The sequence below is a fragment of the Paenibacillus sp. FSL R5-0887 genome (genome assembly GCF_038002305.1).
Classification (GTDB): domain Bacteria; phylum Bacillota; class Bacilli; order Paenibacillales; family Paenibacillaceae; genus Paenibacillus_AQ; species Paenibacillus_AQ odorifer.
The window spans coordinates 2,190,040-2,247,710 of the sequence record NZ_JBBOCE010000001.1 but is presented as its reverse complement, the minus strand read 5'-3'; the positions used below and the strand labels follow the sequence as shown (position 1 = coordinate 2,247,710).

Below are 57,671 nucleotides of genomic sequence, written 5' to 3'. Positions count from 1 at the left end.
CCAAACCTAATCGTCAAGAAAAGGCTCGGAGTCGGCTGGGGATTAAATTTCGGTCACCCAGTAAGCTGGCTGTTTTGGCTCGGAATTATTGTACTGTTAGTTGTGGTGCGGTAACAAGGCTTGGAGGTTAATACTCACCGGAGTATAGGCGAAGTTAGAGTTTCGAAACAGAATATGTACCGAAAAAAACGCCTAAAGGGCGTTTTTTATTATCTTTAAGGATCTCAGTAATATTTTTTTTGAATTAAACCGCATATTAAAGAGTATTTCTCGTATTAATAGCTCTTTGTTACAATCAGATTGTTATCTAAAGGAGGGTATAAAATGAACTATCGTAAATTAGGAACGAGCGGCTTACATCTAAGTGAGATTGCTTATGGTAATTGGATTACACATGGTGCTCAAGTGGACAATGATACTGCCCATGCTTGTGTTCGCGCTGCATTGGAAGTAGGGATCACAACATTTGATACTGCAGATGTATATTCCGATACGAAAGCTGAGACGGTGCTGGGCCAAGCATTAAAAGGAGTGCACAGAGCTGATATCGAATTGTGTACCAAGGTGTGCCATCCCACAGGGACGGGACGTAACGCAAGAGGTCTGTCCCGCAAGCATATTATGGAGGCGTGCCATGCTTCACTGAACAGATTACAGACCGATTATATTGATATCTATTATGCGCATCGCTTTGACGCAACAGTATCCCTTGAAGAGACCTTTTTGGCTTTTTCGGATCTGGTACGTCAAGGTAAGGTTCTCTATGTTGGGATAAGTGAGTGGACGGCGGATCAGATAGCAGAAGGTGCTGCTTTGGCGAGAGAATTAAAGGTGCCATTAGTGGCTAGTCAACCTCAATATTCGATGTTATGGCGCGTGATGGAGACGGAGGTAGTTCAAGCTTGTGAGCGGGAAGGGATTGGACAGGTGGTCTGGTCGCCGCTTGCTCAAGGGATTCTTTCAGGCAAATATATGCCAGGTCAACCATTGCCAGAGGGTTCTCGTGCTTCAACAGCTGCGGGCTCACCATTTATGAATAAATTGGCGGGTGAGTGGCTTCGGACTGAGGTGCTTGAGGCGGTCTCGAATCTCTCTTCCATCGCCAGCGAAGTTGGGTTGACGCTTCCGCAGTTGGCTATAGCATGGGTGTTGCAAAATCCACAAGTCTCATCTGCAATTATTGGGGCATCCAAACCTGAGCAGGTTATAGAAAATGCCAAAGCTGCGGGAGTTCGTCTGGATAGGGAAGTGATGTTGGAAATCGATAGGGTGCTAGAAGGACTCGTTGAACGTGATCCTAGAAAAACGGGCTGAATATTATATTATTCACCATTAATAGCTTCTGAACTCATTTGTCCTATGATCTCTAGTAACGCGGATAAGGAGGCACGATCGCAATCGGTTCTCCAAGCGGCATAAAGGGGAATCGATGGTGTGCTTTCTTCAAAGGGACGAAATGCGACACCTTCACGCTGAAAAATAGCAACTGATGAGGGCACAATGGAAACTCCAAGATTAGCAGCTACCAAGTTTACAATGGTGTACATCTGAATGGCTTCCTGTACAACATTCGGATACATGTCGTGTTGGGCGCAGAAGCTCATAATGAGGTCATGAAAAGGAGCTCCTAAAAGACGTGGGAACGATATAAATGGCTCTAAAGCTAAAGAGCGAATGGATAACACCGGTAAATGAGCTAGGTGATGCTGCTCTGGCAAAACGGCAATAAGCGATTCATTGACTAAGGGACGATGCTCGATATGTTTGCCCGACTCTGTATAACGTACAAATCCAATGTGAATCGTTCCTTCATGTAAAGCCTGCCACTGCTGAGCAGACGTCATCTCATGTAATGTGAGTTGGACTTGTGGATAACGTTCCCGAAACATTTTTAACATATCAACCAGTACTCCACCAGCTGCAGAATCTATAAATCCAATGTTCAAATGTCCGATAATTCCTTGATCGACTAATTGTGTTGTTTTAATAGAGCGTTCCAATTGAGATAGAATGGATTTAGCTTCCTCTAGAAATACCGCCCCTGCTGACGTGAGACGAACTTGTCTTTTGTTCCGTTCTAATAGTTTCACACCAATCTCATTCTCCAGAGCTTGAATTTGCTGGCTTAAGGGAGGCTGCGTCATATTTAGCTTCTCTGCTGCACGGTTAAAATGCAGTTCCTCTGCTACTGCGATAAAGTATTGTAATTTTTTTATGTCCATACTTTTCATTCTCCCTTGAAATGCTTCTCCAAGCAAGTATAAGGATCTTTGAAGAAAAATGAAAGGAATGACATGTCGTCTCCTCACTTAAACTCTACCTCCCATCTTACTTTTAGACAAAAAAACATTTTTGCAGTCAAAGACATGATGTGTAAAAACGCATACATTTAAATAGAAAGTTTGAGGATCATGGGAGGTAATGAGGATGAAAAATAGAAAGATAATGTTTATGAGCCCACACCATGTGGAAACGGTTGAAGAGGAGCTTGTACTTAAGGCTTTAGGTGACCATGAGGTACTCGTAAAATTGATTTATTCGCTGATTAGTCCGGGAACGGAGATGGCAATGTTATCTGGCAAAGAGGATTGGGCAAAACTCCCGCTGTGTCCAGGTTATGCAAGCGTCAGTCGTATCGTAGAATGTGGTAAAGGTGTTCAGGAATTTCAAGCGGGCGATGTGGTTTTTCATTACGGAACTCATTGCGAATATCAAGTGGTTGAAGCTAGGGATGTTTTCATTCGAGTGCCGGATGCGCTAGACTTGAAATGGGTACCGTTTACCCGGATGGCTACGGTAGCTTTTACATCGATACGTGTGTCGGATATCGAACTTGGAGACAAAGTGAGTGTGACAGGTCTTGGATTGGTAGGCAATCTTGCAGCTCAATTGGCGCGTTTGCAGGGGGCTACGGTAATTGGTATGGATTTGTCCAAAGAACGGCTGCGGACCGCGCGTCAATGCGGTGTGGATTACACCCTGGACAGTGGCGAAGGATTGGTAAAAGAGCAGATTATGACGTTAACTAAGGGCAAGGGTGTTTCCAGTCATATTGAGGCAACCGGTGTTTCCAAAGTTGGGGTTGATAGTCTTCAATACATCGGCTCACAGGGAGAAATCATCTTTTTGGGCAGCCCGCGTGGAGAATACAATACAGATATTACGGATGTGCTTAATTACTGCCATCTGTATAACCGGGGATGCATTACATTTAAAGGCGCTCACGAATGGCGTTATCCAACAGAGCCTAATTCGTTTGTGAAACATTCCTTGGTGCGTAATTCTGGCATTGTCTTCGAGCTTATGCAACAACAGAAGCTGCACATCGAACCTTTGATTAGCCATGTCATCAAGCCGGAGCAAGCTAGCGAAGCCTATGAGGGATTAAGAACCAACAAAGATCAGTACAATGGCGTACTGTTTGATTGGTCATAAAGGGGGAGAACGACGATGATAAGAGGATTAACAACAGCGGGATTGGGAGAAATTGCTTCTAATGAAGAATATATCAGACTTGCGAGCCAATTCGGGTTTCAGGCCATAGACGTCAATCCATTAGAGTTGGTACAGCAGTATGGCAAGGATGGGGCTGTCCAATTACTGGAAAGTCATGGCATCATGCTAGGATCATTTGGTTTAGAGGTAGATTGGCGCACGACAGAGGAAAGCTTTAGGGAAAGTCTGAAATCGCTTACGCTGATGGCTGAGGCCGCTGCTGCATTAAATTGCACCACATGCTGTACCTATATTTTGCCTTCGACAGATCTTCCGGTCGCACCGTTCATGATTGCAGCCACTAGACGTTTAAGACTATGTGCAGAAATATTAGGCGCCTATGGTATTTCGCTAGCCTTAGAGTTCGTTGGTCCTCATCACTTACGTACACAATGGGCAAATCCGCTAATCTGGACGATGCAAGATACGTTGGACTGGATGGATACAATTCAAGTGAGAAATATCGGTTTGTTACTGGATTCCTATCATTGGCATACGAATGGATTAACGAGTGAGGACCTGCTGAAATTACAACCGCATCAAATTGCGTATGTCCATATTAATGATGCTAAACCTCTGCTGATAGAGGAATTGCTAGATTCCGATCGATTGTATCCAGGGGAAGGATCCATTGATCTTACTGGATTCTTGGGAAGCTTGAAAAAGATCGGATACAAGGGCGTTATCGCTCAAGAAGTGCTAGCGCCAGCTTCATCACAAAGTTCATCTGAACTATTTTCTCGTTCCAAAGCAGGCTTCGATAAAGTATTCTCATCACTGGAAATCTAACCCCATCGAATCCCACATTGGAAGGAGCGTTAAGGATGAGTCTGTTCAGTCGGACGTTCAAAACAAATGTGGGAGTAATGCCTAGTAAGTTCGCCGCGATGCGATCTGCTCTAATCAATAAATCGCAATAAAAGAATCGACCATCTGCTCTATGGGATGGTTGATTTTTTTCCTCTGAACATAGGATTACATACGTCTATAGGCCTCTTAATATAGTATAATCATACTGTATTGCTCAAAGTTGGAGATAGGGATATAGCACTATTAAATACTATTGACGAATGAGGAGTCTATGAGAACTTCGGAGAATAAAATTAAGTTAAGTCATATGTTGTACATAGTAGTATTTATCTGCCTGCTGATTGCAATACGCTGGAGCTGGTACAATCATTTTAATCTGTCTAATCCTCCTGTTGTGGAGCAAGGTGTGCTCGATTTGCGGGGAGTAGACCTTGAATCACTAAGCTCCTTTCCATTGGATGGAGAATGGGAGTTTTATCCTGAACAATGGGTGAACGCCGCCAATATGGATAGTGTTTTAAAAGGCCAGATGCTTCAGGTGCCGGGTAACTGGAATTCTGTATTCAATTCTGCTGAGCAAAAGAAGGCGTATGGATACGGAACTTATCATTTGCGGATTCTGCTAGATCGTCCCTTGTCTGAGCCACTTAGCTTTTGGTTCCAATCCATCTATACTTCTTCTGAAGTGGAGATTAATGGAACAATTCTCTCACGGTTTGGAGTGTTATCTGACGAGAAGGAAGAGCATGTTTATGTGACGAAAGCATTCTTAATCAGTTATACACCTACAGATCAGAAGCATCTGGATCTGTTTGTTCGGACGTCAAACTATGAGTCTCCACTAAAAGGGGGCATAATTCGGTCCGTGGAGTTTGGCATTCAACATGGGGTAGACACTATATACTGGAATTCCATTGGCTTGCAGCTAGTCGTAGGGGTCATGCTTCTTCTACATGGGTTGTATTTATTGATTATCTATCTGATGGATGTACGAAAAACAGAGCTGATTATTTTTTTCCTAATGATGGTCGCTGCGGCTGTATCCATTGGGGTTGAACATAATGGACTGTTGTTCAGGTTTCTTCATGTTGATTTTGCCTGGATGCTGAGGTTAAAGGTTCTTTCGTATATAGGGTTTTGTTTATTCCTTTTATTGATGGGAAGAGAACTATTGGGGAATCGACGGAAAGGCAAGGCGTTTTATAGTTACATCCTGTCAGTTCTCATTTTTACTTTATTTATTATTGTAGGTCCTGAAGAGGCAGTGTTATATATCATCGGAAAAGGGTATTACATGATCCTGTATTACGTTCCAGTGTGTTGGACGGTATATTATTTTTGGAAGATGGTAGCCTTACGAGCTGAAGGTGCTCTATTTTTATTGTTTTCAGTGTTAGCAGTACTAAATAATATGTTGTGGGGGGCTGTCTACTATGCCGGTAGCTCACAATTTATGTTTTATCCCGTAGATTTAATTGCTGCCCTTGCCGCATTTTCCGCCTATTGGTTTAGGAGATATTTTCATCAATCCCATCAAAATGTGTTACTGAACGCTCAATTGGCGGAATCCAATAAATTAAAGGACCGTTTTCTAGCCAATACGTCACATGAGCTGCGCACTCCACTGCATGGGATTATGAATATTGCCCAAAGTGTGTTAACAAGAAAAAAACATGTGCTGGATGAAGAGAGCCAGCGTGACATGGAATTGCTAATTATGGTCAGTCGCCGGATGTCGCTTATGCTGAATGACTTGCTTGATGTTGTGCGATTGCAGGATAAGCGGATTGTGATGAATATAAAGGCGTTGCAAGTGAGGTCATTGGCTGAAGGTGTACTGGATATGTTACGTTTCTTAACCGGTGGGACGAAGGTGGAGCTTCGAATGTCTATAGATGAGAATCTGCCTCGTGTTTATGCTGATGAGGAGCGATTGGTGCAGATTCTGATTAATTTAGTTCATAACGCACTAAAGTACACCGAACAGGGAAGTGTTGAACTGGCCGCAGAACAAGTGGGTGGGGATGTATGGATACATGTTACGGATACAGGAGTAGGTATGGATGAAGCTTTGAAAAAGCGTGTTTTTATGCGCTATGAACAAGGGGCTTACGGTCAAGGCGGCATTGGGCTGGGGCTTAGTATCTGTAAGGAGCTGGTCGAACTGCATGGCAGTGAATTATTGCTGCAATCGCAGCCGGGTCAGGGAAGTAAGTTCAGCTTTAAATTACCTGTAGCCAAAGGGAGTCTGCAGTCATCTATTCCAGATGTTCATACTGAAAAAGATTCGGATCCATTGTCACCATTCAGCATGTGGATAACTGCGGAGAAATCAGCTATGGTGGCTGCCACCTATAACACAAAGGAAGTAGAGGCACTCTCGAAGCTCGATACAGACGCTGACATCATACATGTGCTAGCGGTTGATGATGATTCGGTCAATTTAAAAGTTCTGCAAAATATTTTATCAGATGGAGCCTATCGGATTGATACAACGACTTCAGCCCGTGAGGCGCTGGATATGTTGCATCATGAGCAGTTCGATTTGGTTATCGCTGATGTGATGATGCCGGGCATGTCTGGATATGAATTGACAAGATTGATACGCGAGCGGTTCACGATGTATGAACTTCCTATTATTCTATTGACCGCTCGCAGTGAGCAGGAGGATGTCTATGCAGGTTTCTTGGCTGGCGCTAATGACTATGTAACCAAGCCAGTAGATGCCATGGAATTGAAGTATCGTGCTTCGTCGCTCACTTTTATGAAGCAAGCAGTCAATGATCGTTTGAGAATGGAGGCTGCTTATTTACAAGCGCAGATCCATCCACATTTTCTCTTTAATACATTAAATTCGATTATGTCCTTGAGTGATTTTGACACTGTCAAAATGAAAGATCTTTCAGATGCATTCACTACTTATCTGCGGATCAGCTTTGACTTCTTAAATGCAGGCAAACTTGTTTCACTGTCGCAAGAGCTGGAGCTGGTCGAGAATTATGTATATATCCAGCAGCAGCGTTTTGAGGAGAGGCTGCAGGTTGAATGGGAGGTAGACGCGAATCTACAGCTTCTAATTCCTCCGCTGACCATTCAGCCACTGGTCGAGAACGCCGTCCGGCATGGGATCTTAAGTCGGGCAAAAGGTGGAACCTTGCGTATTCACATCGAGACACATGCGGAGGCTGTTCATTTTATCATTGCTGATACGGGGATTGGAATGGATGAAGCTCAAGTCAGTAAGTTATTGCAACCAAAAAGTCTTAAGGATCAAGGAATTGGGCTCCTTAATACAGATCGGAGATTAACACAATTATATGGACAAGGCTTGAAGATTCAAAGTATTCCTGGGGTGGGAACTACGGTGTCTTTCATTATTCCTGATTAGGAGGGTTGTAAAACCATCCTTTTCTGTCCAGCTGTAATTGAGTGGATGTGATTTGAATCATCAATTCTTCCACGGCGGATAAGGTTGCAACTATACAGACAATGGTTGTCCAAATGGTGGGGTTACTATGGGAAAGCCATATAGGAGTTACAAATAAGAGAAGCCCGGTGAGTTTATTGCCGTAGGTATGGATACTTGCGTAAGTTTTGAATCTGCGGAGGGCAATCCCTGTCGATGTTATGCGGATGGCCGCGATCAAGAAGATCCATAGGATGAAGTCGAGGGTAAGACCCAGATACGGATACAAAGTAAATAAGCAGATCCCGATTAGTATCGTGTCGGCAGCAGAATCCAGCTTTGCTCCGAGATTACTTGTTGTGCCTGATTTTCGGGCAATTGGACCATCTATCAGATCGGTGACTCCGCAAAGGATATAAATTGCAAGAAAGGCCGAACTTAGCGGCTCGAAGAATAACAGCATTATTGCCAAAAAAATTCTGCCAAGTGTGATACAGTTAGGTATAACTTTCAACTTCAATCCCACCTTTGTTCATGACCTCATTTAATTCTATTGTACCAGAGGAAGAGTATATGCTATTTGGAAAAGGATTATAAGATAGTATTGAAGAAGTAGTGAAGTAGAAGTATAGATTAGGATTCTAGCGGTAAATTAGGAGGGATTTTATGAAGCAGAATACAAACTTAAAGGTACATACATTAGCTGATATCGAACATCTGAAAATTCACGGCAGAACAACAGGGTCACTTTCTCCACTAACGTTATTTTGGACAGGCAGTGCGGTCGAATTAAATGTTAAAAGTTCTGAGCTATGGCTTGAAGTAGAAGCAGATTATGATGTTTATGAACCCTGGATTAGCATCCTGATCAATTCCGTTCCTGTTAGCAGACAAATGTTAGTAGCAGGCAGGTATTGGATTTGTGTATTTAGAGGCATGAATGATCGTGTTGTCAACAATATTCGTATTGTAAAAGATGTGCAGGCAATGAGTGGAGATCCTGGCTGCTCTTTGCAGATACATGCGGTGAAGATGGATGGAAAATTCCTGCCGGTTGCGGACAAACCCCACAAGATAGAGTTCATAGGTGACAGCATCACATCCGGAGAAGGAAGTATAGGTGCCAAGGCTGAAGAAGATTGGATTCCAATGTGGTTTAGCGCCATCAACAACTATACCAGAATGACAGCAGATGCTTTAAATGCAGAATATAGAGTTATTTCTCAAAGTGGCTGGGGAGTCCTTACTAGCTGGGATAATAATCCGCACGGTAATATCCCTGATTGTTATGAGCAGGTTTGTGGTCTTCTAACTGGAGCAAAAAACGAAGCTTTAGGAGCTTTTCAAGAACATTCTTTTGAAACCTGGCAGCCAGATGTTGTGGTAGTTAATCTAGGAACAAATGATGGGGGCGCCTTTCAATCGCCAGAATGGAAAGATGAGGTAACAGGGGAGAGCCATAAACAACGCTTAAATGAAGACGGGACCTATCATGAGGATGATATACAAGCTTTTGTCGATGCCGCTGAGAAATTTCTGCTGAAGCTTAGAAAAAATAATCAACATGCACATCTCGTATGGGCATATGGGATGCTTGGTATCCCGATGATGCCAGCGATCTACCGGGCGGTCGATGTTTATAGCAAGAAAACAGGGGACAAGCAGGTTTCTGTATTGCAGCTTCCAAATATGACGGGTGAGACCATAGGGGCAAGAAGTCATCCGGGAGCATTAGCTCATGAACAAGCGGCAAAAGAGTTGACGGGGTATTTGAAAGGGATTCTAGCGAGCGAAAGTTAATAGGAATTCATAAAAAAACAAGCCTGAGCGAAAGGATCACGCTCTGGCTTGTTTTTATTTACTTTAGTCTATTTGGTGGATACAGACTTGAACCATTCGTTAACTTCTTTGGTGATTTGATCACCACCATTTGCTTTCCAGTTGGAAACAAAGGAGTCAAAGGCATCTACAGGTAGCTTACCGTAAATGATTTTGTTGAAGGTTTCCATTTCGGATTGACGAAGCAGATTCCATTTGGATACCATCGTTGGTGTCGCAGCGCCAGTGAAATAGTTCTGTCTACGAATGTCTATTTGTGACATAACAACTTTTGCAGCGGCCCAGTTTTCCGGTTTACGGAACTCAGCCATTTGTTTTTCATAAGGAGTTACAGGGGTTTCACCATCAGCAAGTTTAACCAATGTCTTCATGAACAGATCAGGAATACGAGCCGGTCCAGTTAAGAAAGGAAACTCATTGGAGAAGTCTTTAATCTTCTCTTTATCACTAGTAGGCTTTCCATCAATCATGTCCCAATCGTAGCCTTTAGCAAAGCCGTATTCAAATTCACTACCAGCTGCTGGATTAGCTAGGTTATCAAGCAAGTAGTTGTAGTATAAGAAAATTGCTTCAGGGTGCTTAGCATCTTTGTTAATCATGATACTAGCGTTTACCCCAGAGTTCTGCCATTTGGTACCGATGAGTCCGTCTGGACCTGCTGGAACCGGATAAGCTTTGATCTTCGCTCCAGGTACATTTTTCATAAGATCGGGAGCCGGCCAGTCTGGAACCCAGTTTGCCCCTGGTAGAATACCTGCGGCGCCTTTTGTCCAGCTTTCAGCAGATTTACCTTCATCCCAAAGTGCAGAGTCTGTGTGAATATAACCTTTGTCCATCCACTCACTAAGCTTAGCAAGGGCTTGTTTAGCACCAGGGTTAATGGAACCGTATTCCAGATTGCCGTCGGCATCTTTATTCCATTGTTCCTCAATCGTACCGTAAGCACCGAATAACCAGTCGAGTTGGCCCATCCAGGTGTTTGTATTATTTTTCAAAGAAATCGCAAGTGGGAAAACATCTTTAGGTGCTAGACCATCAGGGTTTTCGTTCTTAAATTTGTCCATGATATTCTCAAGATCGGCAATTGTTTTTGGAGCCTGAAGGTTCAGCTTTTCCATCCAATCTTCACGTAACCAGAGAAGAGTATCGTCATTATCAGTATATTCAAGGATCGGCATATTGTATTTCTTACCGTCTTTTGTGAATGGATACCAAAGTTCTGGGTGTGCTGCAGCATGATCTTTTAGAATTTTATTAGCATATTTGTCGAACAACTCATCGATAGCAATGAACTGACCGGAATCAATCAGTTGATTGGTCAATACTGCATTGGTTGGTACAGAAACGAAGTCAGGCAGCTTTTCGCCAGAAGCAATGGCAAGCTGAAGCTTTTGTCTGTATTGATCGTCATTGGCAGGATACCAAGTATCTTTATGCTTCATGCCCAGTGTTTCCAGCATCCAGCGATCGTGAACATTGTTTTCTTTGGTATCACCTTGAACATATTTCTTCGGCATCAATACCGAACTGAACTCGATGGGTGGATCGTATTTACCTTTTTCAAAAGCAGCATCTGCTTCAGATAAACTAGTCTCAGACGATGTGGTATTGTTTTGTTTGGCGTTTTCATTATTTCCGCCACCACTGCCACAGGCTGTGAGTGTGATAAGTGCTGTGACCGTTAACAACGACCACATTTTTTTGAACTTGATCATTCTTTAATTCCCCCTACTGTGTATGATCTTTACAAGTGTAACTTTAACAACTAGTCGGGGATGGCATCTATATGAGATTTTTAGTTTCGATAGGACTCTATCATGCTATTTATTATTGTCTCGATATTCCTGCGGCGTTACTCCGAACTGTCGTTTGAACACTTTTATAAAATAAGCAGGGTCCATATAGCCAATCTCCATGCTGATTTCATAAACTTTTTTAGAGGTAGTCTTCAGCTTATGGCAGGCGCGATCCATGCGCAGGCGCGAGATATAATCGCTTATTCCTTCACCCGTTTCAATCTTATAAATTTTTGATAAATGAGTCGGATGGAGGTTTACATGGTCAGCCAGAACCCGTAATGAAACATCTAAATGCAGGTTTTTGTCTGTGAAATCTTGAATCTTTTTCACATATTCAGACCTGATGTCTTTAATTTCGTTAGACGTTCCTTCTTTCAATTTGCTCAGAATGCTGAGGGACCATTTTCTAAGTTTACCGATGGTCGAGAACGCTTCACCGCTTTGCAACCAACCGAGATCGTCTCCCACTAAGTTAGCTAGAGTATGCCCATTTCGGTGTGCGAGATTCGTGAAGGATGCAGTGATTAAAAAACCGGCCTCCATGCAATGCTCCCACGATTCAGACCATTTCTCATCCAGCTCCGCGCAGACAGCGAGTAGTTTCTCTTCCGCAGCATCCCAATGCCCACTTTCAAGCAGGTGAATTAGTGTCGGCGGGGTGTAAAGGGCATCCAAAGGTCCTTGGGTAGTGGAAGGTTCAAATTCGCTGACCCGCATTACGAATTCGCGCTCGTCTCCCACGATCTGCCGGAAATAAGCTGTAGCCTGACGGAAACGGCTCGACACCTTCTCGGGAAACTGGAACCATTCAGTGATTACTATGGACAGGGAACCTTTCAGAAATTGCTTAACCTTATACTGAAGCTGTAAAGAAAGCTTTTCTAGGATGGTTTCTTTGCCGATGTCGGATCCTTTCTCTTTAAGCTGAAGCAGAAACACAAGATATCCATGTTCCTCTTTAACGCCCCAGACCTGCATAAACTCACCCATAATCTCTTCAGCCATATTGATGATGGCATATTCAATTAAGGTTTGATCATTATTGTTATAATGGCTAAATTCTTCTTCCATGCGTACAAGCATCAAAGCGCAATCGCCAGAATGGAAGGGCAAATCATAAGTTACGAGCTTCCGTTCCCATTCGCCAGCTTGAAATTGATGACCTTGCAAGGCATCAAGCAGCAGTTGACCACGTAAAAGCGGCAGATTTTCCCGTAGGGTAAACTGGGTTCGTTTAAGCGAACTGATAAGTTCCCATTCTGTGTTCAATTGCTCGATGGCAGTTTTGACTGCACCGATAATTTCATCATCGGTAGGTGGCTTAAGCAAGTAATCGACGGCATTATGCTGAAGTGCTTTTTTGGCGTAATCGAACTCCGAATGGCCTGATAAAATAATACATTTGATCTTTTTATCACGTTTTCTTATCCGCTCTATTAATTCAATTCCCGTCATTTCGGGCATTTGGATATCCGAGATCACAATATCAATAGGGTTTGTATCGATAATTTGTAGCGCTTCACGTGCTGAATACGCTTTATGCACCTGTTCAATGCCTAGCGTATGCCAGGGTTTAGTCATGGCAAGATTATCTACCCAGTGTGCTTCATCGTCTACTATAATCATTTGCATGTTGTTATTCTCCTTGATGATTCTTAAATTTAGAATATTCATCCTCCGTAGGGATTTCCCAGATAATCTCTGTTCGGAAACCTCCAAGAGGGGATGGTTTAAAGGTTAGACAGGATTGATTACCGAACAGGTGCATGATCCGCTGATTCGTATTCCAGAGCCCGCAGCCCATTTCTTCCTGCAATGGCTCCTGCATTTTACGATTCAAAGCTTCCAGCTGCTCCGGATTCAAGCCAGGTCCGTCGTCATCAATGTAGATCTTGCAGAAGCCGTTCGAAATCTCACCACTAATGCTGATCTCACCCGAAGAATACGATTTTGCCACTCCGTGAATGACTGAATTCTCCACAATAGGTTGTAGCATTAGACGTGGCACAGACTGGCTTAACATGTTCTCAGGGATTTCGATATGATAATCAATTCTGGCATTGCGCAGCTTTTGAATATCCAAATAGTTGACGAGCAGCTTGATTTCTTCATCCAGTGACGCGGTTTCCCGTTCCATTCGGGTAGTATAACGGTAGTAAGCACTTAAATTATAAGCCATGGAGACGACAGCGTCCTCATCCTTCATTTGGGCCATATTGATAATATAACCAAGGCAGTTATAGAGAAAATGCGGATTGATTTGCGCCTGCAGTTGCTTAAGTGTAGCTTCGCGGGCACGGATTTTCTCATTGAACACATTCTCTATCAGGTCTTGAATTTGATGGGACATATCATTAAAGCGATGGAATAGAAACGAAAACTCGTTCCGGCCTTCATTATGAAGACGTACAGAATAATCTCCACGCTGCACGCGCCGTAAGCCTTTAATTAGCTTTTTGATAGGATATTGAACATTTCTGTATAGTAATATGGAAGCGGAAATTCCCATAACAAACAGCAAAATCATCGAGATATAGAACAAATCCTGACTGAGCGAAATGGGTTTTAGAATTTGATATAGAGGGACAACATCTATTAAATTCCAATCCAAATAGGAGGACTTCACAGAGCTGACCAAGTAGTTCTTGCCATTGAGTTTGACTACATCCTGGGTAGTATTCTCAGGTGAGTGTTTATCCAGGTAACGAATGAGTTCTTCAGATAGCTGCTTGTCCGCACTGCGATTCAGAATTGGCGAGTTCCCTTTATGATAGAGAAAAGGATCACCTTGTCCACCTTCCTTGTACGTATCCAGCATGTTCTGAATATTCTCATAACTGAAGCTGGCCTCAATCACCAAGTTGCTTCCCGTCAACATCCCCGGCTGAGCTAAGGAATCTGTATAGAACCAGTAGAAGGATTTTAACTCGTCTTTAGATTCCAAGCTGTGATCGCCATACGTCCATTTTCCACTCATATTTCTTTTTAAGTAATCCTCATCATACCCAAATGCTCGATTGTAGTTGGAGATGACATCTTTATTTTGCTGTGAATGTACGGCATATCTGGCAGGCCAAATATCTGCAACCCCAGATTGAAGCACCATCTTTTCCTGAATGACATACCGGGTCTGCATCTGATCATATCGATCAGCCCAAATGTTTAATCCGTTGAAGGCTCTGACATTGGGATCTCTAGAAAGGATAAGGGTGAAGTCCATCATCTGATTAATACGCGAATCAATTTGACTGGACAGAAAAGTGAGCTGCTTCGTATTGGACACCTGCAGCTCTTTGCTTACAACATCGTATGTGACGTTATTTGAAAAGGTATACATGATAATGATGGGGATGAATAAGAGTATGATCAGGCAGTTTATTTTGGCAAACAAACTAAACCGGGATTGTGTTAATTCTCTCAAGGATGTAAAGCGCTTCCAAATATTCATAAATGTACCCTCCAGATGATGTCCTAATAAAACCATATCAAGCCTAACAATGTTATATAGTCAAACCTGAGAAACGCCTGATACTATTTATAGCAGAGATCCCCATCACACACAAAATATTTTTTTTGGGAACAGGAGAGAGCTATGGAGGCTAATTCAATACAGCAGGTAGGCCTGGAAAATAAACCAAGTATAAAAAGAAAAAGAAAAAAAGGCTATAAACAACCATGGGTGCTCCACTTCATGGTATTACCGGCGGCAATTATGGTTTTTATTTTTTCTTATATCCCCATGTCAGGAATACTCATGGCATTTCAGGATTATAAGCCTGCATTAGGATTTTTTGATTCCGAATGGGTCGGACTTAAGCATTTTAGGTACATGTGGGAGAACGATTACTTCCTGCAAATTACCTGGAATACACTGTTTTTTGCTTGCTCCAAGATTGTTTTGAACCTGATTATTCCTTTTATATTCGCCTTGTTGCTTAATGAGGTAAGGAATATGGGCCTTAAAAGATCGATTCAAACACTCGTCTATCTACCGCATTTCTTGTCATGGGTTACCCTTTCAGGAATTCTGATCGATATCCTAGCTCAAACAGGGATCGTGAATCAGTTTATTTCGTCCGTTTTCGGCATAAAACCGATCTTTTTTCTAGGGGACGGCAACTGGTTCCGATTTACCATCATAGCCAGTGATGTTTGGAAAGAATTTGGTTTCAACACGATCATTTTCCTAGCTGCGCTATCCGGCATTAATCCATCACTTTATGAAGCTGCTGAAGTGGATGGGGCAGGTCGCTGGAAGCAAACGATGTATATTACCATACCAGCACTTATTCCAATTGCTATTGTAATTGCGACCTTGGCACTGGGCAATGTATTGAACGCCAACTTTGACCAGGTATTTAACCTATATAGTCCTTTGATCTATCAACAAGGGGATATCATTGATACCTTTGTGTATAGAGAAGGTCTTCTCAGCGGACAATTCAGCTTTGCGACCGCAGTTAATCTTTTTAAATCAGCAATTAGTTTAATTCTAATCGTTATTTCATACCGACTTGCCTATAGATTTGCAGGGTACAGAATTTTCTAGAAAGGATGACAACAAATGTACCATAAAACCCTTCCATATCGAATATTTAGCATATTCAATAATGTGCTCCTAACTATCCTTTCGGTGCTCTGCTTGCTGCCATTGTATCACTTACTCATGGTATCTCTTAGTGCGTCCGCCCCAGCCAATGCTGGGTTGGTCACCTTTTGGCCAATTGGCTTCACTTTGGAGGCCTATGCAAAAACTTTTAACAATACTAATTTTCTTACATCCCTGTGGGTGTCGGTAGAGCGGACAATACTAGGAACAGCACTTGCACTGGTAGTAAATACGGTTGCAGCCTATGCTCTTTCTAAGGAAACTAGAGTTTTCCGGGCGCGTAATATCTATCTTTGGTATTTTGTCGTAACCATGCTGTTCAGTGGGGGTCTGATTCCGGGATATATCCTGATTCTAAAGCTCGGGCTGATGAATTCTTTGATGGCACTTATCCTACCTGGATTGGTAGCCGTATTTAACATCATTTTGCTGCTGAACTTCTTCCGTGGTGTACCTAAGGACCTTGAGGAAGCAGCCTTTATTGATGGAGCAGGACATTTTAAGACCTTTTTGAAAATATATTTACCAGTCTCCTTACCAGTCATTGCAACAGTTTCCCTATTCATGATGGTGGGCCATTGGAACTCTTACTTTGACGGTATAATCTATATCAGAGATTCGGATAAGCTGCCACTGGCGACGTTTATGCAGACCATTATCGTTCAGGCAGATATGTCCAAGCTTGATCCGTCAGCTGTAGCTAACTTGTCTCAACGAACCATACGGGCTTCACAGATTTTCATAAGTGCGCTACCAATATTGTTGGTTTATCCATTCCTGCAACGTTATTTTGTGACAGGGATTGTAGTCGGAGCAGTAAAAGAATAGTCAAAAAAGAGGGAGTTACTGGACTAGTCCATGTAGCTCCCTTTTTTTTGTAGGTATGGCATGCAAATAAGCATTCCCAGATGAATTGCGCCTTCTAAAATACGGTGCTATACTTTTGGCATGAAATATGCTCGGAGGTGGTACAGTGCTAATGTTGAAATGCCCATTAGCTAGAAGTTCCTCACGCAAAGCCTAATATAGGGCGATACTTTGCGTGAGGTGCGATGGATGGATATATCGCCCAACTTAATTTTATCGTTTCTATAAATGGGCTTTGCACCTTATGAACTTTTAATATAAATAAGGGGCTGAAAAGCGATGTGTACACCATTTATTAGAAACCATCAATATAACTTAATTAAGAAACAAACGAAATTTGTTCTGCATACCCTGCGAACCGTTGCGGATCGTAGAGTCTTGGAGACTGTAAGATATAGTGCTGCTACGAACATTATTGAGGCATTTCCTTCTCTTACGGAGAATCACAAGCAGATGCTGGAACAAATATCGACCTTCGAAACTGCAGAAGATTTCCAGAGATATCTTAGTGAATTAGAACCATACCTAGAGTCATATCCGACGATTACGCTGAAGCAGATTCAGAAGCTATTCCCTAAGAATAAGAAACTGAAAGTACCTGATCTACAACTCATCGACTATCGCAACATAACGTATTTGAGTTGGATAGATATTGCCAGTAATAAATTATTCATTATCTATCCGTACGAAGGACAGTTCATTGGTATTGAGGGTAGAATCACACCAACGCACAAAAAAGGGTACTGCATGTTCTGCAATCGGCATCAAGAGCTTGCATTCTTTTATGTTAAGACCAAGAATGTGAACGTTTCGCCGGATAATATTTCTGCTGTGGGTCAATACGTATGTCTGGATAATCAGGAATGTAATCGGAGCATAACCGATACAGCTAAGCTTGAGAGGTTCATTCTCTCTGTCCGCAAATAATGTTTAGAAAAGGCTCCCTTAGTGGGAGCCTTTTTTGTTAAAAATATTGTCAGGATTTAGACAATCCGTTTCATTGAAGCAATGAGGCACGACATTAGTGGATATAATGAGATTCAAGAGCTGAATAAATAATATAAGCGTTTACAAACAGAGAATTCGAGTGGTTATAAAAATAGTCAGAAAATTTCCATATGACGTGCTTTGTTACTTAAGCTATAATGAGGTCTAAAAAAGAAAACGGGGCGTTATAATGAATCAAATGAAGGGTAACAAAAATCTTCTCTCGGAGAAGGAGGAACGCTTCTCTTCCGCGGGCTTTATTTTTGCCGCCATCGGCAGCTCGGTTGGGCTAGGGAATATGTGGAAGTTTCCTTATATTACAGGAGAAAATGGGGGGGCAGCTTTTTTCCTGCTTTTCATCGTCTGTTTAGTGCTGATAGGGTTACCGGTGCTGTTGGCAGAACTGGCTATCGGACGCAGCGGGCGTGGTAGCGCGGCGACCTCTTTTATGCGGGCTGGAGGCGGGAAGAGTTGGTTTGCAGCTGGAATGTTGCAGGTACTTGCGCCGTTTCTAATTCTCTCCTTTTATATTATTGTTGCTGGCTGGACGCTGAACTATTCGATGATTGCTTTTAATGGACAACTATTCAGCACTACTGATTATGCAGGCGAATTCAATTCGTTTGTCTCTGGATATATGCCGATCGTTTGGCAGGGGATAGCCATTCTGATTACGGCGGGTGTAGTCATCCTTGGCGTATCAGGCGGGATTGAGAAATTTAACAAAGTATTAATTCCTGGTATGGTCGTACTCCTTGTAGTGTTAATGATTCGCGCAGTAACCTTACCGGGTGCATCCGCAGGGGTATCTTTTTTCCTAAAACCGGACTTTTCAGTGTTGACAGCGGAATCTGCGCTAGTTGCATTGGGACATGCCTTCTTTTCATTATCGCTCGGGATGGGGATTCTCCTGACTTACGGATCTTATGTTGATAAAAAACAATCGCTGGGTACCGCTGCAATCGCAATCGGTGCAGGAGATTTGTTATATGCTTTTATCGCAGGCTTGATTATTTTTCCGACGACGTTCTCATTTGGTATTGCTCCTGATCAGGGGCCTTCGCTGATTTTTATCGCTTTGCCAGCCGCTTTCTCGGCTATGCCTTTTGGTGCGCTTTTCGGCGGTTTGTTCTTTATCTTGCTGGCGATTGCTGCTCTAACCTCAGCTGTATCGCTGCTTGAAGTGCCTGTATCCTTCACAATGGAGCGCTGGAATTGGAGCCGGAAACGTTCGGTTTGGATTTTGACGCTGATCTGTTTCCTTCTTAGTATTCCTTTAGCGATGTCACTAGGGATGTTCCCGGAGCTAACGATTGGTGGCAAATCTCTATTTGATGGGCTGGATTTTATCACCTCTAACATTATGCTGCCGCTTGGAGGTCTGCTGATTACCATCTTCGCCGGTTATTTCTGGAAAGGTGCAGCGGAAGCCGCTGGACTACAGGCGCGCTGGTTCCGTGTTTGGCTGTTTATGCTCCGTTATGTGGCGCCGATCCTAGTGTTCCTAGTGCTACTCCATACCTCGGGGATTATTTCCTTCTAATTCTGAAATTTATTTATCCAAAAATAACTCTACAACCCCTGAGGGTTGTAGGGTTTTTTTGTGTTGAAAAGAGGGGATTAAATTGATTTTTAATTCCTACTTGACTAGGTGGAATAATTGGAATATAGTATAAAAAAGCTTGAACGGTATGGAAGGGAATGTAACTAACCAATCCATTCTTAACTAATAATTGTATACAATTATACAAATATATTATTGGGATTCGGACCCCACAGATTATCGATGAGGAGCAGTATAGAAATGGCGATACGATCACGAAGGTTATCAAAGGATAATACCTACTACGAATTAAAACAAAAAATTATTGATAGCGAGTTCGAACCGAATCAACCTGTAAATGAAGAAAATTTGGCGGCCTTGCTCGGGGTCAGCCGCACACCTCTTAGAGAGGCGATACAGAGACTGGAGAACGAGGATTTTCTGGTTCGACAGCCAAATGGAAGACTGCGGGTAGCTTCAGTAACCCTTAAAGAGGTTGAAGAAATATTTCTTATTCGCAGCATGCTTGAAGGCTATATTGCAAGAAGTGCAGCTAAGCATGCCACAGAGAAAGATATTGTGAATTTAACGACGATGATTACAAAAATGAAACACTCGTTCCAGCTTGGTGATAATCAGAATTTTGTTACATATGGATTTGAGTTCCATGATTATTTGTCAGAAATCAGCGAACTAAAAACCTTCGAGAAGGTTCTGAATCAATTAAGAGATCATTCGCTTCGTTATTGTCGATTCGTCTCTATGCATGGGGATTGGAACACACAAGCGGATGAAGAACATGATCTTATTTTACAAATGATCGCTGCTAAAAATGAAGATGGTGCTGAAAAAGCCATGCAAGATCATATTTTAAGCAGTCTATCGACTGCGCTTGATCGCATCAAAGGGATTGAAGAAAAGCTGGAAGCATAACGAAAGGGGAGACATCACCTATGAAACCACTAAATGAGGTTGAGCAAGCTTTAGCTAATCAATTAATAGAGGTTCGCAGAAACCTGCATCGTGAGCCTGAATTAGCGTATGAAGAGTTTAAAACCACAACAAAATTACGGGAATGGCTGACCCAAGCCAATATTCACATCCTTGACTTACCTTTACAAACCGGACTCATCGCAGAGATCGGGCAGGGTCACGGACCCATAGTGGCCATTCGTTGTGATATTGATGCACTTCCCATAGAGGAACAAACTGAATTGTCCTTTGCCTCAGAGATCCCAGGAAAGATGCATGCCTGTGGTCACGATTTTCACACGGCTACTATTTTAGGTGCTGCATTATTATTAAAGGCTCGTGAAAATGAACTACCTGGAAAGGTTAGAGTATTGTTTCAACCCGCGGAAGAAACAGGGCATGGGGCGGAAAGTGTCTTAGCCTCGGGAGGACTCCAGGATGTGGCGGCTATATTTGGTCTCCATAATTCACCTGACTTGCCAACGGGAGCTTTTGGAACAAGAACAGGAGCTTTAACAGCCGGTGTTGACCGTTTTGAAATTACAATAAAAGGTGTCGGCGCTCATGCTGCTTATCCTGAAAAAGGTGTAGATACGATTGTAACTGCGGCTCAGATCATTACCGCACTACAAACCATCGTAAGTCGCCAAAACAGCACCACGGAACCAGTAGTGTTAAGTGTTACCCGAATTAATGGAGGCTTCACATGGAATGTATTGCCGGAAAAAGTCGAATTAGAAGGTACAGTAAGAACTTACAATGAAGAGATTCGCCGCAATATTCCAATACAAATGACTCGTCTTATCGAAGGGATTGCTGCGGGAGCTGGGGCAGAGGCCCAGTTACACTGGCATCCAGGTCCACCCGCAACGATAAATCATGGGGAATGGGCGGACTTTACCAAAGAGATCGCCTCAGATTTCGGCTATGAAGTACATGATATTCCTCCACAGATGGGTGGAGAAGATTTCTCTTTTTATTTACAACAGATACCGGGTGCTTTTGTGAATATAGGATCAGGTCCAGCCTATCCCTTACATCACCCTCGTTTCGATGTTGATGAAGCTGCGATATTGCCAGCTGCTAAGTACTTCGCTTTATTGGCAGAACAAGCGCTGGTGAAGCTGCAAGAGGAAGCTTAATCCTAAAGATGATTGAGGGGAATGGAAATGATTGAATTAAAGAATGTTTACAAATCGTTCACTCGGAAAGGGACCACTATTGATGCTCTTAAAGGAATCGATTTAAAGGTCGAAAAAGGCGATATATTCGGGGTTATCGGCTATAGCGGTGCTGGGAAAAGTACATTAATTCGTTTAGTCAATTATTTGGAAAGACCCACCAAAGGACAAGTTATGGTCGCTGGACGTGATTTGGGAACATACAACGATAAAGAGTTGCGTACCGCTAAGAAAAATATCGGAATGATTTTTCAACATTTTAATCTATTAGAATCTAAAAAAGTATTTGATAATGTGGCGATCCCTCTAGTTCTCCTGAAAAAGAATAAAAATGAAATCCGCCAGCGGGTAATGGAGCTGCTAGAGTTTGTTGGATTAAGTGACAAAGCGGGGAGTTACCCGAGTGAGCTATCAGGTGGTCAGAAGCAACGTGTCGGGATTGCCAGAGCGCTTGCCTCGAATCCGTCTATCCTTTTATGTGACGAAGCGACCTCTGCCTTAGATCCACAGACCACACATTCTATCTTACAGCTATTAAAAAAAATCAATGCTGAATACAACATTACCGTGATGATCATTACACATGAAATGTCCGTGATTCAAGAAATTTGTAACAAGGTAGCGGTCATGGAAGAAGGCCGGATTATTGAGCAAGGAAGTGTTCTAGATGTATTCGGAAGTCCAAAACATCTGACCACGCAAAATTTCGTGAAGACGGTTATTCAAAATAGCATGACCTCTAGCGTGCGGAAATCTATCAAAACAGAACCCGGAAGTCAGCTGTACAAGCTTAATTTTGTGGGAGCAAGTGCCTCTGAGCCTATCCTGTTTGAAATGATTCGCTCCTGCGATATAAAGGTCAATATTTTATTTGCGAATACGACGGAGATTCAAGAAACAACTCTGGGAACAGTGATCATTCAATTCGATGGTGAGGCAGCAGAGATTAACAATGCATTATCTTTCTTAACAAGAAATGGAGTCGGTGTAGAGGAGGTAGAATCTAATGTTTTCGACCACAGTAACAGGTGATCAATTTCTGCAGGCGATTATAGAAACAATTCAAATGGTAGGGTTCTCCTTGTTTGTTGGTTCCCTGATTGGGATCCCATTTGGGATATTGCTTGTCATCACTCGTCCGGGTGGGGTTTTGGAGAACAAAGCGCTTTACGCCGTACTAAATCCAATTATCAACATCATTCGCTCATTGCCTTTTATTATTTTACTGGTTGCGATTGTGCCTTTCACACGATTGATTGTTCATACTTCAATTGGGACAAGCGCAGCGATCGTACCCTTGATTATCTATATCGCACCTTATATAGGACGGTTGGTAGAGAACTCACTGCTTGAAGTGAATCCGGGAATCCTTGAAGCCGCTGAGGCGATGGGAGCCACTCCTTTTCAAGTCATTTGGTACTTTTTATTGCCAGAGGCGGTTGGATCCTTAATCCTGTCTCTTACTACAGCGACGATTGGTCTGATAGGTGCAACTGCAATGGCTGGAACGGTAGGGGGAGGCGGCGTGGGAGACTTGGCGATTGTATATGGATACCAACGCTTTGACACTGTTGTCGTAGTAGCCACCGTGATTATCCTCATTATTTTAGTGCAAGGTATTCAATCTTTAGGCAACACGCTAGCAAGAAAAATTCGCCGTTACTAGTTACTACATATTCTGGGAGGGACTCGACAGATGAGTGAATGGAGTAAGCAAGATCGTTTTAAAGCATTATTATCTGGAGAACGGGCGGATCGTCCAATCGGAAGTGGTTGGCGCCATTTTATCGACAAAGAACAAACTGCAGATGATTTAGCAGAAACTACGATTTCTTTTACGAAAAAATATGATTGGGATTGGGTCAAGATTAATCCAAGAGCGACTTATCTGGCGGAAGCTTGGGGGAATCAATACGATTTTACGGATTATCAGACCGTATTTCCGAGACAGCAAACGACGGCTATTCCAACAGCGGCTAGTCTGTGGGATATCGACGTCAAAAAGGCAGTCCAGTCAGCCCCTTTGGCAGAGCATTTAGATGCGGTTAGAAAGATTCGTCAAGGGTTACCAGACACCCCGCTAATCCAAACTGTATTTTCACCATTAACAGTATTGCTATTTATTGTAGGGCGTTCTGCTTACGTTACTAAAACGGTGTTTGGTATTGAGCACCCGGTAACTTTGGAATCCTTGTTTAAAGAACATCGAGCGGCAGCACATCATGCGCTACATGCGATTTCCTTAACCTTAGCCGATTATGTACAAGAGTTACAGCAAGCGGGTTCTGACGGTTTGTTCTACGCAGTGACGGGCACAGCTCACCCAGGATTATTTGATGAAGCTATGTTTGACGAACTGTCCAGACCTTATGATTCTATTGTTTTAGAAGCAGCAAGCTATGGAAAAAACATTCTTCATACTTGTGGAGCTTACGCCCAGCCTGAGAAGTTCAACGATTATCGGATTGACGGGATCAGTTGGGATACGATAGCCGAGGGGAATCCAGGGTTAGAGGCAAATCTCAAAGCTACTAAAGTGGGGGGAGTCGATCATGGGTTGTTTGCGGTAAACGATATTGTCCAAATCAAGCAGCAGGCTGAAGATGCATTAAAGTTAATGAAAGACCAGCCGTTTATTCTATCTCCAAATTGCGCAATCCCACTCAATGTGACGGATGAGGCGTTAGCACAATTTAAAAAATCTATATTGGAATAGGGGAAGTAAGTATGAAAAAGTTAATGTTAGTGATGATGATAGGTGTTCTTGCAGTGTTGACGGCTTGTGGCAATAAAGAGGCGGGGGATTCTGGAGATAAGAAAAAGCTTACCGTTGGATTTGGTGTCGGAACCTATGAGGAACAATTCCGCCAATCGATTCTACCGATTCTAGAGAAACAAGGGTATTCCGTTGACATTAAAACCTTCTCGCAAAACATGCAGGTCAATCCAGCAATGAAGGAAGGCTCCATTGACGCAAGCATATTCCAAAGTACAGCTTATATGGAGGCCATTAACGAAGAAATCAATGCAGATATGGTCGGAATTGCTTATGTTCCAGGTGCTCCACAAGGCCTTTATTCTGTAAATCATACCACGCTAGACGATGTTAAAGACGGTACAACCGTAGCTGTTCCGAACGATCCGGTAAACCAAGAGCGTGCACTGCGTATTCTGGAAGAATTGGGTTGGGTCAAAATTAAAGAAGGGGCAGGCGTAGCGGATTTTAATATTAATAGTATGGAACCGGATAAATATAATATTGATATCAAAATATTGGACCCCGCTCAAATCCTTGTCTCCCTTCAAGATGTTGATTATGGCGTTGTAAATGGTAATTATATTGCTAATTCGGACAGAAAGATTACGGATGCTTTGAAAATAGAAAACACACCTATGGAACACAGAATTATCGTATCGGTTAATAAAAAGGATGAAAATTCTCAGTGGGCTAAAGATTTGAAAGCTGCTTATGAATCCAAAGAGTTTGAAGAATATATTCTTGGATTAGAAAAATATGATGGTTTCATTCTACCTGAAGCTTGGGACAACAATTAATTAAGGAAGTGAACGGAGTGACCAAAGAAAAGATTCATTTTATTGGTGGCGGACAGATGGCGGAAGCGATCATCCGCGCATGTATAGCGAATAACACCTTGTCTGTAAATCAAATTAGTGTATCGGATATTAATGAAACGCGTCTGCAGTTTTTGAATACCAAATACGGTGTAGATACGAAGAGTTCGCAAGAGCATAACCTGTCTACAGCAGATGTGATTGTAGTGGCAGTTCGCCCACAGGATGATTTAACTACACTTGGTCAGAACGTACAACAATTCGTTACAGCTTCTGCCGCAATCGTATCGATTGTGGCGGGTGTGACAAATGATCAATTAGCTGGGTATTTTGGAGTTGAACGGTCCATTATCCGGGTTATCCCCAATACTTTAACCGATACAGGATATGGCTATAGTGGTGTAGCGTTAAATGCTTATGCTACTCGTGATCAAGTGGAGCATTTCCTACTCGGCTTTGGAAAAGTACAATATCTGGATGAGGCGTTAATGGATGTTTTCACTGGATTTGGTGTGGCGGGTCCTAACTATATCTATTATTTCATTGAATCTCTCGTAGATGCAGGTGTACTTGCCGGACTGCCGCGTGACCAAGCCTGGAAGGTTGCACTGGAGAATATGATGGGCTCGGTAGCAATGCTGCAACAGACAGGGCTGCATCCACGACAGCTGCTGGATATTAATAATTCACCTGGCGGTGTCGGCATGCATGGCTTGTACGAATTAAACAACAGTGATTTCGCAGCGGGTCTGCAAAGAAGTGTTCTGGCAGCCGTAAAACGTACTACTGAGCTGGGAGTGAAGTAATCATGGCAACGATGAAATGGGATCATTTAGTTCACTATGTCAATGATTTGGCCAAACCGGTTGAGATCTTTGGAGCTCATGGATTGGTTGCTTTTAAGGGAGGCTCTCATAAAGATTGGGGAACCTATAATGCCTTAAGTTACTTTGGGCTAACCTATCTCGAGTTTCTGGGCATTGAGAATCTTGAGCTGGCAAAGGCAACTGAACATAATTTAGTGGTGAAAGATGCAGTAAAACTTCTACCAGAACATGAAGTTCTAAGTAGAGTAGTCATCCGGACGGATGATATTGAAGAAGTAGCGGCTTCCCTGAAAGCAGCAGGCTTATCATTATCTCCAATTATCGATGGTAAGCGTCTAGATAACGAGGGAAGATTAATAGAGTGGCGGATGATGACCATTGCTGGTGACTTTGGGGGACTGGTCTATCCGTTCATCATTCAATGGAGCGGAACGGATACAGAGCGAGTGGAAAGATTAACATCATCTGGAGTCATTAAGCCTCATCCTGCGGGAGAAGTCGAAATCGTGCGTGCTGTATTCCATGTCTCCGATCCTGAAGCTGCAGCCAACCATTGGGGAACCATATTCGGACTGCCTGTTACGAAGTCAGAGGATGATACCTTCAGCCTTAAGATTGGCGATAGATCATTTGCTTTCGTGCAAGGAGACGAGAACCAATTCAAGCAGGTGGTTTTTGAAACGGATTCGTTAGAGCTGAAAGGGAAGACGATTTCGATTGGTGATGGGGAGTATGTTTTCGTTTAAGGGACTAGTATCTTTATAACTTTAGAAATAAAGACTTACTTGAAGGGATCGATACCTCGAGTAAGTCTTTTTGCTATTCACCGAAGGTACTAATGATGCTGGCATTTTTTTGTTTTAATCAATTTGTAAGATTTATTCAATTCCATTATATGGTACGATGTCCATGATATAAAAGGAGGTGAAGATAATCGGTGCAGAACAAAAATACGTGGCCCATTTCCTCGCCGGATAAGCTTAATGTGGATCTAGCGCAGATAAAAAACTTTGATTATGCCTCTAAATTTATATTACTATAGATATTTTTTCTCGCTTGGCACTATGGATTTTGATAAACATAATGGATAAATATAAATATTACATATGGAGGTAATTACGGATGAAAACTCACTATTACTTAGATTGGTTTTATGATAAGGGTTTTTCTGAGAAGCTAGTCAATGTGTTGCATGAGGATATAACAGACAGAAAATCGCTGGTTATGATTAGCGCTGAATCGTCTGATTTTAGTGATGAACAAGTTAATATTGATAGTGTTTTTGAAAGGACATGGTTTAATCAGGCTAACATTTATTTTGATGAATATCATTTCATTGATGACCGCACGCAGAAAGAAGATGCCCAGCGATTAATTCAAAACGCCTCTGTCGTTTTTTTATGTGGTGGAACCGCTCGGGACCAAAAGCACCTTTTGACGGAATATGAATTATCGGATTTGATTAAAAAAAGCAATGCTGTTGTAATGGGAACAAGTGCTGGTGGGATGAACATGTCTGATGAATATGTGGATGAATGCACTGTTTGTGAAGGTATGGCTCTTAATCACTTTTCTTTTGAAGCTCATTTTGATCATGATAACACCGCGATGATTGAGGAGCGTTTCCCTTTATCGAATAAAATGGATATTTATGTGGCGGCAGACAAAGATGGTGCTGTACGTGTGAAGGGCAGCAAAATCGACATTATAGGCAATGTATATTTAATTTCCCACTCAAAGATTCAGAAATTGGCTGAGACGCTCTAATTATGGTTGAGTGGTTGTGACACTGACGGTTAACTGAATGGTATTTGTTTTGAGTCCCTATTTGACAGCACCTTACGAGCAAATCGAGTTGATTAATCCTGCCAAAAAGGAAGATTTCCCATAACGCGCATACGATGTTGAAGTCATCAGCATTCGATCTTGAATTTATATCATTCGAGATCCATGTAAAGTTATCGGAATCTGCGATGGTAAGGATATGAATTTTCAAGTGAAGAAGCGTTTGATACACTGAGAGGAGAAATCAAGTCTCTTTTCTTATATACGGGGTCTAGAAAGGAGTGAATAAGCAATGGAGTGGAAAGGCGATGCAAATGCCAATAAAAAAAGAGAGTCTCAGTTCACTGAGGAACTATCGGAGTCACAATTAGCGGCTTTAGAATATGTTACGAATTACGCGCGAATCCGGAAAAGTGAAGCAGTTCAGATCATCCATGAAATTCTTCAAATGTCTAATGTGGATCGGGATGAGTTCGAAGATGCTGTGGTCAAAATAAAGTCACATGCGAAGATTGCTCTACATTTCCATCCAGATCGACTAGATCCGGTAAAGAAAAGTGTTGCAGAGGCGCTGTTAGAGCAAGGTGTGTACAAGAGCCAATTTGAGACCTTGTTATCCAGTGGTAGTGTATCAGCCTATCCTGGCGGTCCACGTGATTTGTGGGAGGAAAGACTATTTGGAGGGGCATACCAACAACAGGGTGCTTCGAATAGCGAACGCCCTAAATATGGCGCTCTTGATTTGATGCGTCATTCGGATGGGCCAGCTCCGCGCTTTGGCTCCTGCTATTTCCTCCTATTCCCTGAGGTTTCTTATCGCAGTACATACACCTATATGGATTCGCATCAAAACCCTGTACAGAAAGGGACATATGCAGAATTTGATGATATGATGGCGGCATTACTAGAGGAGATTTTCTTAAGAGATTCCGCTCTAGGGGAAAAAGATCTTCAATCACAAAAATTAGTCGACCATCTTCGGGTCAACCTCACAATGCCGTTTTCAGACCCTTCAAAGGGTGAAGCTAAACGTAATCTTAACCACTATATTGAAGCGCAAGTTCATGGAAACATCCGTCTTAAGGAAGATGTGGAAATCTTAGTAGCCGATCCTTCATTCAAGGGTACTCCAACAGGGCGAGTCCTGGAGCAAATATGTTTACAGTATGCCATCCAACTCTATTGGCACATGGGATTCGCGATGTGGGTAGACGAAGTGCCTTCAGATTTTAGAGGGCCTACGATGCCCTCCTTGGCTAAGCGTATTGCTCATGACGGTTATATCGATACGAGCATGATTGGATCTGCTGCTATGCACTTAAAGCATGATCCTTCAGCATGGCGGGACCGAGGAACCGAAAAAGAAGTACTTCAAGAATTAAAACTCTTATGGCATGTTTTGGTGCGGTACGGAAAGCCGCTCCGAAACTTTAAGTTGTAAGAAGCCAATGTTATTTAACTCCTCCTAATAAATATCGGTGGGAGTTTTTTTGCATGTGGAAATTTTCTCGATTTGATAGATTTACAAAATATGGAATATATGCTATCTTATCTATGAAAGCGCATCCAAGAGATGGTATATTGAACTTTTATTTACCATATTTAACATAGGGAGGAAAGGTGGAAATGAAAAATTTGCTCAAGAAGGCAATCACAATGATGCTGGCATTTACTCTGCTACTTGGATTGATGACAGCGCCGCCCGTTCATGCAGACAACGCACTTTTCACAATTGAAAGCGAAAACGCTCAGCTCACCTCCGATCTTCAAGTGACGACCCAAATTTACGGACAGCCCAAACCCGGATACTCTGGAAGCGGATTTGTCTGGATGCAGAATTCCGGTACAATTTCCTTCACAGTGACTGTCCCAGAAACCGGCATGTATACGATCTCCACACGTTATATGCAGGAGCTCAGTGCTGACGGCAGGCTTCAATCTTTAGCCGTTAACGGCGTTACGAAGGGGTCATATATGCTGCCCTATACGACCACATGGTCGAATTTCGATTTTGGCTATCACAAGCTGAATCAAGGCAGCAACACTATTCAACTGAAGGCCGGCTGGGGTTTCGCTTATTTTGATGCTTTCACGGTGGATTATTCCGATCTTGATCCCCTGGATGTGCAACCTGTTCTCAGCGATCCTCAAGCCACATCAGAAACTCAGCTGCTGATGAATTATTTAACGGAGGTTTACGGCAATCATATGATCTCCGGTCAGCAGGAGATTTACGGAGGCGGAAATGACGGCAATTCCGAGCTGGAGTTTGATTGGATTCACAATTTGACCGGAAAGTATCCGGCCATCCGCGGATTTGATTTGATGAATTACAATCCGCTTTACGGCTGGGAGGATGGTACAACCGCCCGGATGATCGATTGGGTGAATAACCGGGGCGGGATTGCGACAAATAGCTGGCATATCACTGTACCCAAAGATTTCACCGCCTATCAGCTCGGGGAATTTGTGGATTGGAAGAAAGCCACCTATAAGCCGACAGAAACCAATTTTAATACTGCTAATGCGGTAGTTCCAGGTACGAAAGAATACCAATATGTACAACTGGCTATTGAGGATTTGGCGGAGCAACTGCAGATTCTGCAAAATAACAATGTGCCGGTTATCTTCAGACCCTTCCATGAGGCGGAGGGCAACGGCGGATTGAATGGGGAAGGTGCATGGTTCTGGTGGGCTTCCGCTGGCTCGGAGGTGTACAAGCAATTATGGGATCTGCTCTATACCGAACTTACAGAAACGTATGGCCTGCACAATTTGATCTGGACCTACAACAGCTACGTGTACAGCACTTCTCCCGCATGGTATCCCGGCGATGATCAGGTGGATATTGTAGGCTATGATAAATACAATACGATCTATAACCGCTATGACGGTTTGTCTGGTGTCCCCAATGAGGACGCAATTACCTCGATTTTCTATCAGCTTGTTGATTTAACAGGCGGTACGAAAATGGTAGCCATGACGGAGAACGACACCGTTCCAAGCGTTCAGAATCTGACAGAGGAAAAATCGGGCTGGCTTTATTTCTTACCGTGGTATGGTGAGCATCTCATGAGTTCTGCCTTTAATTATCCGGCTACCTTAACGACACTGTACCAAAGCAATTATGTAATCACGCTCGATGAGCTGCCTGATTTGAAGGTTAACAATCCAAATCCAAATGCGTCCATCACACCTGCATCCGTCGAATTTGATAAGTATGCGCCCAATCAAACCGACAAAGCCATAACCGTGAATTCAAACGGCAATACGTTAACCACTCTCCGGGCTGGCGCCAATGCATTGACAGCGAATCAGGATTATACCTTGAGTGGAAATACGCTGCTGCTCAAAAAAGCATTTCTGGCGACACTGCCGGTTGGCGAGCATTCGATCATCTTTGATTTTAATAAAGGACAAGATCCCGTATTAAAAGTCAAAATTGTCGATTCCACACCGAGCGCATCCATTGCGCCCGTGAGCGCGGCATTTGATAAAGCGGCGAATCTAGCCCAGGATATTTCCGTAGCCCTTACCTTAAATGGACACCAGCTTGCAAGTATCACAAATGGAAATTCCACACTTTTAGCGAGTCAGGATTATACGGCATCAAGCGCTGCTGTTGTTCTGAAAAAATCCTATCTTTCCACGCTGCCGCTGGGACAGAATACCCTAACCTTTCATTTTAATGGAGGAAATAATGCTGTTCTTACAGTGAACGTAACGGATAGCAGTGTTCCAGTACCCACTGGAGATTTGACGGTCCAAGCTTTTAATGGCAACACAAGTGCCTCCACCAACGGGATTTCACCCAAAATCAAAGTAGTCAATACCGGTGATTCAGCGATTCAACTAAGTGATGTGAAGGTCCGGTATTACTATACGATTGATAGCGAGAAAGATCAGAGTTTCTGGATCGACTGGGCCAGCATCGGAAATGCGAATGTAACCGGCAATTTCGTTAAGCTGGCGACTCCTGTTGCCAGTGCCGATTATGTTTTGGAAATTGGTTTCACGAGTTCGGCTGGAACACTTAATCCAGGTCAGAGCGCAGAAATTCAAACCCGTTTCTCCAAAACCGACTGGTCCAATTACAACCAGGCTAATGATTATTCGTTCAAGGCATCCAGCAGTCAGTTCATCAACAATGAACAGGTCACCGGGTATATGAATGGTCAGCTTGTGTGGGGGATTGAGCCGTAAGCTTTTAATGAAAAAAGGTATCTTTGTGTAATACAAAGATACCTTTTTTCATTTTGGGAAGAAGCAGGGAGTGCAATGGAAGAACCATTTCTGAAGTAGCCAGATTGCTCGATGATCAGTTTCTGGAGAAGGAAAAGCTTGAATTGAGCGAGATTACCATCGACTGTGTTGGCTATTTTCAGAACAGGAGCAAAGAAATTTTTGTTAAAATTAGGGATTTAGGTGCTTCTGTGGAATTTTTGTAGCCAGCCGTGGTTCTCCTGAGTCGTTCCTATGGTGTGCAATGTCGCATTAATCCGGCTGCAATGTCGCAAAAGTACATGGAAATAGAGTGTGAAGATAGATTATACTCGCTTTATTGATCTGATAATGAAAATCATTATCATACATAAGGGGGAGTCAGCATGAAAAGAACAAAGAAGAGGCAAGCAACCGTTAGAAAGGTAGAAGCTGCCCAAAAAGCAGGACTATTAATGATATGGATGATGGCGCTGGTACTTGTGCTAACGGCTTGCGGTACTGGAGGTGGAGCAAATGCGGGCACTGCCGCACTGCCATCTGCTTCAGCCGAGCCGTCACCTACATCTGAGACACAGGCTCAGACTGCAGCCTTCCCGGTTACCATCTCGCATATGAAGGGCGAATATACGCTGACTGAGAAGCCGAAGGTCATCGCCGCGCTTGATGTGAAATTCGTCGATCAATTGTTAGCGATAGGCGAGCATCCGGCAGGCAGCGTTGTGGCTGGAGCGAAAGATGCAAAGTTTCCAGAATATTTAAGTGAACAATTGGGTGATGTGAAGGTCCTGGGCACACGCGATGAGCCCAATCTTGAAGCTATTGTAGCGATGAATCCGGATCTTATATTGATGACGGACTTTCAGGAGCAGGTGTATGACAGCGTCAGTAAAATAGCGCCCACAATAGTACTCGACTTCTATGAAGATTGGCGGGATACATCGGCTACCATCGGTATGATAACGGGCAAGCAGGCGGAGGCGAAGGTAGTGCGTCAAGCCTACGAGGACAAAATCGTCGGACTGCGGGAACAGCTGTCGGCGAAGCTGGGTGACGAAACGGTAGCTCTGATTCGCCCAAGACCGGAAGGTATTCGCGTACACGGTCCCGAACATCGGACCGGAAGCATTCTTTATGAGGATTTGGGATTGAATATCCCTGCATTCGTTCAGGAGATCAAAGATGATACCTCCGTTGAAATTTCGATGGAGACCATCGCTGATATCGGAGCAGATCACTATTTCCTGTTATCGGATGAATTGTTTGCCAAAGAGGCAGAGGCAATGGCGAACAGTCCGGTCTGGAAATCTCATGATGCCGTTAAAAATAACCGCGTATACAATGTGAATTCAACGCTATGGATCGCTTATTATGGGCCAATTGCCCTCAATATTATTGTAGATCAAACCGCGGAAGCGCTGTTGGGATCGCATTAAAATGGACAACTATCTGTCGTCTGCCACCTGGAAGCAAATGGCGGAGGAATACCGTCTGTGGGTAGGTGAACCGCCTGAAGGAAACGTTCGGACAATTGCCCTTAGCCAGTTGCACGAAGAAGCTGCATGCCGCGAATATGTAAGCTGGCTTAAGGGTTATATCGGTGCGCCTGATATGCAGGTTGCCGCTTCCATGCTGGCCAAGCGGATCGGTTATCTGTGGATCGCGCCGATGCTGACCGCTATGACCCTTCATAACCGGGAAGTCTCCATCCCGCTGGAGAACTGCTTCCTCTATCATCCGGCTTCCTCAGCTTTTAAAGGGGATACGCGTTTTCCTTTCCTTGCGCTGAACGGGCTTCGAGCGACGGCGGCACCGGAAGACAGGGAAGCGTGGCGAGAAGAGATCGTAGAGGAAATTTTCGCGGTACGTCTTGCGCCGCTGCTGCACACGCTTGCTGCAATTGGTCCCGTCTCCATGGCAGTACTTTGGGAGAATATTATGGTACGCATTGCCCCGTTGTATTCTCCTGGAACAGGTGAATTTGGGCAAAAGAGGCAACGAATGCAAGCCGATTTTGCCTTCCTGACCCGGATAGCTCCCGGACAATTGTTCGGCGCAAGACGCAATCCATTTACCCGGTTCACAGTGAACAATGACCTAGCTCCGGTTGCAAAAAAGAAACGTATCACCTGCTGTTTTTATTACAGGATGTCGGCGGAATATTGCGGGAAATGTCCGAAAATTGACAATGAGAATGAATCTCAATTAAAATGACAACAGCAACGCACTCACTTATGTTGCGGACGCGCTTTCACTAAAGCATGTAATCCTATTCGAGTGCGCCCGTTTAACAGAGGATGCTATTGTCAGGAGATGAGAGAAATGCCGCTGAAAGAACAGGCAAGTTTATGGAGTGATACAACGATCAAGATGCTTGATGTGCGCAGCGGTACTTTGCCACCCGGCGGCGTTATGAGCGAAACCGGATTAACAGCCAATGTGTTGCTGCTGGCAGGCGGCGGGGAAGGTAGGCTTGTGATGAATGGCGAAATTTTCCATATCCAGGACTATTTCGCTTGTCACGCAGTCAAGGGATCAGCATTTACTTTGACTGCTGGATCAGAAACCATTCATTATACCGTTATTATGTACAAGGCTTTTCCAATGTTGGGGGCTGCCCATGTTCTGTTTCCGCAGCGCAATCACCCGTTACGCACTTCATTTGTTCACCGTCCTGTGCTCCTGGCTGAACTGCATCAGACTGCGGAACAAATCGAAGCCAAATGGAGCCGGGGCGAAGGGCTGGAGCGTTTCCATGCGAATGCGCTACTGCAAGGAATGCTTTACGAGCTTATTATGGAGTATGAATGTGGTCAGAAAGGCACAGAGGCGGATATGGTGGATGTTGTCGCTGCCTATATAGCGGGGCATTATCGTCAGGAGCTGGAGCTTAAGGAGCTGGCAGCGCTTGCCGGATGCAGTACAAGACAGTTACAGCGGCGATTCAAACAGGAGAAGTTACTAGGACCGATGGAATATGTAATCCAGCTGCGGATGGAGAGTGCCGAGCGGATGTTGCGTCATACGGATGCTCCCATCGGCGAAATTGCAGAAAAAACGGGCTATCGCGACATGTATTACTTTAGCAGGGCATTTAAGAAATATCATGGAGTTCCCCCGCAGATCTACAGGCGCACTGCCGCTTCAGGGATCGGTGTTCTCTCAGCATATTCTGGGCTGCCGGATCGCCTGGCCTCATCGTACGAGACGCTGCAAGGCCCGGTAATTTGTCATATGCGAGGCGAATATTGCGTCACCGCTTCTCCGGGGCGTATCGCCGTACTCGACGTTCAATATGCAGACCATTTGCTTGCGCTTGGGATATCTCCGGCAGGGAGTGTAGGAACGGGCAGTGCAGCGTTAAAATTCCCCCAATATATCAGGGAAAGGCTTAAGACAACGGAAATGCTCGGAACTTATGAGTACCCGGACCTGCAAGCTGTCGAACGGCTGCGGCCGGATTTGATTGTCTGTACTGAGGTGCATGCTCAGCATTATGAACGGTTAAGCCGGATTGCGCCAACCCTAATGTTTCAACGGAATGAGAGCTGGCAGACGATTCTGGGCCTGTTCGGTGAATTGACGGACAAGCGGACAGAGGTGGAGCGTATTATTGCGGATTACCTGCGCCGAACAGCATTGCTGTCTGAGCAGCTTGCAACGGCGCTGGCGGGTCAGAGCGTGGCCTTGATCCGTCCGCGTGAGTCGCTGGTACGGGTGCATACTGCCTCCCATCGCACAGGTGCCGTGCTGTACCGGGATCTTGGTCTGCCAGCTCCTCTATTTGTCGCAGACACTTCCGACACGGCTTATCATATTACAGTTGATAGACTGCCGGCTGTGCATGCCAGCCATTATTTTTTACTTAGTAACGAGATGATGCAGGAGGGGGTATCTGCGACAGAGCAAAGCGTCCGAGGGATGTTGGATTCCGATGAGCGGCCGTATATATACCCGGTAGATGCCGCTACATGGATCGGCTGCTACGGACCGACAGGTATCAATTACATTGTGGATCAGGTAGCCCGTACCTTGCTGGCCTGAGCGTATCTAAGAGAATCCCCTAATTTCAGGCTATTTTTAGCCTAAACGTGAACAGCTCCTGTGATTATCACAGGAGCTTGTTTGTGCTGCGGATTATTTTTTGTTGGGATAGCATTTAGAATTATCTGTCTGACCTAAAATATAGTCGATGCTTACTTTATAGAAATTAGCTAGCGTAATTAAAACGGCGCTCGGAACATCCAAATTTCCATTTTCATAGCGGGAGTAGGTGGCTTGTGTAATATGTAAAAGCTCCTCTATTTGTTGCTGTGTCAGATCTTTGTCTTCGCGTAAATCACGGATTCCTGTGTACAATGCTCATCAGCATAAGAATGAAATCCTTTGAAAACTGCGATATCTACTCATTCTTTAAATTTAACTTTTAGAGTAAGGAGTTTTTTGGTTCGTTCTGTTTAGTAAATAGTCAGTACTCGTCTTATGATAATCTGCTAGCTTAATCAGAATGGCCGTGGGAATATCAACATCACCGCGTTCATAATTACTATAAATCCTCTGGCTGCATTGCAAATACTCTGCCATTTGGGTTTGAGTTAAATCTTTATCTTCACGCAAATCTCGGATACGTTGATACATACTAAACACCTCCAAGGCAAGCATATCTTAGCGAATTATTCGCTATTAATTTTTAGCGATAAATTCGCTAAGATGATTGAAGAGATGATTTGGGAGGGATGACTGGTGAGTCTTTTGGAGGATTTATATTACGGGAAAATCTGTCCAAGTGAACTTTTGTGTTTACGCGATCCCGAGTATATACAGAACTCCAAGCTAATCTCAGAGTTTATGGACATCCTAAAAGCAAAGTTATCTATAGAAGACTTTACTATGATTGAACAAGCCTTGGATCTGAGTGGCATGCAGAACTCTATCTCATCCGCTTCCGCCTATACTCTCGGATTCAGAATGGGGGCTGCTATGATAATAGAAGTATTAGAACATAAGGATGAACTTATACACTCTAAGGGAGAAGCTATGTCTTGAAAAAATAAAGATAGAGCTATTAGAGGGTAGAAATCGAGAAGAGGAGAACAAAAATTGAACAATATTCCAAACCGCATATGTTGATAGACGAACTTCTTCAGGCAGAAAGTTGGGGCATTATTCAAGCGAAGTTGGTTCCTGCTATTAAGGAAGCTATCGCTATGGGAGAGGTTGAAAAACTCTCTAAACTTAGGACTAAGATTCCATATTCTTTCGAAAATTCATTAAAGCATTTGAAAAAAGCGGAGCGGGAATTCATTCGAAACGGATGACGGAAGTGGGGGAACCTCTTAACATGCGCTGGTTATATGAAAAAGATAATTTGACGATCAGTTTTACCGTAGTGAGAGACTAAGCCAGTCGGAGGCGTAGTTGATATACCGATTAACTCTCTTTCTTCGCTTAGGACGGATAAAAATATCGGTATCAGAAGCAGTGAAAAGGATATCATTGCAGCTATCCCTGAGGCATCCCGCAGCGAAAAGAAAGTAGATGGTGTTGTTAACTATTGGGTGAACGTTATCAAGCTTGACGAAGGATTCTATCATCCTTCCCTTGCCTTTGTCGTCAAAGAAGACAAGGTTGAAAATCTAGAGTTAACCAAATTACTTATTGATCTGAGTGAATAAAGAAGGCAGGCTCACATGGCCAGCCTTCTTTATTTAGCTTTACAAGGCGACTTCTTTTTTGTGACCAGTCGGATGCTCCAATTGCTTCATTGGCTGCATAAATTCCCGTTAGAACTGATCCTCCTGTTTCTAAGATACCCTGGTTGATTACCGGAAGCAGCTTATAGCCTAGAGTCTTTTTTTGGTGTCTGTAAAATCGGGGCTTGACCATTAAGGGCAGGGCCTTCTTTACGTTATTCCAGACCATTGACAATTATTGTAAAGATGGTGTATTGTAAGTGATAAGTAGTAAGTAGTAAGTAGTAAGTAGTAAGTTAATCAAACGCTCACCATACGGAATAAATATCATCCTGTAAATACGAATTAATGGATAGGGGTGGATGGTTATGATGGATCTTAAATTAGCACCAAGTTTTTCATTGATCGCGCTTAATGCACAGAGAAGTCTTCAGATGACTACTGTCAAGAAAGTGTCTTTGCGCTGCATGGCAGCAGCGGTTATATTGGAGCTTTACTTAGAGGGATGTTTTACACAATCTGAGAACAAGTTAACTTTGCACAAGGAAGCACTTGATCAATCTCATTCAACACTCTATAGAGAAACTGTTCTACAATCCTTACTTCATAATAGTGCTGAGGTGAAGGGTGATCTAAATTGGTGGTTAAAGAAGGCTTCGAGGAAGTCTAACCATCAATTAAAAAAGTTCGAAACCGCGATTTCAGATTATCTTCAAGCAATGAATTTGCTTGAAGATATACCAAGCCTGATAGGGAGCGACATGTATTTTGATTCTGCTGAAGTTGAAATTAGAGCCTATCGCAGTAATATGGAGGCGTACACGAGCATTACAGAGAATATGCGGGCAGAGATTTTGGAAGAGGGCCCAGTAACAGATGAGGTCATTTGTATGCTATGGCTACTTCGTGAATGTGGATGTATGCATGATTTCTTCTCGCTGAACGAATTAGAAGAGGTGAATATCAAATTACATGATCTATACCAAAGTAACTTATGGGCAAAGGCGCTGTTTCCTATACAAATTCGCCAGGGAGTTGAGTTAGGTATCAAACGTTTTTTAGCATTGAAGACAAAGTTTGCGAAGACCTTTATCGGCAGTAGTCTCAATCTTATCTTCCCTGCCCTAGAGCGATCACGAGCTGTCTTTATAGAAACAGAGTCCTGGTTTGATAATTCTAATCAAAGGTTAGACGCAGTTACTACAAGATTAATGTCCTATGGACATGAAGTTAAGGTGCTGGAGAGAGGATCGATTGCGACTCTTAAAATTGATAATTTGCTCTACGATGCGATCCCACATTTTGTAATGATGAAAGTGCCAATTCAAGGGGTGCGTCTTATTCCCAAGCGCCCGCTGTAAAGGAGTTGGTTATCAATGTCTAGACAACGATCCATGGAGAATATTATGGCGTCAGAATATGTATCGATAGGGGAATTAGTAAGAATCACAAATGCTCGTTATAGTACACTCAAACATTATACAGAAGAAGGCATGCTGCCCTTTGAACAGGCAGAGGAGAATTTAACACGCAGATATAAAAGAGAAGAAACCGTCGCGCGCATTCTTTGGATCAAAGAAATGAAAGCAAACGGTTTATCTATCCCACAAATTAAAGAAGCTTTAGGAATGAATTAAATTCCCCTTATCCTTGCAGTCAAATCTAAACCTAACTCCGTGGGAGCTTCCCCCCATACTGCGCGCGCAATTGCTGCAATTTATCCAGCTTGCTTAGACTACTGTCCCTATTCGCTAATCCCACTCCAAGGATCAGATTCTCAATAATATAGGTGGGGCCAACCATGGAATGGAACTCCCAAACCTCACCTCTCCCCGCATAAAGCACGATATCTGCATCTTGGGATCGCGGGTAGACAAGTCTATCTGTGATCAGGATGACCTGGTAATTTGCTTCACGTGCATGGTTCAGTATGACTTCAATCTCAGGCAGTATTTGCACAAATCCAAAGACAAGCAAGACATCTTGTTTGTCAGCATGCATTAAGGTCTCTAGCAGCTCATGGCCGCTGGGGGCCATTTTTTTCATTTGAAGACCAAAACGCGCCATTCGATAGATCATTAGCTCTGCTAATCCGGCGCAAGGTCCAGGGCTATATACATAAATAATCCGAGCTGTAGATATTGCATCTACTGCACGCTTTAGTACATCGTCGCTTAAATAGCGGCGTGTTTCTTGCAAATGATGTGAGCAATTGTCCAGCAGCAGTTGAGGGAGTGAGGTATCGTCTGATCGCTGCATGGCATCACGCATTTTTACAGAAGGTGTGGATTCAAAGCGGAAACGGAGCCGGTTTTTAAAATCTTTGGCATGTTTGTACCCCGCAGCTTTCCAGAACCGTGAAACAGAGGCGATGCTCAAATGCAGCTCGTCTGCCATTTCTTGTTCGGTCATGTAGACCACACGTTGCTCATTTTTTTGAATAAAGTCGGCAATTATCCGTTGATTAGGCGAAAAAGCGCGGTGGTTCCAATCTTTATACAATCTCTCAATCCTCCTATGATGATGCGATAGATAGAATATAACGTGCGAATATGTTGTAAATATTTTTACAACGTTAAAAATATTGAAAAAAATATTACTCTCACTTAACAAATGAAAAAAGCTGTGATGACATGGCCTTCTTATAATGAAGATAAATTCTTATTGGGAGGCCAAATATTTCATGAGCACGATAAAAACGCGTTACACACTGACTCAGTCACAAAAAATGATGATTTTTGTACTGTCGATGTCGCTTTACGGGTTGTCCAATATGTTTACCGAGCTAGTGCCTGGGATCAAACTGGGCCCGATTGAATTATCCATTGAATATTTCGCCTTCATTCCTTTGACATTATGTATGTTGTTTCACCCCTTATATGCGGCGGTCGGAGCAGCTGTTGGTGAGGTAATCTTCGGGGAATTGATGTTAGGCCAATTTGGAGGTTTAGGGGAGCTGGAGAAATTCATTACCTTCTCACTGGCGATGTATACCGCAGGCCGCATGGTGTCTGATCCGAAGAATCGTAGACAGGTTGGAGTGGCTGCGATTACCGGCGTGGCGATTCACCAGTTTTTTAGCTCCGTTATAGATATTGTGAAGGTATGGGTAGGGGTAGAAGAGCTAGAGGCTGTTAAAGGACTGGCAGAAAGTATCGTTGTAATTGAGGGAGTAGGGTTCTTGAATGATGTCCTTTTCTCCGGCATTTTGTTCGCGCTAATTCCTACTATGTATCTGGTTCCGCGTTTATATGGAAAAATTGAACCATTGCTCGGCATGAAGCCACGTGAGCGGAATATGAAATATGCAACAGGAGCATGGCTATCTCCTAAGCTGGTCATTGCCGGAACCTTTCTAGTGATGGTAGCAGTGGGTTCGGAATTGTTATCGGAATCGGGCTGGAACTTCGGTGATTTTGAGCTTGCAGGGGCGGAATCGAATGAAAAGACCTTGATTTGGCTCAGTATGTTGGTGGCGGCTGTAGTAGCGGCAACGGCGATTATTGCACTGCTTCGGCGTTCGGCACGAAAAAGACAGGAAGCGGGTCAAGCAGATGCGTAATACAATTCTTGAATTGAACAAAATTAACTTTACGTATCCGGGAGCCGAACAACCAGTACTGCAAGACGTAGACTTACGACTGGGAGAAGGAGATTTTATTGCGATCATCGGCAGTAATGGCTCCGGGAAATCTACTCTCTGCAAATGCTTTAACGGCTTAATTCCTCATTATTACACTGGTGATTTCAGTGGAGAGGTGACAGTTTGCGGCCAATCTGCGGATGGAAAAAGTGTAGCAGAGCTGTCCAAGCGTATCGGTTATGTTTATCAGGATTTCGAGAATCAATTGGTACGGCCGACAGTGCTTGATGATGTGTCTTTTACACCTCTAAATTATGGGTTTACGGATTACAAGGAACGGGGAGAGCGTGCGCTGGCGTTAACCGGACTTAGTGACTTGAGGCATGAATTTATTTGGCAGTTAAGTGGTGGGCAAAAACATCTGCTCGCTCTGGCTGGAGCCCTAGCTATGGATCCGGAAATTCTGGTGATCGACGAACCCGTAGCCCAGCTGGATCCGCAGCATGCCCGTCATATCTATGATATTTTGCAGCGTTTGAATGAGGAGCATGGAAAGACCATTGTAGTGATTGAGCATCATGCGGAATTTATTGCGGATTATTGCAAAAATGTTGTCCTGATGGATCAAGGTAAAATGCGCTGGCAGAAGCCTGTGCGTGAAGCTTTGTCATCTGTACAAGAATTGCTAGAGCTGGGCATATACCCACCGGATGTGACCCGGGCGGCTTGGCTGCTACAGCCCGATGATCAGAAGACAAGGCGGCTTCCCTTAAATGCTGAGGAAGGCAGTACCCGCATGACGCTACGTCAGGATGCCAAGGAGACACTTCCAATCGGACGTATGCAAGAGCAGCTCCCCATAGCTGCAAAAGAAGAAAATTCTATCGTTCAGCTGGAGAATGTTCACCTCTCTTACCGTACGATTCATAAGGTGCTGCATCCTGTACTGAATGGAATTCAGCTAGAACTGCGGCAGGGAGAGTCCATTGCTCTTATTGGCAACAACGGAGCAGGTAAATCTTCATTAATGAAGCTGATTGCTGGTATTGTCAGACCTACAGCTGGAACCGTAAAGGTTAAAGAAATGACGGTGAACGGGCTGCCGCCTGAACGTCTCTCCGGTACGGTAGCTTACGTATTCCAGAATCCGGAGGAAATGTTTATCGAGGATTCTGTGCGTAAGGAAATTGCTTATTATCTGAAGGCGCGGAAACTACCAAATACGGATGGAAGAGTGGATGAGATGCTAAAGGCATTTCGCTTAAGCGAGCTGGCTGAACGGGATGCCCGACTGCTAAGTGGAGGGCAGCAGCGCCGGGTATCCTTGGCGATTGGTGCCGCGGTTAGGCCTGCTATCATGTTGCTTGATGAACCGACAGCTAATCTGGACATTTCGACCAAACAAGAAATGGTACATGTGCTGGAGACGCTTCGTAATCATGTGAAGACGGTCGTCATCGCAACTCATGATATGCAGCTTGTCTCTGAATGGGCCAGCAGAATAATTGTAATGCATCAAGGGCGGATAATTGCGGATGGGACGAAGGATGAAATTTTCGCTGACGGCCTTCTTTTACGGCGTGCGGGTCTGGCCCAGACCCAATTGATGGAGCTAAGTCGTATGCTCGGTCTCCCTAGAATTTGCAGTAGCTTAGAAGAGTTTGTGAGTTTAGTGGAAAAGAAGGAGGTAGCTGCAATCCATGGAAGCCGTTAAACGGGCACTTGACCGTATATCTGTAGAACAAATCAAATTGGAGTTACTCGGGACCGCATATAACAGCAGCAGCACTTTTCTGGGCAGGCTGGACCCGCGAACCCTGCTGCTCTGGTATCTCTTTTTTGCCATCGTGCCTTGGTTTGTACATAACCGGACAATCCTGTTAGGGATGTTCGTGCTTATGGTTTTAACAACCGTCCTCTCCCGGGTCAGCCCCTATATTATTTTTATATTATGTCTCGGCTTGATCAGCCAGATTGGCTGGATGTTTATATTGTCGCTCTTTTTCGGCGGGGGGATTGAATCCTTGCTGCCTATGCTGACACTGACGCTTAAGCTTTCGGTGATTTCGCTGGCGAGTATTACGGTTTTCTCTAGTCTTGATCCGGAACGACTTAGTGACGGCTTACTGTCCTTAGGAATCCCTGATACTTTTGCATTCAGCTTATCTTATGGTTATCGTATTTTGCCTACTTTACTAGAGGAATTCCATCAGATCCTACTTTCCTTTAGATTGAGAGGGCAACGACCGCTTCAACATGGAATTTTCTATTGGCGAACAATAACGTATTATTTGCGAATCGTCATTCTGGCATTTTACCCGCTCATGTTGAACACAGCTAAACGTTCTCGAACAACGATTGAAGCACTTGAGACTCGGGGATTTAGCTACGGCCTTAATAATAAGAAAGTGAAGAAGATCAAGTTATCTTATTTGAAAATGAAGCGGTCCGACTGGTACTTTTTATCCGGATCCACTGCTTATGTCATCTTGATATTCTGTATTGGTTATCTCTACCCTGAACTGGTGTATTAACATAACTTACAAGCTCAAAGGAGACGAATTAGACATGATGAATATTGATCTGCATACCCATGGTAAATTATCTAAGAAATCTACGTTTTCACCCGAATATTTTGCGGAGATGATGTTCGAAGCCAAGGCGAATGGATTACAGGCTGTAGCATTGACCGAGCATTTTAATACTTCTAATTTCTTTGCGATGTATGATGCGCTGGATCAGACTTATCCCTATAACGGGCATTATTACGATGTGAACGGACTTAAACTGTTTCCAGGCATGGAAGTGGATATCGCGGAGACAGGTCACATCCTGTTGATCGGACTGAAGGAGAATGTTCTAGCTGTCCGCGCTTTACTAGATGAGCATACGCAGGAGGGGAATTTCATACCGTTTAAGCAGTTGCTTGATATGGCCGATGAACATAATCTTTGGAAAATCGGAGCCCACCCCTTCCGAACTTCTACGCCTTTACATCAACTGGATCCGGCATTGCTTCAGCGATTAGATGCTTTTGATTTCAACGCTAAGGATATTTACATGCAGGGGGTGGAGACTTATAAGAACCTGATCACGCCCTTTGCTGAGAAGCTGGGTGTGCCTGTGATTGCTGGCAGTGACAGTCATCAGTGTTTGCAGTATGGCAGTGTTGTGAATCGTCTGCAAGACTCCTGCTCAACTGTGGAAGAATTGAAGGAAGCTATCAAACAAGGGAACTATGAAATAGAGGTTTCTCCGTGTCTTCATACCAAAGTAAAGGCTTCGGTAATGATGAAAAAACTATTGAAGCAGTTAATTGGCGAAGCCCCCTCCAGAGATGAAGCGGAGTTAGGATATATGGCGTAGAAAATAGAAGAGGGTTGTTCCATAAGCCATGAAATGATGAAATGGCTACTGGGACAACCCTTTTTGTTGTTCGCTGGATTTCATTACTTTTGCATGTACAAAGATAACTATCGGACACAGATGACCTTAAACGCAGTTTTACTCCGCATTTGGGATGCTAACGGACTCCATAGCCACTATTGGCACGGAAAACACCATATATGAACCTCATTCTACGGAATAACGGCTCTGGAGTCCGAAACTCTGCTCAAAAGGCTGGAAATTTGCCAATAACGTCATCTGGGTCCTCAAATCTTAGAATGTATGAATTATCGTTTGTCTTTCGAATCTTTATTGCTGACTCGGGTGGGTCTGGTCACCCAATTCGTGCGATTCATCGGTTTTACGGTATCAATTCTTGAATTGGAAGGTTCATTCGAAGGTTCTGTAGATTCAGTTTCAGTAGAAGCTGCACCCTCTTGATCTACAGTTTTTTTCCTCGATAGTCCTGTACCATCATGTTTGCCTCTGTTCCATACTCTACCCTTACTCATACATACACTCCATTTCTATACGCTTATTCATAAACCATATCATATAAGGACAAGTTAAGGAAGAAAGACATAACACAGATCGAAGAATTTTTCAAGTTATAAAGGTTACTGGAGATTTCATTTTATGGTGGCTATAATAGTACTGATATTGAAAGGAGAGTACTTATATTATGGCAATCAAGATCATAACAGACAGCGGTTCAGACCTACCCCTTGACTACATGGAGAAGTATAATGTTTCCGTGATCCACCTACCGGTTCATTTTGGGCATGAGTTAATGCCGGCAGATACGGACACGAAAAGCTTTTATGCTCAAATGCGCGAATCCAAGGAGCTGCCTACCACAGCTAGTCCAAGTCCCAACGAATTCCTTGAGAAGTTCAAGCAAGTGGAGGAGGGAACTGACATTATGGTCATTTGTATGTCCTCTAATATTAGTAGCACTTATCAGACGGCTATGATTGCTATGGAAATGTATAAGGATGAAGGACATACCAATGCAATAGAGGTTATAGATTCCAAAAACTTCTCAGGCGGGCTGTCATTGATTGTCGGCCTGGCGGCGCAGTGGTCCTTAACTTGTTCAAGCTTGCAAGAGCTCAAGGAAAAGGTACTTCAGCAGATAGAGGAAGTTAACGCTTATTTTACGCTGGACACTCTGGAGAATGTAATGAAAGGCGGACGTCTAAGTCGGCTCTCGGGAGCCGTAGCGTCTGTACTCAATATAAAGTTGCTGCTCAAAATCAGCGAAGAAGGCACTGTCGAAGTAGTGGAGAAGACCCGGGGTCTTCCAAAAGCACTGAATCGTCTGCTAGCGCATTTGGATGAGAAGCAGCATGATTACGAGAAAGCGGTTATCGCTATTGTACACAGTAATTGTGAGAAGCTGGCACTCGAGATTAAAGAACGCATTTTACTAAAGCATCCCTTCAAAGAAGTCTTACTCTCAAGCATGGGGCCGGTTATGGGAACCTATGCTGGGGAAGGCGGAATTGGCGTAGCTTTTTAAAGTAGTGATCCTCACAATCCAGACAAATTACGATCGTACATGGGACGGTTTCCCGTGTGCGATTTTTATTTTATTACTATGTGATAATTTAGCTATTCTTTAGATTGTGTTTAGGCTCTGTTAATAATCACAGAATATAGTTAGATGGGGGGATTATCATGTATACAATATTGATCGCTGATGATGAAGCAGAAATTGTGGAATTGCTAAGATTATATTTAGAGAAAGAGTACAACATTTTGGAAGCAAACAGTGGTACTGAAGCCTTAACGCAGGTACAGAACCATAAAGTTGATTTGGCAATTCTGGATATTATGATGCCGGGTCTGGATGGACTGCAATTATTGAAAAAGATCCGCGAGGTGCATCATTTTCCAGTGTTATTTTTATCCGCCAAAAGCGAACATCATGACAAAATTCTGGGTCTTGAACTAGGAGCCGACGATTATATTTCCAAACCGTTTAATCCATTAGAAATAGTAGCCCGTGTTGGAGCACTGCTGCGGCGTGTACATCATTTCGATGCGCAAGTCGTTGAGGAAAAAGAAGCTGAACAGATTGTATTAGGTGAATTAATACTGGATCAAAGCCAGTGTCTGCTTTATCGTTCAGGTGAACCAGTGGTGCTTACTTCTACCGAGTACAAAATTTTGGAACTAATGATGAAGCAGCCTGGACGAGTCTTTACACGCAAAAAAATCTATGAGGCCGTGTGGGAAGATTTCTATGTGTACGAAGATAATAGTATCATGGTACATATCAGCAATATCCGGGAAAAAATTGAGGAAGATTCCAAAAAGCCAGTATATTTAAAGACTATTAGAGGGCTGGGATACAAAATTGAAGCGCCTATGGAGCAATAGAGATCAACGACCTTTACAATCATCGCTGACGCTGGATTTTTTGTTGTTTATCTGTATTTTGTTTTTTCTCGTGATTGTATATTATTTGTTTATTAATCTTGATGTGACCCATATTTTTGAAAAAAATAAAATCGCTGATCCTGATTTGAAGGTGGAAGCTAGTGCTTATCGAGATAATCTGGAGCATGGGATAGAAACCAAACGTCTTCTGCGTAGCGGGGGATGGATCGAGGTCTTGGATCAAGACATGAAGGTCACCAAGGTTGTTGGAGAAAAAAAAGACGGTGTAACCCAATATACCAGTAACCAGCTTTTAAAAAGTTTGGAAAATGGAGAAGATCAAGCTTACTTTTATTCGTTGACCACGCTAAATGCTCAGAGCGAATCGGAGTGGCTGCTCTTGAAGCTGCCGCGGGAAGCTATCACCATCACCATTAATAGTGATCCCTTCGTGGCCTACTTTAATCATTCGCTTTCATACTACGTCTTTTTGGGTGTGGGAATGATTCTTTTGCTAATTATCGTGTACAGCTATTGGGTGGCGCGGCGAATCAGGAAACCACTGCGTATCATCACTCTTGGGTTGAAGCAGATGATTCAGGGGAATTATGATACTCGAATCGCTTTATATGCAGAGAAGGAATTTTCGCAAATTGGAGAGACTTTTAATTATATGGCAGACGTAATTGAAAAGACGACCAAAGAAAAACGCCAGGCAGAGGAAAGTAAGAAACGGATGATGGTTGATCTGTCCCATGATCTGAAGACACCGATAACGAGTATACAGGGCTTTGCACAGGCGCTTGTAGAGGGTAGAGGCGAGGATGAAGAACGGCAAAAAAGATATTTAAGCTATATTTATAATAAATCCTCACAGGTTACTAAGCTGATTCAGAACATGCTGGAGCTGTTAAAAATAGATTCACCGGATTTCTTGCTACGAATGGAGCATCAAGAACTGGGCGAATTTATTCGTGAAATCATTGCAGATACCTACGGAGAGATTGAACAAAAGAACTTTGTTTTGCATCTAAATGTTCCCGAAGAGGATGTGTTTTTGAACTTTGATGCGGAACTGCTCTCGAGTGTGGTTCATAATTTGATCTCCAATGCACTGATCTATAATCCTCCAGGCACACATTTGCGTGTGGAGGTGATTCCTTTGGAGAAAGAAGTCACGATTGAAATCGCTGATACTGGAGTGGGTATTCCAGAAGAGCTGTGGTCCACAATGTTTGATCCGTTTGTTCGGGGAGATAAAGCGCGGACAGCTTCGGGAGGAACAGGGCTAGGTCTCTCGATAGCTATGAAAAATACAGAGAAAATGGGGGGTACGCTTCATCTCAGTCGCCGAAAGAAGGAACCTACGGTATTCACCATCCGGATTCCGAAATAACGAGCTGGAAGACATCCAAATCAGAAGACGGGAGAGAAACTATGGCTAAACTGAACAATTTCATCAGAGTTTGTCTAGCGATTCTTTTAGTGTTAGGCATTGTATATTTAGGCTCACGCGTAGATTTTTTATTCACACCGATCCTGTCTTTGTTCAGTGTCATTATAGTGCCTTTAATGCTGGCGGGTTTCTTTTATTACCTGCTGCGGCCACTGATCGATACCTTGGAGAAATATAAGCTGAATCGTTCTTTGGCGATTATCATCGTATATGTAGTTATTTTAGTGCTTCTGTTTGCTTTTATTATCGGCGTTTGGCCTTCACTTCGCACACAATTAGTTAATTTCGTCGATAATATGCCGAATCTCATTGCCTCCTTGAATCAACAGCTATTGAAACTAGAAGATAATGAATTTCTGTCTGCGTTGATCCCTGCTGATGCGAATCCAGCCTCCACATTGACGGATTATTTGAATAAAGGGTTTACGCTATTAACGAATTACGTATCAGGATTGTTCTCTTTTGTTTCGAATTTCGCGATCATTTTATTCACCTTTCCGATTATGTTATTCTACATGCTTAAGGAAGGTGGGAAATTCGGACGTAAGATTGTAAGTTTCTTTCCAAAGAAGTATCGTGAAGAAGGAACTACAATGATGACTGAAATCGACAGTGCGCTTAGTGGCTTTATCGTGGGCCGGGTGCTTGTTAATTTAGCCTTAGGCGTTCTGATGTATATTGGTTTCCTTATTATCGGCCTGCAATATGCATTGCTGTTGACTGTAATCGCAGTTGTGATGAACTTCGTGCCTTTTATTGGTGCGATACTGTCTAGTATCCCTATTTTCATCATCGGATTCATTCAATCGCCGTCTATAGCCGTCTGGTCCATCATCATTGTTCTGGTAGCGCAGCAGATACAGGATAATTTAATCGCTCCCTACATCTTTGGGAAAAAGCTCGATATTCATCCACTGACAACGATTATCCTGGTATTAGTTGGCGGTGATTTAGGCGGGATCATTGCGATATTGCTGATTATTCCGCTGTATATGATTGTTAAAATCGTCTTGACCAAGGCCTATTATTTGTTTGTCAAGCAACGCCGGGTAGAGATAGAGGTAGAGGAGAGTCCTGATATCTCTTAAGTTAATAAAACATTATGGAGGGATTTCTATGAATGAAGGAACGGAGCAAGGACTAATTCATATTTCAGATGATGTGGTGACTTCGATCGTCGGGCAAGTGGTTCTGGACACACCGGGTATTGCCGGCATGTCAGGAAGCAGTATCTCGGACAACTGGGCTAAACGTCTAAGCGGTAAAAATGTAAAAAAAGGAATGTCCGTTGAAGTAAAAGAAGTGGATGTTGCCATCGATCTTCAGGTCATAGTTAATTACGGATGTGTGATTCAAGAGGTCTGCTATATACTGCAGAAAAATGTAAGAAATGCTGTTGAAAATATGATGGGACTGTCTCTAGTTTCTGTAAATGTTAAGGTTGAGAAGGTCGCTCTGCCATTCTAAGAATAGCCCATTTAATAGGCACCGTAATCTAGGCTTCTGCATAGAATGGAGCAAATCCATTTACGGAGGTCAGAACATCCATGTCGACATTTAACACTGGGCAGCAACAGAATGTGATTTATCAGGCTGATCCTGCTGTGATCCGGCACCTGCACGGTGTCCGCGATTCCCTACATCAATCTTGCAAGCCATACCTTAACCATAAGGTGAACGTACAGACAATAGATGGCTTTGTACATGAAGGCGTTATAGCCGGAGTAGATAATAAACACTTGTATCTGAACGTTGCAGCTAATGGGCAAATGCCCCGCGGGTTTTACAACCCTCATCAGCCGTATCATCCTCATCCGGGCCCGGGACCTGGCCCATATCCAGGACCTTATCCAGGTCCCCCATACAATAATAATGTGATTTTACCGCTTGTGTTGTTTGAACTGCTTGCTATCTCTTTAATCTAGTGTTTGGGTTTAATTGAAGAAGGACATGTGCAGGATTTGCGGTCATACGTTGACGCATCCCGCCAGGTCCTTTTTTTGTAGGCGTAAAGTATGTGTTAGAAGAAGGTGTTCTCATTATCACTTTAGGGATATAATGGGTACAAACTCTGGGAGGTGGCATATGATTAGATACCCTTTTTTGAAAAAAAATGCGACGATAGGCGTTACAGCACCTTCATCTGGAGTAGGCATTCAAAATGCAGAACTACTAACACTGGCCTCCAGCCGGTTGAAGTCGCAAGGATTTAATGTCATTATCGGCGAAACGGCATGGAAGCAAGATAAGGCTAAATCTGCACCAGCCAAAGTTCGTGGTCATGAGTTTAATGAGATGATCAAAGATGATGGAATCGATGTCCTTATTCCGCCTTGGGGCGGGGAATTGTTAATTGAAGCTCTGGAATTTATTGATTTTGATGCTTTGCAGGACAAATGGATCGTGGGATATTCAGATATAAGCGTCTTGCTGCTTGCGGTCACGCTGACAACCGGGTTGGCTACTGCCCACGGAGCGAATCTCATTGATTTACGGGGAGAGTATTCGGATGATACTACAGCCCTCTGGCAGGCGGTTCTAGAGACACCAGTGGGTGAGTCCATTGTGCAGCATTCATCTCTTAAATATCAGCGGGAATGGCAGCATGATGTGCCTTCGCCATGCGTTTTTCATTTGACAGAGGAGACTTATTGGAAGTCTCTAACTACAGATGCTGTAACGATGAAAGGACGTCTGTTGGGTGGTTGTATAGATGTAATTAGGCATTTGATCGGCACACCTTATGGAAAGCTCCAGCATTTTCAGCAAGAAATGATTCATGACGAACCTATTGTTTGGTATTTGGAAAATTGTGAATTGAACACAGCGGATTTACGCAGATCTTTAGTGCAGATGAAGCTGGCAGGGTGGTTTGAGAATTGTTCGGGGATTATGTTTGGCAGAAGTCCAGCTAATCGGCCTGTGGATAACTATACTGCCGAGGATATCTATGCTGAACTATTTGAAGAGCTTAAGGTACCGATCGTTTATGATATCGATTGTGGTCATGTCCCGCCGCAGGTTACTTTTATTAATGGAGCTTATGCAGAAATTGAAGTGGCAGACGGAGTAGGGACGGTAAAGCAATATTTCTATGAATAGCGTTATATCAAAAAAGGACAACCCCTCGGGTTGTCCCTTTTACTATCATTAGTTCCCTGTATTTACAATCGCTGTGATTTCCTCATCCAGGTCCAGTCTTACATCTTCACGATAGGCGCGAACACCATATTCGCTGAGCATGTAACGCAAGATCGCTTCAATCATATTGGACTCCACTAGAAATTGACTGCGGCCCTGTACCCAAACCTCTGCAGAGTAACCGGTATCTTCTTCCCAGCTCAGTTCTACCTGAACATCCTCTGGACGAACAGCCTTTCGTTCCGCCATGTGCAGACAGAGGGCATTGATGATCTCATCCATGCTTAGAACAATTGTAGACATTAGTAACGACCATCCTGTTCTTCTAAGCGGCGACGTTCTTTTCTACGACGGAAGAAGGACATCACGAGCATAACCAATACATAGATAGCTAGCATATTAACGGCAAAGCCTAGGAAGTCACCAAAAGCTCCCATTCCACCAAACATTCCACCGAATAATAATCCAGCCAAACCACCGATCATCATGCCTTTCATTAAGCTGCCGCCGCTGAAGAAGCCACGTTTTGTATTTGCAGCAGATCCTGCTGTGGAACTTTTAGTGCTGTCACTTTTTTTGATGTTATTTGTTGTTGTTGATTTTTTTGGAGTTGTTGAATAGCTGCGAGTGCCGGATTTGAATCCGCCGCCACCTCGACGTGCATCGGCAAAGTCTGGAGCAACCACTGCAAAAAACAGAGTGAAGGCCATTAGAATCATCATTACGCGTTTCATTGGTTTCATTTAGTACGAAAACCCTCCTGTGAGCATGAATTTTTGTGTATGGTCGGTAATACGCAGACATGCCCCACAAGGTTTCAATTTTATTTATCATAATTTATACTTTTATACACAAAAAAAGCGTGGATCCAGGATCCACGCAAACAGCAGTTAGAGAGTCGTCATTCGTTACTTATACCCATCAGCGACAAGCTCAAGCGCTCCGGTTGCCGGATCGATGATCATGCCATGGATAGGTACATTAGGAGGAAGCAGTGGATGACGTTTAATCAGGTCCACAGTCTGAATTACCCCTTCTTCGACATTGTCAAACCCACGCAGCCATTTTGTAAGTTTGATTCCGGAATTCTCCAGTGTAGACAGCACTTCTTCAGATACTCCACGTTCTTTAATGGAATTGATCATATGGTCCGCATTGAGGGAGGCCATACCGCATTCATAGTGTCCAACCACGATTACTTCTTCAGCATCTAGTTCATATAGAGCTACCATTACACTACGCATAACACTACCAAAAGGTTGAGAAATAACCGCACCAGCATTTTTGATGATTTTGACATCACCATTTTTGAAATTCATGGCTTTCGGCAATAATTCAACGAGTCTAGTGTCCATACAGGTGATGATCAGCATTTTTTTGTCAGGATAACGACTGGTTAAATAAGCTTCATAGTCCTTATTCTCTACAAAACTTTTATTAAAGTTAATAATTTCTGATACGTGGCTCATATTAGCTTCCTCCCTCAAATTCCTTGAATTGTACTTACGTTGCGCATATCTCTTACCATGATATTGTTGCCATAAATCTGAGAATCACTGACCAGCTTATAGGAAGAGAAACGTTCCTCTGCATCGAGTCGCATCTTGTCTTCATAAAAGATTTCCTGTTGCCGGCTTACGATAAAGGGAAGAGAATTCGTCTCTATCCTAGAATCGCCTTGCTCCACTTCTGAAACAATCAGTAACACATTAATTCCGTCACACCCGCAGCCTACCGTATCATAAAAGAGCTTGAAAAATCCTGGCTGATCTCCAAGCCTTTCCTTCAACTTCCTTTCTGCGAGAGGTGTAACTTGAATCATCATAGCCCTGTTCACGCTCCTTGATTTTTGTTCGAAGCATGGTCTGCTTCTTATGTAACTCATTAAATATTTAAAATTAGAGATGTATCTCTGAAGTTGATTATACTCATTCAAAAAAGTATCATCAAGAGGAGTCTGTAAAACAGAGAAAGCAGGTGGAGTAGAATGGAACAACAAGTAAAGGAACGATGGGAACAATTCAGCGAGTTATTAGCAAAAATTAGTGGATATTCAGAGGCCATAGAATTAATGCACTGGGATTTGCGCACAGGTGCACCACGTAAGGGAGTAGAAGTTCGTTCAGGTACGATTGGGATGCTGAGTGGAGAATTGTTCAGACTTGAGATTTCACAGGAGATGGGTGACTTTACAGCATTTTTCAGCCGTCCAGAAGTGTTGAGCCAGCTTACAGCTAATCAACAAAAGATCGTCAACGATTGCCGCAAAGAGTATGAGCGCAGTAAGAGTATTCCGTCCAAAAGATTTGAAGAGTACGCTGTCCTGTCTGCTCATTCCCAAACGATCTGGGAAGAAGCTAAGGAGAACAATGACTTTGCTACATTTGAACCTTATTTGAGTAAAATCGTAGCTCTGAAACAAGAGTTCATCGATTATTGGGGTGTTAATGGCACACGTTACGATACGCTACTAGATATGTATGAGCCTGATCTCACAGTAGAAAAGGTGGATGAAGTGTTCAGTCGCCTCCGCAGCCGCTTGGTTCCGTTAGTGGAAGCTATCGCTGCTTCACCTAATAAACCAGATACCAGCTTCTTGCAGCAGATTTTCCCTAAAGAGCAGCAACAAAAGTTTGGTAACTTTATTCTGAAGCAAATGGGCTATGACTTCGACGCAGGCCGCTTGGATGAGAGTGTGCATCCTTTTGCTACAGGGCTGAATCCAGGTGACGTTCGTATTACGACCGCTTATTTACTTGATAACGTGACTAGCGCCGTCTTCAGCTCACTGCATGAAGGTGGACATGCGCTTTACGAACAAAATATCAGCCAAGATTTAGTGGGAACACCGCTGGCTCAAGGCGCATCGATGGGGATTCATGAATCTCAGTCGAGACTATGGGAGAATATGATTGGCCGCAGCCGTGCGTTCTGGCAACGTTATTACGGTGATCTGCAGCAGCATTTCCCAGAGCAACTTGCTAATGTAGATGTAGAGGATTTCTACCGGGCTATTAACAGTGTGGAAAATTCATTCATCCGAATTGAAGCAGATGAGCTTACATACAATCTGCACATTATTGTGCGTTACGAGATCGAAAAGCTTATTTTTAATGAAGGTCTATCTGTCAAAGATCTGCCTCAGGTATGGAATGCTAAATATCAAGAATATTTAGGTATTACACCGCCTAATGATGCGCTTGGTGTATTGCAGGACGTGCACTGGTCCGGTGGAGACTTCGGATATTTTGCATCCTACTCTTTGGGAAATATGTATGCTGCCCAAATCTTGAATACACTCCGCAAGGAGCTGCCGAACTACGATGAATTGATTGCTGCGGGAAATCTTTTGCCGATTAAAGAATGGTTAACAGAAAAAATCTACCGTTTCGGAAAAAGTCTGACCCCTTCGCAAATTATCGAACAAGTAACAGGTGAGCCGCTCAGTCCAGATTATCTGGCTGATTATTTGGAGGAGAAATACACGGAGATTTACAAACTGTAATCCAGTGAGGTCCGCGTGGTATAATAGAAAGAAAGCTTAGACGGAAGGATATGGATATGGCAAATACTCACACCTACACCCGGAGAGAAGAAGTCGCGAATGCGATTACGCACGGGATCGGAGCTGTATTAAGCGTCGCTGCACTTGTCCTGCTTGTTGTTTTTGCAAGTCTGAAAGGAACGGCATGGCATGTGGTCAGCTTCTCCATTTATGGAACGACAATGCTGCTTCTGTATCTCAATTCAACACTTGTGCATAGTCTCAAAGAGGGCAAGGCGAAGGATTTGTTCGAATTTTTCGATCACTCCTCTATTTATCTGTTTATCGCAGGCACGTACACTCCCTTTTTGCTAGTAGCTATTCGGGGAACACTTGGCTGGAGTTTATTTGGAGTCATTTGGGGGATCGCAGTATTTGGCGTTTTCTTCAAAGCGTTTTTTGTTAAAAAGTTTTTGTTCATGTCTACGGTATTCTACATTGCTATGGGTTGGCTGATTGTTATCGCCTGGAATCCTCTTTCGGCAGTTGTAGCGGACGGTGGTATGATTCTGCTGATGGCTGGCGGAGTGCTTTATACTCTAGGCACAGTTTTTTATGTGTGGAGAGGGTTTCCGTTCCATCACGCGATCTGGCATGTATTTGTTCTTGCAGGCAGTGTCACACATTTCTTCGCCATATTGATTTATGTACTGCCAATCCAATAATTTCAAGCGGATTTATCGCGGATAATATGGATTTTTAATAAAGAAAGAGATGACAAGCAAAAGTGCTTGACATCTCTCTTTCTTTTAGGTATCATAAGGGACGTTGTGAAGGTGTAAAGTGTTTTTCCTTGACGAAGGGGTTGTCCTTAATGAGTCAGGAGAATAGGCTCGAGAAAACGAATCGTATCAATTTGCTTTTTGCCTTCTATGAACGACTGCTTACAGATAAGCAGCAAACGTTTCTTAAATATTATTTTCACGATGATTTTTCCTTGGGAGAAATCGCCGCTGAATTTGAAATCAGCCGCCAAGCTGTTTATGAGCATATTAAGCGGGCTGAGCAAGTCCTTGAGAATTATGAAGAAAAACTTGGATTATTAGTGAAACATGAGAGTCGTACTAAATATTTAGAAGAGCTGCGCAGACTGCCGGAGAATGGGATGCTGCCTGAGCAATATAAACTTCGGTTCGCGGAGATCGTGGATCGCTTGCAGAGGTTAGAGTAGCATGAAGGGAGAAATCTGCATATGGCGTTTGAAGGTTTAACCGGAAGATTGCAGAATGTGTTCAGCAAGCTACGCGGAAAAGGTAAAGTATCCGAAGAAGACGTAAACGAAGCTATGCGTGAAGTGCGGTTAGCCCTTCTGGAAGCCGATGTTAACTTCAAGGTAGTTAAAGAATTCGTGGCTAAGGTGAAAGAAAAGTCCATCGGCAAGGAAGTCATGGACAGCTTTACGCCTGGCATGGTAATTATCGACATCGTCAACAAGGAACTAACCGAGCTGATGGGCGGAAGCCAAGCGAAGCTGGCCAAGTCGAACAAGCCACCGACCGTCATTATGATGGCGGGTCTACAAGGGGCTGGTAAGACAACCACTTCGGGTAAGCTAGCTAAGCTGTTACAGAAGGGCAATCATCGTCCGCTCCTGGTTGCGGGAGATATTTACCGGCCTGCTGCTATCAAGCAGCTGCAAGTGCTGGGAGAACAGATTAAGGTTCCTGTATTCTCGCTTGGTGATGAGACTAGTCCGGTAGAAATTGCCAGACAAGCTGTACAACATGCGAAGGATAACGGACTTGATTATGTTATTATCGATACTGCAGGCCGCCTGCATATTGATGAAGAACTAATGGAAGAACTCAAGCAGATTCACAATGTTGTAAATCCTGATGAAGTACTTCTTGTAGTAGATGCTATGACGGGTCAAGACGCCGTGAATGTAGCCGAGAGCTTTAATAAGCAGCTTGAGCTTACAGGGGTCGTATTGACGAAACTCGACGGCGACAGCCGTGGTGGTGCTGCACTGTCAGTAAAAGCTGTTACCGGTTGCCCGATTAAATTCGCCGCTTTAGGGGAGAAGATCGACGCGCTGGAGCCGTTCCATCCGGAACGTATGGCTTCGCGGATTCTGGGTATGGGCGACATGCTGTCGCTGATTGAGAAAGCCCAGGCGAACATTGATACTGACAAGGCTAAAGAAATGGAACGTAAGATGCGTAATGCAGAGTTTACGTTCGACGATTTCCTAGAGCAAATGGATCAGGTGAAGAAGCTAGGCCCTATCGATCAAATTCTTGATATGCTTCCGGGTATGAACAAAGCCAAGGGCATTAAAGATTTAAAGGTCGACGATAAGCAAATGGGACGCGTTGAAGCCATAGTTCATTCTATGACTAAGGCGGAGAAGCAACAGCCTGAGATCATTAACCATAACCGCCGCAAGCGTATTGCAACCGGCAGCGGAACCTCAGTCGCTGAGGTCAACCGCCTCATCAAACAATTTGATGAGATGCGTAAGATGATGAAGCAATTCTCCGGCATGATGGGCGGAGGCGGCAAAGCCTCCAAGAAAAATGCCATGAAGCAGCTTAAAGGTCTTGGTGGTGGAAAAGGGCTGAAATT

Annotated in this window: 55 protein-coding genes (2 of these 55 only partly in view); 42 read left to right on the top strand and 13 right to left on the bottom strand. The window is 43.5% G+C overall.

Annotation, left to right across the window (positions count from 1 at the left end; translation table 11 throughout):
• Together MKY14_RS10120 and MKY14_RS10115 are read left to right on the top strand one after the other, a co-directional pair.
• Positions 1-114, top strand: partial view of a DUF1648 domain-containing protein gene (locus MKY14_RS10120; protein WP_340976403.1) — the 3' portion only. The gene continues 975 nt to the left of window position 1, outside the view; only the last 114 of its 1,089 coding nucleotides appear in the window; its start codon lies off the left edge, out of view; it ends in the stop codon at positions 112-114.
• 210 nt (positions 115-324) lie between these two features.
• Positions 325-1,314: an aldo/keto reductase family protein gene (locus MKY14_RS10115; RefSeq protein ID WP_340976402.1), complete on the top strand. Its 990-nt coding sequence runs from the start codon at positions 325-327 to the stop codon at positions 1,312-1,314.
• 8 nt (positions 1,315-1,322) lie between these two features.
• On the opposite strand, the gene MKY14_RS10110 is transcribed toward MKY14_RS10115, so the two are convergent.
• A complete protein-coding gene (locus MKY14_RS10110; RefSeq protein WP_340976401.1) occupies positions 1,323-2,222 on the bottom strand; it encodes a LysR family transcriptional regulator in 900 nt (299 codons plus the stop codon).
• Between the two features lie 205 nt (positions 2,223-2,427).
• Here MKY14_RS10110 and MKY14_RS10105 point away from each other — a divergent pair, with 205 nt between their 5' ends.
• From MKY14_RS10105 to MKY14_RS10095, 3 genes are all read left to right on the top strand, one after another.
• On the top strand, positions 2,428-3,435 hold the full coding sequence (locus MKY14_RS10105) for a zinc-dependent alcohol dehydrogenase (RefSeq protein ID WP_076127168.1): 1,008 nt from the start codon (positions 2,428-2,430) through the stop codon (positions 3,433-3,435).
• A 15-nt stretch (positions 3,436-3,450) separates the two neighbouring features.
• Complete coding sequence (locus tag MKY14_RS10100) at positions 3,451-4,284, top strand: sugar phosphate isomerase/epimerase family protein (RefSeq protein ID WP_076127166.1); 834 nt, start codon at positions 3,451-3,453, stop codon at positions 4,282-4,284.
• A gap of 292 nt (positions 4,285-4,576) precedes the next feature.
• The gene (locus tag MKY14_RS10095; protein ID WP_340976400.1) at positions 4,577-7,693 is read left to right on the top strand and encodes an ATP-binding response regulator; all 3,117 of its coding nucleotides are present in this window, start codon (positions 4,577-4,579) and stop codon (positions 7,691-7,693) included.
• Here the strand turns inward: MKY14_RS10095 and MKY14_RS10090 are convergent.
• Positions 7,680-8,225, bottom strand: a complete 546-nt coding sequence (locus tag MKY14_RS10090; protein ID WP_076307699.1) for a CDP-alcohol phosphatidyltransferase family protein — start codon at positions 8,223-8,225, stop codon at positions 7,680-7,682. The genes MKY14_RS10095 and MKY14_RS10090 overlap by 14 nt on opposite strands.
• Positions 8,226-8,377: 152 nt before the next feature.
• On the opposite strand from MKY14_RS10090, the gene MKY14_RS10085 reads away from it, so the two are divergent.
• A complete protein-coding gene (locus MKY14_RS10085; protein ID WP_340976399.1) occupies positions 8,378-9,511 on the top strand; it encodes an SGNH/GDSL hydrolase family protein in 1,134 nt (377 codons plus the stop codon).
• Between the two features lie 68 nt (positions 9,512-9,579).
• On the opposite strand, the gene MKY14_RS10080 is transcribed toward MKY14_RS10085, so the two are convergent.
• The 3 genes from MKY14_RS10080 to MKY14_RS10070 form a co-directional block, all read right to left on the bottom strand.
• Positions 9,580-11,265, bottom strand: coding sequence for an ABC transporter substrate-binding protein (locus MKY14_RS10080; RefSeq protein ID WP_076127158.1), 1,686 nt, complete (start codon positions 11,263-11,265; stop codon positions 9,580-9,582).
• 105 nt (positions 11,266-11,370) lie between these two features.
• Positions 11,371-12,981 (bottom strand): response regulator transcription factor, encoded by a 1,611-nt coding sequence (locus MKY14_RS10075; protein ID WP_076307701.1) that lies wholly within the window; start codon positions 12,979-12,981, stop codon positions 11,371-11,373.
• A gap of 4 nt (positions 12,982-12,985) precedes the next feature.
• Positions 12,986-14,797, bottom strand: coding sequence for a sensor histidine kinase (locus MKY14_RS10070; protein ID WP_036688684.1), 1,812 nt, complete (start codon positions 14,795-14,797; stop codon positions 12,986-12,988).
• Between the two features lie 144 nt (positions 14,798-14,941).
• Here MKY14_RS10070 and MKY14_RS10065 point away from each other — a divergent pair, with 144 nt between their 5' ends.
• From MKY14_RS10065 to MKY14_RS09980, 18 genes are all read left to right on the top strand, one after another.
• Positions 14,942-15,898, top strand: a complete 957-nt coding sequence (locus MKY14_RS10065) for an ABC transporter permease (RefSeq protein ID WP_036688682.1) — start codon at positions 14,942-14,944, stop codon at positions 15,896-15,898.
• 15 nt (positions 15,899-15,913) lie between these two features.
• A complete protein-coding gene (locus MKY14_RS10060) occupies positions 15,914-16,786 on the top strand; it encodes a carbohydrate ABC transporter permease (protein ID WP_036688680.1) in 873 nt (290 codons plus the stop codon).
• A gap of 318 nt (positions 16,787-17,104) precedes the next feature.
• On the top strand, positions 17,105-17,752 hold the full coding sequence (locus MKY14_RS10055; RefSeq protein WP_036688678.1) for a FusB/FusC family EF-G-binding protein: 648 nt from the start codon (positions 17,105-17,107) through the stop codon (positions 17,750-17,752).
• A 250-nt stretch (positions 17,753-18,002) separates the two neighbouring features.
• Positions 18,003-19,355, top strand: a complete 1,353-nt coding sequence (locus MKY14_RS10050) for a sodium-dependent transporter (RefSeq protein ID WP_076127152.1) — start codon at positions 18,003-18,005, stop codon at positions 19,353-19,355.
• A 261-nt stretch (positions 19,356-19,616) separates the two neighbouring features.
• On the top strand, positions 19,617-20,288 hold the full coding sequence (locus MKY14_RS10045; protein ID WP_052097124.1) for a GntR family transcriptional regulator: 672 nt from the start codon (positions 19,617-19,619) through the stop codon (positions 20,286-20,288).
• A 20-nt stretch (positions 20,289-20,308) separates the two neighbouring features.
• Entirely contained in the window at positions 20,309-21,469 is a 1,161-nt protein-coding gene (locus MKY14_RS10040; protein ID WP_076127150.1) for an amidohydrolase, read from the top strand.
• Positions 21,470-21,496: 27 nt separating this feature from the next.
• Positions 21,497-22,540: a methionine ABC transporter ATP-binding protein gene (locus MKY14_RS10035; RefSeq protein ID WP_036688670.1), complete on the top strand. Its 1,044-nt coding sequence runs from the start codon at positions 21,497-21,499 to the stop codon at positions 22,538-22,540.
• The gene (locus MKY14_RS10030) at positions 22,515-23,174 is read left to right on the top strand and encodes a methionine ABC transporter permease (protein WP_036688669.1); all 660 of its coding nucleotides are present in this window, start codon (positions 22,515-22,517) and stop codon (positions 23,172-23,174) included. Before MKY14_RS10035 ends, MKY14_RS10030 begins: the two co-directional genes overlap by 26 nt.
• A gap of 30 nt (positions 23,175-23,204) precedes the next feature.
• Positions 23,205-24,224, top strand: a complete 1,020-nt coding sequence (locus MKY14_RS10025; protein ID WP_340976397.1) for a uroporphyrinogen decarboxylase family protein — start codon at positions 23,205-23,207, stop codon at positions 24,222-24,224.
• A gap of 11 nt (positions 24,225-24,235) precedes the next feature.
• On the top strand, positions 24,236-25,063 hold the full coding sequence (locus MKY14_RS10020; protein ID WP_076141012.1) for a MetQ/NlpA family ABC transporter substrate-binding protein: 828 nt from the start codon (positions 24,236-24,238) through the stop codon (positions 25,061-25,063).
• 17 nt (positions 25,064-25,080) lie between these two features.
• The gene (gene proC, locus MKY14_RS10015) at positions 25,081-25,887 is read left to right on the top strand and encodes a pyrroline-5-carboxylate reductase (protein WP_340976396.1); all 807 of its coding nucleotides are present in this window, start codon (positions 25,081-25,083) and stop codon (positions 25,885-25,887) included.
• A 2-nt stretch (positions 25,888-25,889) separates the two neighbouring features.
• Positions 25,890-26,654: a VOC family protein gene (locus MKY14_RS10010; RefSeq protein WP_339243969.1), complete on the top strand. Its 765-nt coding sequence runs from the start codon at positions 25,890-25,892 to the stop codon at positions 26,652-26,654.
• 376 nt (positions 26,655-27,030) lie between these two features.
• Positions 27,031-27,675 (top strand): Type 1 glutamine amidotransferase-like domain-containing protein, encoded by a 645-nt coding sequence (locus MKY14_RS10005; RefSeq protein WP_076127138.1) that lies wholly within the window; start codon positions 27,031-27,033, stop codon positions 27,673-27,675.
• A gap of 310 nt (positions 27,676-27,985) precedes the next feature.
• On the top strand, positions 27,986-29,134 hold the full coding sequence (locus MKY14_RS10000) for a DUF3626 domain-containing protein (protein WP_340976394.1): 1,149 nt from the start codon (positions 27,986-27,988) through the stop codon (positions 29,132-29,134).
• A 185-nt stretch (positions 29,135-29,319) separates the two neighbouring features.
• A complete protein-coding gene (locus MKY14_RS09995) occupies positions 29,320-31,896 on the top strand; it encodes a glycosyl hydrolase (protein ID WP_340976393.1) in 2,577 nt (858 codons plus the stop codon).
• A 404-nt stretch (positions 31,897-32,300) separates the two neighbouring features.
• A complete protein-coding gene (locus MKY14_RS09990; protein ID WP_076275214.1) occupies positions 32,301-33,350 on the top strand; it encodes an ABC transporter substrate-binding protein in 1,050 nt (349 codons plus the stop codon).
• A gap of 1 nt (position 33,351) precedes the next feature.
• Positions 33,352-34,128: an IucA/IucC family C-terminal-domain containing protein gene (locus tag MKY14_RS09985; protein ID WP_340976392.1), complete on the top strand. Its 777-nt coding sequence runs from the start codon at positions 33,352-33,354 to the stop codon at positions 34,126-34,128.
• Between the two features lie 108 nt (positions 34,129-34,236).
• The gene (locus MKY14_RS09980; protein WP_076127128.1) at positions 34,237-35,958 is read left to right on the top strand and encodes a helix-turn-helix domain-containing protein; all 1,722 of its coding nucleotides are present in this window, start codon (positions 34,237-34,239) and stop codon (positions 35,956-35,958) included.
• Between the two features lie 93 nt (positions 35,959-36,051).
• Here MKY14_RS09980 and MKY14_RS09975 read toward each other — a convergent pair whose 3' ends face one another.
• On the bottom strand, positions 36,052-36,273 hold the full coding sequence (locus MKY14_RS09975) for a helix-turn-helix domain-containing protein (protein ID WP_076127127.1): 222 nt from the start codon (positions 36,271-36,273) through the stop codon (positions 36,052-36,054).
• A 60-nt stretch (positions 36,274-36,333) separates the two neighbouring features.
• Positions 36,334-36,552, bottom strand: coding sequence for a helix-turn-helix domain-containing protein (locus MKY14_RS09970; protein ID WP_076100339.1), 219 nt, complete (start codon positions 36,550-36,552; stop codon positions 36,334-36,336).
• A 105-nt stretch (positions 36,553-36,657) separates the two neighbouring features.
• Here MKY14_RS09970 and MKY14_RS09965 point away from each other — a divergent pair, with 105 nt between their 5' ends.
• The 3 genes from MKY14_RS09965 to MKY14_RS09955 all read left to right on the top strand — a co-directional run bounded on the left by MKY14_RS09965 (position 36,658) and on the right by MKY14_RS09955 (position 39,244).
• On the top strand, positions 36,658-36,960 hold the full coding sequence (locus MKY14_RS09965; RefSeq protein WP_076127124.1) for a DUF6809 family protein: 303 nt from the start codon (positions 36,658-36,660) through the stop codon (positions 36,958-36,960).
• A gap of 1,015 nt (positions 36,961-37,975) precedes the next feature.
• The gene (locus MKY14_RS09960) at positions 37,976-38,968 is read left to right on the top strand and encodes a hypothetical protein (protein ID WP_076127118.1); all 993 of its coding nucleotides are present in this window, start codon (positions 37,976-37,978) and stop codon (positions 38,966-38,968) included.
• Positions 38,969-38,983: 15 nt separating this feature from the next.
• Positions 38,984-39,244, top strand: a complete 261-nt coding sequence (locus MKY14_RS09955) for a helix-turn-helix domain-containing protein (protein ID WP_036688642.1) — start codon at positions 38,984-38,986, stop codon at positions 39,242-39,244.
• A gap of 31 nt (positions 39,245-39,275) precedes the next feature.
• On the opposite strand, the gene MKY14_RS09950 is transcribed toward MKY14_RS09955, so the two are convergent.
• Entirely contained in the window at positions 39,276-40,109 is an 834-nt protein-coding gene (locus MKY14_RS09950) for a MurR/RpiR family transcriptional regulator (RefSeq protein WP_076127116.1), read from the bottom strand.
• Between the two features lie 181 nt (positions 40,110-40,290).
• On the opposite strand from MKY14_RS09950, the gene MKY14_RS09945 reads away from it, so the two are divergent.
• From MKY14_RS09945 to MKY14_RS09930, 4 genes are read left to right on the top strand one after another with little or no spacing between them, the layout of a single operon-like run.
• On the top strand, positions 40,291-41,169 hold the full coding sequence (locus MKY14_RS09945) for a cell division protein FtsQ (protein WP_076127114.1): 879 nt from the start codon (positions 40,291-40,293) through the stop codon (positions 41,167-41,169).
• Positions 41,162-42,904, top strand: a complete 1,743-nt coding sequence (locus MKY14_RS09940; protein ID WP_076127112.1) for an ABC transporter ATP-binding protein — start codon at positions 41,162-41,164, stop codon at positions 42,902-42,904. The genes MKY14_RS09945 and MKY14_RS09940 overlap by 8 nt, the downstream gene beginning before the upstream one ends.
• Entirely contained in the window at positions 42,891-43,724 is an 834-nt protein-coding gene (locus MKY14_RS09935; protein ID WP_076100351.1) for an energy-coupling factor transporter transmembrane component T family protein, read from the top strand. Before MKY14_RS09940 ends, MKY14_RS09935 begins: the two co-directional genes overlap by 14 nt.
• A gap of 34 nt (positions 43,725-43,758) precedes the next feature.
• Positions 43,759-44,556, top strand: a complete 798-nt coding sequence (locus MKY14_RS09930) for a PHP domain-containing protein (protein ID WP_305953529.1) — start codon at positions 43,759-43,761, stop codon at positions 44,554-44,556.
• 308 nt (positions 44,557-44,864) lie between these two features.
• Here MKY14_RS09930 and MKY14_RS09925 read toward each other — a convergent pair whose 3' ends face one another.
• Positions 44,865-45,089 carry a hypothetical protein gene (locus MKY14_RS09925; protein WP_076190853.1) on the bottom strand — a complete coding sequence of 75 codons (225 nt, stop codon included), beginning with the start codon at positions 45,087-45,089 and terminating at the stop codon, positions 44,865-44,867.
• Positions 45,090-45,259: 170 nt separating this feature from the next.
• Here MKY14_RS09925 and MKY14_RS09920 point away from each other — a divergent pair, with 170 nt between their 5' ends.
• From MKY14_RS09920 to MKY14_RS09890, 7 genes are all read left to right on the top strand, one after another.
• The gene (locus tag MKY14_RS09920; RefSeq protein WP_036688632.1) at positions 45,260-46,099 is read left to right on the top strand and encodes a DegV family protein; all 840 of its coding nucleotides are present in this window, start codon (positions 45,260-45,262) and stop codon (positions 46,097-46,099) included.
• Between the two features lie 155 nt (positions 46,100-46,254).
• Positions 46,255-46,962, top strand: a complete 708-nt coding sequence (locus MKY14_RS09915; protein WP_340977039.1) for a response regulator transcription factor — start codon at positions 46,255-46,257, stop codon at positions 46,960-46,962.
• Positions 46,940-48,358, top strand: coding sequence for a sensor histidine kinase (locus tag MKY14_RS09910; protein WP_076182735.1), 1,419 nt, complete (start codon positions 46,940-46,942; stop codon positions 48,356-48,358). Before MKY14_RS09915 ends, MKY14_RS09910 begins: the two co-directional genes overlap by 23 nt.
• 41 nt (positions 48,359-48,399) lie before the next feature.
• On the top strand, positions 48,400-49,506 hold the full coding sequence (locus MKY14_RS09905; protein WP_076304589.1) for an AI-2E family transporter: 1,107 nt from the start codon (positions 48,400-48,402) through the stop codon (positions 49,504-49,506).
• A 28-nt stretch (positions 49,507-49,534) separates the two neighbouring features.
• Entirely contained in the window at positions 49,535-49,885 is a 351-nt protein-coding gene (locus MKY14_RS09900; RefSeq protein WP_340976388.1) for an Asp23/Gls24 family envelope stress response protein, read from the top strand.
• 80 nt (positions 49,886-49,965) lie between these two features.
• Positions 49,966-50,343 carry a hypothetical protein gene (locus MKY14_RS09895; protein ID WP_036688624.1) on the top strand — a complete coding sequence of 126 codons (378 nt, stop codon included), beginning with the start codon at positions 49,966-49,968 and terminating at the stop codon, positions 50,341-50,343.
• A gap of 160 nt (positions 50,344-50,503) precedes the next feature.
• Positions 50,504-51,520 carry a S66 family peptidase gene (locus MKY14_RS09890; protein ID WP_340976387.1) on the top strand — a complete coding sequence of 339 codons (1,017 nt, stop codon included), beginning with the start codon at positions 50,504-50,506 and terminating at the stop codon, positions 51,518-51,520.
• Positions 51,521-51,568: 48 nt separating this feature from the next.
• Here the strand turns inward: MKY14_RS09890 and MKY14_RS09885 are convergent, their stop codons facing one another.
• The 4 genes from MKY14_RS09885 to MKY14_RS09870 form a co-directional block, all read right to left on the bottom strand.
• Positions 51,569-51,853 (bottom strand): YxcD family protein, encoded by a 285-nt coding sequence (locus MKY14_RS09885; protein ID WP_036689115.1) that lies wholly within the window; start codon positions 51,851-51,853, stop codon positions 51,569-51,571.
• An 8-nt stretch (positions 51,854-51,861) separates the two neighbouring features.
• The gene (locus tag MKY14_RS09880) at positions 51,862-52,293 is read right to left on the bottom strand and encodes a hypothetical protein (RefSeq protein WP_081383222.1); all 432 of its coding nucleotides are present in this window, start codon (positions 52,291-52,293) and stop codon (positions 51,862-51,864) included.
• A gap of 174 nt (positions 52,294-52,467) precedes the next feature.
• Entirely contained in the window at positions 52,468-53,028 is a 561-nt protein-coding gene (locus tag MKY14_RS09875) for a beta-class carbonic anhydrase (RefSeq protein WP_036688619.1), read from the bottom strand.
• Between the two features lie 14 nt (positions 53,029-53,042).
• Positions 53,043-53,384, bottom strand: coding sequence for an iron-sulfur cluster biosynthesis family protein (locus tag MKY14_RS09870; protein WP_076127099.1), 342 nt, complete (start codon positions 53,382-53,384; stop codon positions 53,043-53,045).
• 162 nt (positions 53,385-53,546) lie between these two features.
• Between MKY14_RS09870 and MKY14_RS09865 the strand changes: the two genes are divergently transcribed.
• The 4 genes from MKY14_RS09865 to ffh all read left to right on the top strand — a co-directional run.
• Positions 53,547-55,064 carry a carboxypeptidase M32 gene (locus tag MKY14_RS09865; protein ID WP_036688614.1) on the top strand — a complete coding sequence of 506 codons (1,518 nt, stop codon included), beginning with the start codon at positions 53,547-53,549 and terminating at the stop codon, positions 55,062-55,064.
• Positions 55,065-55,120: 56 nt separating this feature from the next.
• Positions 55,121-55,768: a PAQR family membrane homeostasis protein TrhA gene (gene trhA / locus MKY14_RS09860; RefSeq protein ID WP_036688612.1), complete on the top strand. Its 648-nt coding sequence runs from the start codon at positions 55,121-55,123 to the stop codon at positions 55,766-55,768.
• A gap of 149 nt (positions 55,769-55,917) precedes the next feature.
• Positions 55,918-56,274 (top strand): YlxM family DNA-binding protein, encoded by a 357-nt coding sequence (gene ylxM, locus MKY14_RS09855; protein WP_036688609.1) that lies wholly within the window; start codon positions 55,918-55,920, stop codon positions 56,272-56,274.
• A 21-nt stretch (positions 56,275-56,295) separates the two neighbouring features.
• Positions 56,296-57,671: the 5' portion of a signal recognition particle protein gene (gene ffh / locus MKY14_RS09850; RefSeq protein ID WP_248548846.1), read on the top strand. The gene runs 13 nt beyond the window's last position; only the first 1,376 of its 1,389 coding nucleotides appear in the window; it begins with the start codon at positions 56,296-56,298; its stop codon lies beyond the right edge, outside the window.

Bases quoted from the DNA above. Each gene is read 5' to 3' on its own strand.
- MKY14_RS10115 (WP_340976402.1), top strand. From the start codon at position 325: ATGAACTATCGTAAATTAGGAACGAGCGGCTTACATCTAAGTGAGATT.
- MKY14_RS10110 (WP_340976401.1), bottom strand. From the start codon at position 2,222: ATGGACATAAAAAAATTACAATACTTTATCGCAGTAGCAGAGGAACTG.
- MKY14_RS10105 (WP_076127168.1), top strand. From the start codon at position 2,428: ATGAAAAATAGAAAGATAATGTTTATGAGCCCACACCATGTGGAAACG.
- MKY14_RS10100 (WP_076127166.1), top strand. From the start codon at position 3,451: ATGATAAGAGGATTAACAACAGCGGGATTGGGAGAAATTGCTTCTAAT.
- MKY14_RS10095 (WP_340976400.1), top strand. From the start codon at position 4,577: ATGAGAACTTCGGAGAATAAAATTAAGTTAAGTCATATGTTGTACATA.
- MKY14_RS10085 (WP_340976399.1), top strand. From the start codon at position 8,378: ATGAAGCAGAATACAAACTTAAAGGTACATACATTAGCTGATATCGAA.
- MKY14_RS10080 (WP_076127158.1), bottom strand. From the start codon at position 11,265: ATGATCAAGTTCAAAAAAATGTGGTCGTTGTTAACGGTCACAGCACTT.
- MKY14_RS10075 (WP_076307701.1), bottom strand. From the start codon at position 12,981: ATGCAAATGATTATAGTAGACGATGAAGCACACTGGGTAGATAATCTT.
- MKY14_RS10070 (WP_036688684.1), bottom strand. From the start codon at position 14,797: ATGAATATTTGGAAGCGCTTTACATCCTTGAGAGAATTAACACAATCC.
- MKY14_RS10065 (WP_036688682.1), top strand. From the start codon at position 14,942: ATGGAGGCTAATTCAATACAGCAGGTAGGCCTGGAAAATAAACCAAGT.
- MKY14_RS10060 (WP_036688680.1), top strand. From the start codon at position 15,914: ATGTACCATAAAACCCTTCCATATCGAATATTTAGCATATTCAATAAT.
- MKY14_RS10055 (WP_036688678.1), top strand. From the start codon at position 17,105: ATGTGTACACCATTTATTAGAAACCATCAATATAACTTAATTAAGAAA.
- MKY14_RS10050 (WP_076127152.1), top strand. From the start codon at position 18,003: ATGAATCAAATGAAGGGTAACAAAAATCTTCTCTCGGAGAAGGAGGAA.
- MKY14_RS10045 (WP_052097124.1), top strand. From the start codon at position 19,617: ATGGCGATACGATCACGAAGGTTATCAAAGGATAATACCTACTACGAA.
- MKY14_RS10040 (WP_076127150.1), top strand. From the start codon at position 20,309: ATGAAACCACTAAATGAGGTTGAGCAAGCTTTAGCTAATCAATTAATA.
- MKY14_RS10035 (WP_036688670.1), top strand. From the start codon at position 21,497: ATGATTGAATTAAAGAATGTTTACAAATCGTTCACTCGGAAAGGGACC.
- MKY14_RS10030 (WP_036688669.1), top strand. From the start codon at position 22,515: ATGTTTTCGACCACAGTAACAGGTGATCAATTTCTGCAGGCGATTATA.
- MKY14_RS10025 (WP_340976397.1), top strand. From the start codon at position 23,205: ATGAGTGAATGGAGTAAGCAAGATCGTTTTAAAGCATTATTATCTGGA.
- MKY14_RS10020 (WP_076141012.1), top strand. From the start codon at position 24,236: ATGAAAAAGTTAATGTTAGTGATGATGATAGGTGTTCTTGCAGTGTTG.
- MKY14_RS10010 (WP_339243969.1), top strand. From the start codon at position 25,890: ATGGCAACGATGAAATGGGATCATTTAGTTCACTATGTCAATGATTTG.
- MKY14_RS10005 (WP_076127138.1), top strand. From the start codon at position 27,031: ATGAAAACTCACTATTACTTAGATTGGTTTTATGATAAGGGTTTTTCT.
- MKY14_RS10000 (WP_340976394.1), top strand. From the start codon at position 27,986: ATGGAGTGGAAAGGCGATGCAAATGCCAATAAAAAAAGAGAGTCTCAG.
- MKY14_RS09995 (WP_340976393.1), top strand. From the start codon at position 29,320: ATGAAAAATTTGCTCAAGAAGGCAATCACAATGATGCTGGCATTTACT.
- MKY14_RS09990 (WP_076275214.1), top strand. From the start codon at position 32,301: ATGAAAAGAACAAAGAAGAGGCAAGCAACCGTTAGAAAGGTAGAAGCT.
- MKY14_RS09985 (WP_340976392.1), top strand. From the start codon at position 33,352: ATGGACAACTATCTGTCGTCTGCCACCTGGAAGCAAATGGCGGAGGAA.
- MKY14_RS09980 (WP_076127128.1), top strand. From the start codon at position 34,237: ATGCCGCTGAAAGAACAGGCAAGTTTATGGAGTGATACAACGATCAAG.
- MKY14_RS09970 (WP_076100339.1), bottom strand. From the start codon at position 36,552: ATGTATCAACGTATCCGAGATTTGCGTGAAGATAAAGATTTAACTCAA.
- MKY14_RS09960 (WP_076127118.1), top strand. From the start codon at position 37,976: ATGATGGATCTTAAATTAGCACCAAGTTTTTCATTGATCGCGCTTAAT.
- MKY14_RS09955 (WP_036688642.1), top strand. From the start codon at position 38,984: ATGTCTAGACAACGATCCATGGAGAATATTATGGCGTCAGAATATGTA.
- MKY14_RS09945 (WP_076127114.1), top strand. From the start codon at position 40,291: ATGAGCACGATAAAAACGCGTTACACACTGACTCAGTCACAAAAAATG.
- MKY14_RS09940 (WP_076127112.1), top strand. From the start codon at position 41,162: ATGCGTAATACAATTCTTGAATTGAACAAAATTAACTTTACGTATCCG.
- MKY14_RS09935 (WP_076100351.1), top strand. From the start codon at position 42,891: ATGGAAGCCGTTAAACGGGCACTTGACCGTATATCTGTAGAACAAATC.
- MKY14_RS09930 (WP_305953529.1), top strand. From the start codon at position 43,759: ATGATGAATATTGATCTGCATACCCATGGTAAATTATCTAAGAAATCT.
- MKY14_RS09925 (WP_076190853.1), bottom strand. From the start codon at position 45,089: ATGAGTAAGGGTAGAGTATGGAACAGAGGCAAACATGATGGTACAGGA.
- MKY14_RS09920 (WP_036688632.1), top strand. From the start codon at position 45,260: ATGGCAATCAAGATCATAACAGACAGCGGTTCAGACCTACCCCTTGAC.
- MKY14_RS09905 (WP_076304589.1), top strand. From the start codon at position 48,400: ATGGCTAAACTGAACAATTTCATCAGAGTTTGTCTAGCGATTCTTTTA.
- MKY14_RS09900 (WP_340976388.1), top strand. From the start codon at position 49,535: ATGAATGAAGGAACGGAGCAAGGACTAATTCATATTTCAGATGATGTG.
- MKY14_RS09895 (WP_036688624.1), top strand. From the start codon at position 49,966: ATGTCGACATTTAACACTGGGCAGCAACAGAATGTGATTTATCAGGCT.
- MKY14_RS09890 (WP_340976387.1), top strand. From the start codon at position 50,504: ATGATTAGATACCCTTTTTTGAAAAAAAATGCGACGATAGGCGTTACA.
- MKY14_RS09880 (WP_081383222.1), bottom strand. From the start codon at position 52,293: ATGAAACGCGTAATGATGATTCTAATGGCCTTCACTCTGTTTTTTGCA.
- MKY14_RS09875 (WP_036688619.1), bottom strand. From the start codon at position 53,028: ATGAGCCACGTATCAGAAATTATTAACTTTAATAAAAGTTTTGTAGAG.
- MKY14_RS09870 (WP_076127099.1), bottom strand. From the start codon at position 53,384: ATGATGATTCAAGTTACACCTCTCGCAGAAAGGAAGTTGAAGGAAAGG.
- MKY14_RS09865 (WP_036688614.1), top strand. From the start codon at position 53,547: ATGGAACAACAAGTAAAGGAACGATGGGAACAATTCAGCGAGTTATTA.
- trhA (WP_036688612.1), top strand. From the start codon at position 55,121: ATGGCAAATACTCACACCTACACCCGGAGAGAAGAAGTCGCGAATGCG.
- ylxM (WP_036688609.1), top strand. From the start codon at position 55,918: ATGAGTCAGGAGAATAGGCTCGAGAAAACGAATCGTATCAATTTGCTT.